General features: G+C 35.4%; 29 protein-coding genes. 20 read left to right on the top strand and 9 right to left on the bottom strand.

Translation table 11 applies throughout. The features are described 5' to 3' along the window. Positions 1–519 precede the first annotated feature (519 nt). Both C245_RS0120400 and C245_RS0120405 read left to right on the top strand, forming a co-directional pair. Positions 520–972 carry a DUF1569 domain-containing protein gene (locus tag C245_RS0120400; RefSeq protein ID WP_017498469.1) on the top strand — a complete coding sequence of 151 codons (453 nt, stop codon included), beginning with the start codon at positions 520–522 and terminating at the stop codon, positions 970–972. 15 nt (positions 973–987) lie between these two features. Beyond that, complete coding sequence (locus tag C245_RS0120405) at positions 988–1,422, top strand: nuclear transport factor 2 family protein (protein ID WP_026110194.1); 435 nt, start codon at positions 988–990, stop codon at positions 1,420–1,422. 5 nt (positions 1,423–1,427) lie between these two features. On the opposite strand, the gene nth is transcribed toward C245_RS0120405, so the two are convergent. Together nth and C245_RS0120415 are read right to left on the bottom strand one after the other, a co-directional pair. Then, positions 1,428–2,072: an endonuclease III gene (gene nth, locus C245_RS0120410; protein WP_017498471.1), complete on the bottom strand. Its 645-nt coding sequence runs from the start codon at positions 2,070–2,072 to the stop codon at positions 1,428–1,430. 48 nt (positions 2,073–2,120) lie between these two features. Then, positions 2,121–2,987, bottom strand: a complete 867-nt coding sequence (locus tag C245_RS0120415; RefSeq protein ID WP_017498472.1) for an alpha/beta hydrolase — start codon at positions 2,985–2,987, stop codon at positions 2,121–2,123. Positions 2,988–3,126: 139 nt separating this feature from the next. On the opposite strand from C245_RS0120415, the gene C245_RS0120420 reads away from it, so the two are divergent. The 6 genes from C245_RS0120420 (at position 3,127) to C245_RS0120445 (ending at position 12,820) form a co-directional block, all read left to right on the top strand. After that, on the top strand, positions 3,127–4,554 hold the full coding sequence (locus C245_RS0120420; RefSeq protein WP_017498473.1) for a glycogen synthase: 1,428 nt from the start codon (positions 3,127–3,129) through the stop codon (positions 4,552–4,554). Continuing rightward, positions 4,544–5,824 (top strand): glucose-1-phosphate adenylyltransferase, encoded by a 1,281-nt coding sequence (locus C245_RS0120425; RefSeq protein ID WP_017498474.1) that lies wholly within the window; start codon positions 4,544–4,546, stop codon positions 5,822–5,824. Before C245_RS0120420 ends, C245_RS0120425 begins: the two co-directional genes overlap by 11 nt. Positions 5,825–5,860: 36 nt before the next feature. Then, complete coding sequence (glgB, locus tag C245_RS0120430) at positions 5,861–7,765, top strand: 1,4-alpha-glucan branching protein GlgB (RefSeq protein ID WP_017498475.1); 1,905 nt, start codon at positions 5,861–5,863, stop codon at positions 7,763–7,765. A gap of 291 nt (positions 7,766–8,056) precedes the next feature. Next, entirely contained in the window at positions 8,057–10,456 is a 2,400-nt protein-coding gene (locus C245_RS0120435) for a glycoside hydrolase family 31 protein (RefSeq protein WP_017498476.1), read from the top strand. An 86-nt stretch (positions 10,457–10,542) separates the two neighbouring features. Next, positions 10,543–11,355: a M48 family metallopeptidase gene (locus C245_RS0120440; protein WP_017498477.1), complete on the top strand. Its 813-nt coding sequence runs from the start codon at positions 10,543–10,545 to the stop codon at positions 11,353–11,355. Between the two features lie 145 nt (positions 11,356–11,500). Then, positions 11,501–12,820, top strand: coding sequence for an MFS transporter (locus C245_RS0120445; protein ID WP_017498478.1), 1,320 nt, complete (start codon positions 11,501–11,503; stop codon positions 12,818–12,820). 167 nt (positions 12,821–12,987) lie between these two features. Here C245_RS0120445 and C245_RS23335 read toward each other — a convergent pair whose 3' ends face one another. The 5 genes from C245_RS23335 to C245_RS0120470 form a co-directional block, all read right to left on the bottom strand. Continuing rightward, the gene (locus C245_RS23335) at positions 12,988–14,817 is read right to left on the bottom strand and encodes a serine hydrolase domain-containing protein (RefSeq protein WP_017498479.1); all 1,830 of its coding nucleotides are present in this window, start codon (positions 14,815–14,817) and stop codon (positions 12,988–12,990) included. A gap of 124 nt (positions 14,818–14,941) precedes the next feature. Continuing rightward, positions 14,942–15,673, bottom strand: coding sequence for a head GIN domain-containing protein (locus C245_RS0120455; RefSeq protein ID WP_017498480.1), 732 nt, complete (start codon positions 15,671–15,673; stop codon positions 14,942–14,944). A gap of 21 nt (positions 15,674–15,694) precedes the next feature. Next, positions 15,695–16,759: a hypothetical protein gene (locus C245_RS0120460; RefSeq protein WP_026110195.1), complete on the bottom strand. Its 1,065-nt coding sequence runs from the start codon at positions 16,757–16,759 to the stop codon at positions 15,695–15,697. Next, positions 16,743–17,282: a hypothetical protein gene (locus tag C245_RS0120465; RefSeq protein ID WP_017498482.1), complete on the bottom strand. Its 540-nt coding sequence runs from the start codon at positions 17,280–17,282 to the stop codon at positions 16,743–16,745. The genes C245_RS0120460 and C245_RS0120465 overlap by 17 nt, the downstream gene beginning before the upstream one ends. Beyond that, on the bottom strand, positions 17,279–17,833 hold the full coding sequence (locus tag C245_RS0120470; protein WP_026110196.1) for an RNA polymerase sigma factor: 555 nt from the start codon (positions 17,831–17,833) through the stop codon (positions 17,279–17,281). Before C245_RS0120470 ends, C245_RS0120465 begins: the two co-directional genes overlap by 4 nt. A 285-nt stretch (positions 17,834–18,118) precedes the next feature. On the opposite strand from C245_RS0120470, the gene lon reads away from it, so the two are divergent. The 5 genes from lon to C245_RS0120500 all read left to right on the top strand — a co-directional run bounded on the left by lon (position 18,119) and on the right by C245_RS0120500 (position 25,015). Next, positions 18,119–20,572, top strand: a complete 2,454-nt coding sequence (gene lon, locus C245_RS0120475; RefSeq protein WP_017498484.1) for an endopeptidase La — start codon at positions 18,119–18,121, stop codon at positions 20,570–20,572. A gap of 175 nt (positions 20,573–20,747) precedes the next feature. Further along, a complete protein-coding gene (porQ, locus tag C245_RS0120480) occupies positions 20,748–21,767 on the top strand; it encodes a type IX secretion system protein PorQ (protein WP_017498485.1) in 1,020 nt (339 codons plus the stop codon). Positions 21,768–21,771: 4 nt separating this feature from the next. Continuing rightward, entirely contained in the window at positions 21,772–22,374 is a 603-nt protein-coding gene (locus tag C245_RS0120485; protein ID WP_017498486.1) for a murein L,D-transpeptidase catalytic domain-containing protein, read from the top strand. Between the two features lie 504 nt (positions 22,375–22,878). Further along, positions 22,879–23,571 carry a (d)CMP kinase gene (gene cmk, locus C245_RS0120495; protein WP_017498487.1) on the top strand — a complete coding sequence of 231 codons (693 nt, stop codon included), beginning with the start codon at positions 22,879–22,881 and terminating at the stop codon, positions 23,569–23,571. A gap of 67 nt (positions 23,572–23,638) precedes the next feature. Beyond that, complete coding sequence (locus C245_RS0120500; RefSeq protein ID WP_017498488.1) at positions 23,639–25,015, top strand: nucleoside permease; 1,377 nt, start codon at positions 23,639–23,641, stop codon at positions 25,013–25,015. Here the strand turns inward: C245_RS0120500 and C245_RS0120505 are convergent. Continuing rightward, positions 24,995–26,743: a hypothetical protein gene (locus tag C245_RS0120505; protein ID WP_017498489.1), complete on the bottom strand. Its 1,749-nt coding sequence runs from the start codon at positions 26,741–26,743 to the stop codon at positions 24,995–24,997. The two genes, C245_RS0120500 and C245_RS0120505, sit on opposite strands and share 21 nt — an antisense overlap. A 306-nt stretch (positions 26,744–27,049) precedes the next feature. On the opposite strand from C245_RS0120505, the gene budA reads away from it, so the two are divergent. Next, entirely contained in the window at positions 27,050–27,832 is a 783-nt protein-coding gene (gene budA, locus C245_RS0120510) for an acetolactate decarboxylase (RefSeq protein WP_017498490.1), read from the top strand. A gap of 46 nt (positions 27,833–27,878) precedes the next feature. Next, positions 27,879–29,291: an L-dopachrome tautomerase-related protein gene (locus C245_RS0120515; protein ID WP_017498491.1), complete on the top strand. Its 1,413-nt coding sequence runs from the start codon at positions 27,879–27,881 to the stop codon at positions 29,289–29,291. Between the two features lie 1,609 nt (positions 29,292–30,900). Here C245_RS0120515 and C245_RS0120530 read toward each other — a convergent pair. Next, positions 30,901–31,701 carry a LytTR family DNA-binding domain-containing protein gene (locus C245_RS0120530; RefSeq protein ID WP_017498495.1) on the bottom strand — a complete coding sequence of 267 codons (801 nt, stop codon included), beginning with the start codon at positions 31,699–31,701 and terminating at the stop codon, positions 30,901–30,903. A 67-nt stretch (positions 31,702–31,768) separates the two neighbouring features. Between C245_RS0120530 and C245_RS0120535 the strand changes: the two genes are divergently transcribed. The 5 genes from C245_RS0120535 to C245_RS24295 form a co-directional block, all read left to right on the top strand. Further along, positions 31,769–34,624: a histidine kinase gene (locus C245_RS0120535; protein ID WP_017498496.1), complete on the top strand. Its 2,856-nt coding sequence runs from the start codon at positions 31,769–31,771 to the stop codon at positions 34,622–34,624. 373 nt (positions 34,625–34,997) lie between these two features. Next, positions 34,998–36,041: a PorP/SprF family type IX secretion system membrane protein gene (locus C245_RS23340; protein WP_081603551.1), complete on the top strand. Its 1,044-nt coding sequence runs from the start codon at positions 34,998–35,000 to the stop codon at positions 36,039–36,041. Continuing rightward, entirely contained in the window at positions 35,929–37,881 is a 1,953-nt protein-coding gene (locus C245_RS0120545) for an OmpA family protein (RefSeq protein WP_017498498.1), read from the top strand. The genes C245_RS23340 and C245_RS0120545 overlap by 113 nt, the downstream gene beginning before the upstream one ends. 574 nt (positions 37,882–38,455) lie before the next feature. Next, the gene (locus C245_RS0120550; protein ID WP_017498499.1) at positions 38,456–40,846 is read left to right on the top strand and encodes a hypothetical protein; all 2,391 of its coding nucleotides are present in this window, start codon (positions 38,456–38,458) and stop codon (positions 40,844–40,846) included. Further along, positions 40,795–41,103 (top strand): hypothetical protein (locus C245_RS24295; protein WP_157495922.1); only part of this gene is annotated, 309 nt, incomplete at its 3' end. The genes C245_RS0120550 and C245_RS24295, both read left to right, overlap by 52 nt.

Raw genomic sequence — 41,103 nt, forward strand, 5'->3', positions numbered from 1 at the left:
TGTAAATCTTTGCGATTAAAAAATAAAACGCGGATGATACGGATTCGCCAGGCGAAAACGCGGATTAAGACGGATTTTTTATTGGCTGTAGATGGCTTTTGCCTTTTCAGGGCGATGTTTACTGTTTATTTTGGTTCATAGTGCTTCGCATTTCGGGCTTTCAGCCCTTTTTCCTTGCGTGCTTTGCGTATACCTTTGCGGACTTTGCGGTTAAAAACTTTAGTCCTTTTTTCTTTAAATATTCTTTTTATCATAGACTGCGTTAGGGATGGAAGCGATATCCTTTTGCGATTACCGTTCATTTAAAAATTCCTTTAAACTTCTATCGCAAAAGATTTAGCGGACAGCCCGACCCGTAGGGGAACGCCATAACGATCTTTACTATATTTTTGCTTAGTAGAATTAATTTAAAAATCTGCGAGTAATTTTTTTTCGACGGTTTAAAATCAAAGATTGTGGTTTCAGATAAAAATCCTATTTTTACTTTAGTGTTTAATTTATCTTAAAATTCGGAATACGATGAAAAATGTCTTTTATAAAGGAGATAGTGATGAGTTTGTAAAACGTATTAATTTGCTTCAACCGGATTCGAAAGGACTCTGGGGTAAAATGGATGTGGCACAAATGCTGGCACACTGTAATGTTTCCTATGAGATGGTTTACGAGGATATTCATCCCAAACCAGGTTTCTTTTTGAAGTTTATTTTAAAGACATTGGTTAAAAATAAGGTGGTAAGTGAAACACCTTATAAACATAATAATCCCACTGCATCTCAATTTATTATAAATGGCACTCGCGATTTTAATCTTGAGAAAGAAAGGCTGATTGCGTACATTAATAAAACGCAACTCTTAGGCGAAAAAGACTTTGAGGGTAAAGAATCACATTCTTTTGGCAGATTAACTGCGACAGAATGGAGTAATATGTTTGCTAAACATCTGGAGCATCATCTGAGTCAATTTGGTGTTTAATTTTATGCTTTGCTTATGAGAATGTTCTGTATTGTCAGTTTGCTATTTTTAGGATTAGCTGTAAACGCACAGCAGCAGGAAGTCCAAAAGAGTATTGAAACCTTTTTTGAAGGTTTTCACCAAAGAGATACCGTAAGAATGAAATCTGTTTGTGCGGATAGGATAGTCTTGCAATCTATTAGTGAGAGTTTGGTTAAAGGAAACAAACTTACAGAGGAGAATGTAGGTAAATTCTATAAATCAATTGCTACCATTCCATCTAATATTGAATTTTCTGAAAAGATTTTAAGCTACAATATTCAAATTGACGGAACGATCGCACATGTTTGGGCGCCCTATCAGTTTTATGTAAACGATAAACTGAGTCACTCGGGAGTAAATACTTTTACTTTGTTTAAAGAAAAAGACAACTGGAAAATCATCTATCTGATCGATACCAGAAGAAAATAATGGTTTTATGCAATTTGAGTTGCAAAGTAATGACAGGAGTCTGCAATTGTGCACTCATCGCATTTTGGTTTGGGTCTGCAGGTTTCTCTTCCTAAAAAAGAAATTGCCATCCCAATTTCGGACCAAATGGTTTTGGGCAAAACCTGCATTAGGTCTTTTTCTGTTTTAATTCCGTCTTTACTCTCTTTGATAATACCAATTCTTGGTGCTACGCGTATGACATGTAAATCGGCAATAATTCCTTCTGCTGGTTGATGAGTTTCTCTTAAAATTACATTGGCTGATTTTCTTCCAATACCTTTTAAAGCGGTTAATTCTTTCATGGTTAGTGGAATGTCTTCATCATTCTGAACCGTTTTTGCAATTTCCAAAAGCCATTGTGCTTTTGTGGGATAATTACGGACTTTGCTTATGTAAGGAATGAAAGTTTCTGCATCGGTTTGAGACAGACTTTTTAGTGTGGGATATTTTTCAAATAGTACAGGTGCAATTTTATTGATATTGGCATCAGAATCCTGAGCAGATAGAACAACCATTACTAATAATTGATAAGTATTTTGATAGTCTAAAGGATGTTTTCTTCCTTTATATTTACTTAGAATGGGTTCCAGTTTTGTTTCCCAATTTGTTGTTTCTCCAAATAAGTCCATCTTTAGTTTCTTTAGAATTGAACAATAGAAAGTATAACTATCACAAAATTAAGGGGTTTTGATAAAATCTATCGTTTTTTTAATGACATTTTGATTGCCAAGAATTTTTCGGTGCCCCAAACCTTCCGTTAGATATAAAGTTCCATTTTCCAATTGTTTATGGATGTGGATTCCTGCTTTAACCGAAACTTCGGGATCATCATGATCATGAATTACGAGAACAGGTAGTTTAATTTTTTGAGCTGCTTTGTAAGCTGAAAAATCATCCATTTTTACCTGATATTTCTCTTCAAAATGGTCGCGTAAACGTTCGCTGATTTCTGGTTTTAGCTCTAGCTTGGCTACAAAATCATCCAATATATCCTGTACAATATCGCCACTGCCAATTATTATTGCTTTTTTTACCTGTAATCCGTCTTTAATCGCGTTTAGGACAGACATTCCGCCTAAGGAATGACCGATCGCAAATTCAAAAGGGCCAAATTGTTTTTCAATTTCCAAAATAGAAGCAATAAATTCAGACATAATCGTACTTTTTCCTTCGGATTTTCCATGTGCGGGAGCATCAAAACTTACCGTTGAAAAGCCATTTTTTAGAAGTTCATCGGCTATTTTGAATAATTGGGTTCCTCTTCCGGCCCAACCGTGTACCAGTAAAATTTTGCGATCACTTTTCCCATATTCATACGTAACCACGCTTTTATTAATTACGGGAACGTAAATGGTTTTTTGAATACTTTTTTGCTCCATGTCCAATTCGCGTTTTGGAACTTTATGTTTTACAGGAGTTGTGAAAAGTTTTGCGGCATAAGTGGTAACCAGTTTTGTTGAAAAAAAGGCACAAATTTTAGCGGATGCAATAATAAACTTGGGAATTTTTAGAGATTTAGTAGGATTATTTTCCTTTTTTGACATATCAATAATTTTTTTCTGAGGGCTGGATTCTGTTTATTTTTTCCTAAATTTAAAAAAAGATAAAAGTAACACATTAATAGATGTTTACTGAAAAAAAGAATTGAGAAAATAGTATTTAGTACGCATATAAATTTTAAAAATGGAAATATTTCACATCAGTGCAGAGTGTTATCCAATGGCAAAGGTGGGCGGTTTGGCCGATGTGGTTGGCGCATTGCCTAAGTATCAGACTAAAGCTGGTCACGACGTTCGTGTTGTGGTTCCTTGTTATGATACAAAATTTAGAAAAGAAAACGATTTTGAATGTGTTCATTGGGGAAATGTGAAGTTGGGGAATTTTAATTTTCCGTTTAGTGTTTTAAAAGAAACAACAGATAAATTGGGATATGAGTTGTACCTGATTGAAATTAAAGAATTGTTCGATCGCCCAAATGTTTACGGATATGAGGATGATATTGAAAGATTCGTGTCCTTTCAGATGGCAACCTTAGACTGGATTACAGCAAGGAATAAAGTTCCTGATGTTTTAAATTGCCACGATCACCACACCGGATTGATTCCGTTTTTAATTAAATATGCTTACAAATATGAAAGTCTTAGCAATGTAAAATCAGTAATTACGATACACAATGGCCTGTATCAGGGTTGGTTTGGTTTTGATAAGCTCTTTTATTTGCCTGAGTTTGATTTGAAACATGTTGGTTTCTTAGAGTGGGACCATTCGATTAACTCATTAGCAGTAGGTATCAAGTGTGCCCATGCTGTAACTACGGTTTCTCCAAGTTATCTCGACGAAATTAATAATGCCGCAAATGGTTTAGAAGCCCTTTTCAAATCTGTTCGACACAAATCAAAGGGGATTTTAAACGGGATAGATTTTGAAGTTTGGGATCCTGCCAAAGACCAAATGATTGAGAGTAATTATTCGATAGATACTTTTGAGATCGGAAAACAGCAGAACAAAGAAAAATTATGTGAGGAGTTTGAACTCGATCCTGCAAAACCAATATTCAGTTTTATAGGGCGTCTGTTTGAGGAGAAAGGAGGGGATTTGCTTCCACAGGCTTCGGCACTCGCATTATCTGAAAATTTTGAAAATATTAATATACTGATTCTGGGATCAGGAAATTCGTTGATTGAAGAACAATTGGTTCAATTGCGAAATGATTATAAAGGGAATTACAACGTTTTTATTGGGTATAATGAGGCGTTAGCACATTTGATTTATGCAGGAGCAGATTTTATTTTAATGCCTTCGAGGGTAGAACCTTGCGGTTTAAACCAGATGTATGCACTGCGTTACGGAACGGTTCCGATTGTGAGAAGAACCGGAGGCTTGAGAGATACGGTAATAGATTTTGGTGACGATGGTAACGGAGTATGTCATGACCAGGCTTCGGTAGGGGATATTTGTTATTCGATCAATCGTGCTGTGAAATTATACCGGGATAAAATTAATTTTAAAAATATTAGAGCGAAAGGAATGGGTACTGATCATTCCTGGGAGCGTGCATGCCAAGAATACATCGAGATATACAACCTAATAATTGAGAAAAATGAAATTTAAGAAGAAGAATGTAGTTGCCATTATTTTAGGAGGAGGACAAGGATCACGCTTGTTCCCATTAACCGAAACCCGATCTAAGCCCGCAGTTCCAATTGGTGGAAAATACCGATTGGTGGATATCCCTATTTCCAATTGTATTAATTCTGATATTTTTAAAATATTTGTCCTGACACAGTTCAACTCGGCGTCTCTAAACGCACATATTAAAAACACTTTTAATTTTAGCATCTTTAGTCAGTCGTTTGTAGATATTCTGGCAGCAGAACAAACTCCTGATAATCCAACCTGGTTTCAGGGAACAGCAGATGCCGTTAGACAATGTATGTCGCATTTTTTAAAACACGAATTTGATCATGCCTTGATTTTATCCGGAGATCAATTGTATCAGATGGATTTTAATGAGATGCTCGAGGCTCATATTGCTGCTGACGCTGCAATTTCGATTGCGACATTGCCGGTGAATGCTAAAGACGCACCTGAGTTTGGAATTCTTAAAACCAATCATGAGAGTTTTATCGAAGCTTTTATCGAAAAACCCCATGCCTCATTGTTACCCGAGTGGGAATCTGATGTAAGTGAACACATGAAAGAGAAGGGTAAAAAATATCTGGCTTCTATGGGAATTTATATTTTTAACCGTGAATTACTCGTAGAACTGATGGCTGATCCGGAAACAAAGGATTTTGGAAAAGAAATCATTCCGCAGGCTGTAGGCAAACATAAAATCCTGAGTTACCAATACGAAGGGTATTGGACCGATATCGGGAATATTGAATCTTTCTTTGAAGCTAATATTGGTCTGACGGCTGATATTCCTGAATTTAATTTGTTTGATAACGACAATAAAATTTTTACAAGACCCCGATTATTACCACCGTCTAAATTTAGAAATTCTACCATCAATCAATCGTTGATTTCGGAGGGATGTATCATTAACGCCAAAGAAATTAAAAGTTCAGTCATTGGAATCCGTTCCAGAATTGGAGAGGGAACTGTATTGGAGAATTGTTATGTGATGGGGAACGATTTTTATCAGGATCTGGACGAACTAAATCGTGAAGCTGCAATCAGTAAAATTCATGTTGGTATTGGTGAAGACTGTTTCATACAAAATGCCCTGATTGATAAGAATGTTAGAATAGGAAATAACGTTCACATTAGCGGCGGAAAACATTTGGATAATTTTACGAATGAGTTGTACAGTATCAAAGATGGTATTGTTGTCATTAAAAAAGGAGCTGTTCTCTCTGATAATTTTAGAATTGAATAAAATGCTTAGAATTAATTATTGCCTTAAAAACCAAATATGTCTAAAGTAATTACGCATTCTCTCTTTACCGAATTTGATATTAATTTATTCAAAGCGGGAAAACATTACCAGTTGTACGAAAAATTAGGAGCGCATTTAATTGAAGTTGATGGGGTAAAAGGAGTGTATTTTGCCGTGTGGGCCCCAACAGCACAATCGGTTTCTGTGGTGGGTGATTTTAATTACTGGACACAGGGTGAACATCTTTTACAGGTACGTTGGGATTCTTCGGGTATTTGGGAAGGATTTATTCCGGAGATTTCAAAAGGGACTTTGTACAAATATAAAATTCAATCGAATATTGACGGAATCGTTACCGAAAAAGCGGACCCTTTTGCTTTATATTGCGAAAAACCACCTCATACCGCTTCTGTAGTCTGGGATTTGGATTATAACTGGAAGGACGAAAAATGGATGCAATCACGTCAGGAGAATAATGCATTAGACAAACCTCACTCGGTTTACGAAGTTCATTTGGGATCCTGGAAACGTGGAGAACATAATCGCTTTCTAACCTATTTAGAACTGGCAGACGATTTGGTTGCGTATGTAAAGGAAACCGGTTTTACGCATGTAGAATTTATGCCGGTTATGGAATATCCTTACGATCCTTCATGGGGATACCAGCTCACGGGGTATTTTGCACCGACTTCGCGTTTCGGAAAACCACAGGATTTTATGGTTTTGGTAGATAAATTACACCAGGCCGGTATTGGTGTTATTCTAGACTGGGTGCCGTCGCATTTTCCTGACGATGCACACGGTTTGGGCTTTTTTGACGGTTCGCATCTATACGAACATCCGGATCGCAGAAAAGGATATCATCCGGATTGGAAAAGTTTGGTTTTTAATTACGGACGTAATGAAGTTCGCGCTTTCCTCATCAGCAATGCCGTTTTTTGGTTGAAGCATTACCATGCCGATGGTTTGCGTGTGGATGCCGTGGCGTCTATGTTGTATCTCGATTATTCGAGAAACGAAGGAGAGTGGGAACCGAATATTTACGGAGGAAGAGAAAATTTAGATACGATAAGTTTTCTTAAAGAATTCAATGAAGTAATCTATGCTAATTTTCTTGGAGTTCAAACTATTGCAGAAGAAAGTACTTCGTTTCCAATGGTTTCCAGACCAACTTTTACAGGAGGTTTGGGCTTCGGAATGAAATGGATGATGGGCTGGATGCATGATACTTTAAAATACTTTCAGAAAGAAACCGTTTACCGAAAATACCATCAGAACGAGTTGACTTTTTCGATGACTTACGCTTTTACGGAGAATTTTATGCTGCCGTTTTCGCATGACGAAGTGGTGTACGGAAAAAAATCGATTGCCAATAAAATGCCGGGCGATGAATGGCAAAAATTTGCTAATTTAAGATTGCTGTACGGTTATATGTTCACACATCCCGGAGCAAAGTTATTGTTTATGGGATCTGAATTCGGGCAAAGCGATGAATGGAATTTTGAAAAAAGTCTGGATTGGCATTTACTGCAATACGATTACCATTCCGGAATTAAAAAAGTAATTACAGATTTGAATCAATTATACAAAACTCGTCCTGCATTGTATGAAAAACAATTTTCGGGAGAAGGTTTTGAGTGGATCAATTATTCAGACCACCAGAATGCGGTTTTATCGTACATCCGAAAAGGAAATAATCCTAAAGAGAATCTGATTATCGTTGGCAATTTTACACAGGTAGTCCGTGAAAACTACAGAATAGGAATTTCGGAAAAAGGTAAACTACAGGAAATTTTTAATAGTGATGCTGTTATTTATGGAGGAAGCGGTGTAGGAAATCCGCAGGCATTAACGATAGAGTCATCTCCTTATGATGGGAGAGATTATTCCGTAGCTTTAAATTTACCGCCTTTGAGTATCACCGTTTATTCATTTGTATAAAGGACACACGGATGACAGCAATTTAGACTGATAAACACGGATTTTATATTTATATTGTTTAAAGTCAGTATTGTATAGATGACTTATTAGTCCGCTTAGTGAACAGTCAATATATTATTTTATCAGTTTCACGTTCTTAAATTATCGATTTGTTGAATTTTTAAGAGGATAATTAATACTCATTCAGAAAAAACGTTTTCGTGAATAATCCTTTTATTTATAGAGGGTTATCTGGTTTTTTTGTATGTTTGAAAGGGAGACTAACGTTATATAATTAATACAGAAATCGACATGATTACAAATACAGCATTAGAATACAAGGGCGATTTATATCCATCAAAAATTATCTCGCATCAACATGAAGGAGATTCTGTTTTTTTTCATACCGACAATAAAGTAATCTTAAAAGTCACTATTCTTAGAGACAGTTTGATTCGCTTTCGTTTTACGACCAAAGGGTATTTTAGTAATGATTTTTCGTATGCCGTTGATAAAACACAGCTTCACGGTTACAACTTTTTAGAACTTACCGAAGAAGAAGCCTATTTTCAAATCAGGACCAGTAAAGTAAAATGTAAAATTCAAAAGAGAGATTTACGTCTCGCTATTTACGATTTACACGATTTTCTTATTTTGGAAGATGAACTTGGTTTTCATTGGGAAGAAAGTTATGAATACGGAGGAAATATCGTAAAAATGAGTAAATCCTCTAAAGACGGGGAGTGTTTTTACGGTCTGGGAGACAAAGCAACGCAGATGAATTTAAAAGGCAAAAGACTTGAAAATTTTGCCACCGATCAATATGCTTACCAAAAAGAACAGGATCCGTTATACAAAGTGGTTCCGTTTTATATTGGTTTGCACAACAAAGTATCTTACGGAATCTTTTTCGACAATACTTTTAGAACCTTTTTTGATTTTTGTCAGGAAAGAAGAAACGTTACCAGCTTTTGGGCAGAAGGCGGAGAAATGAATTATTATTTCATCTACGGCCCGCAAATGCAGGATGTAGTAACCACTTATACCGATTTGACCGGAAAACCAGAACTGCCGCCACTTTGGGTTTTAGGATACCATCAATGTAAATGGAGTTATTATCCTGAAAGTAAAGTAAAAGAAATCACCTCAAAATTCAGGGAACTCAAAATTCCGTGTGACGCCATCTATCTCGATATCGATTATATGGAAGGATTCCGATGTTTTACCTGGAACAAAAACTATTTTCCCGATCCTAAAAAAATGGTAGCAGAATTGGCCGAAGACGGTTTCAAAACAGTTGTGATCATTGATCCGGGAATTAAAATAGACAAAGAGTATTGGGTGTATCAGGAAGCCTTAGAAAAAGATTACTTCTGCAAAAGAGCCGATGGACCTTATATGAAAGGGAAAGTCTGGCCGGGTGAATGTAATTTTCCCGATTATACAAATCCCGTTGTAAGAGAGTGGTGGGCTGGGTTATTTAAAGAATTAATTTCAGATATTGGCGTAAAAGGAGTTTGGAACGATATGAACGAACCCGCAGTAATGGAAGTTCCCAACAAAACATTTCCCACAGATGTACGCCACGTTTACGACGGAAATCCATGCAGCCATCGAAAAGCGCACAATATATACGGCACACAAATGGCCAGAGCTACTTACCATGGGGTAAAACGTTTTGTCTATCCTAAACGTCCCTTTGTGATCACCAGATCGGCCTACTCCGGAGCACAACGTTATACTTCTTCGTGGACAGGTGACAACGTTGCTACCTGGGAGCATTTATGGATTGCCAACATTCAGGTACAAAGAATGAGCATATCCGGAATGGGATTTACCGGTTCTGACATTGGAGGTTTTGCCGAACAGCCTACCGGAGAATTGTACGCCCGCTGGATTCAGTTAGGCGTATTTCACCCGTTTTGCAGAACACATTCTTCCGGAGATCATGGCAATCAGGAACCTTGGGCATTTGATGAAGAAGTCATCAACATTACCCGTAAGTTTGTGAGTTTGCGCTATCAGTTACTCCCTTATTTATACACCATGTTCTGGCAGTATATTGAAGAAGGAGTTCCGATGTTAAAACCATTAGTATATTACGATCAGGAAGATACTCAAACCCATTATCGCAATGATGAATTCATCTTTGGGAATCAAATTTTAGTATGTCCGATACTCGAACCAAATGCGGTCGGCAGACGAATGTACATTCCAAGAGGAGAGTGGTACAATTACTGGACCAACGAATTTGCAACAGGAGGCAGAGAAGTCTGGATTGATACTAAATTTGATGAAATTCCGGTCTTTGTGAAAGCGGGAGCTGTTATTCCGAAATATCCCGTACAGCAATATGTTGGCGAACTCGAATTTGATGAATTAACACTCGATTTATACTTCAAACTTGGAAAAGAAAAGTCAGTTGTTTACGAAGATGCACAGGATGGATACGATTACAAAAAAGGACGTTACAGCTTTTTGTCTTTCAGTACCATTGGAAAAGAGAAAGAGCTTATCATTCAGTTACACAAAGAAGGAAAGTATACAACACCCTATAGCAAATATAAAATCAATTTAATCGGACTGCCTTTTAAAGTGACTGAAATTGAAATTGATAATGAGAAAATCGCATTTGATAAGGAAGGTTTTGAACTTAATCATTTTTTAATCGTTGATAAAGAGTTTAACGAGCTTCATATTATTGGCGAATAGTATAATCCTGATATTTTTTTTGGTAATTATATAAAAGTGGAAAAATTAATAATCGTATTTTTGTATGTTGTTATAATACCACTATCATGAGAAAACATCTAGCATCAGGCTTACTTGCCGTTGTTTTAGCGGCCGGTTGTGCGACTAATCCCATTACAGGAAAACAAAATTTGAATTTTGTTTCAAACAGTGAATTATTTCCATCTTCGTTTCAGCAATACAATACGTTCATATCCGAAAATAAGGTAATTACAGGAACAGCAGATGCGAAAAAAGTAGAATTGGTAGGAGGAAGAATTAAGGCAGCAGCCGAAAAATACCTGATTTACTTAGGACAATCGCAGTATTTAAAAGATTATCGTTGGGAGTACAAACTCGTAGACAATAAAGAGGTGAATGCGTGGTGTATGCCCGGAGGAAAAATTGTAGTATACTCGGGAATTTTACCGATAACACAAAATGATTCCGGTTTAGCTACCGTTATGGGACATGAGGTTTCACACGCTTTAGCGAATCATGGCGCACAAAGAATGAGTGCCGCACAGTTACAGCAAATAGGAAGCGTTGCTTTAGGAGCAGCCACAAGCGGTAAAACCCAGCAAACACAGGAAATATTTGCACAGGCCTATGGTCTGGGTACACAGGTGGGAGTAATGTTGCCGTTCAGTCGAAGCAATGAAACTGAGGCAGATAAAATTGGTCTGACATTAATGGCCATTGCAGGTTACAATCCGGATGATGCTATTGCGTTCTGGAGCAGAATGTCAGCCAAATCCGGAGGATCGGGAACACCGGAGTTTATGAGTACACACCCTTCAGATGCTTCAAGGATTGCCAATATAAGAGCTTTAATACCAGAAGCAAGAGCAACGGCACTCAAAGTGGGAATCATTAAATAGATTTTTTACGATAAAATAGACAAAGCTATCCTTTTCAGGATGGCTTTTTTTTTGCTGATAATTTATTAATACATGAATTACTGAAAATTGATTTGATTGTGATAAAAAAGAAATAAATTCGTAGCCTGTTAACAAAACCATTACTATGAAGAACCTACAAAAAGGAGATAAGAAATTATTGAATGCCTGGGCATTTTACGACTGGGCAAATTCGGTTTACACCTTAACGATTGCATCGGCAGTATTCCCTATTTTTTACGAAGCTTTATTTACAGATCGCGACCATTATATTGATGTATTTGGAATGCATCTTAAAAACTCGGCCTTAATTAGTTTTATTACCGCAGCAGCCTTTTTGGTAGTGTCTTTTATCTCTCCTTTATTATCCGGAATTGCCGACTATGTGGGGAACAAGAAAGCTTTCATGAAATTCTTTTGTTATATGGGAGCCTTGTCCTGCATGGGATTGTATTGGTTTGATCTCGATAATATTTATACAGGATTAGCCTTTTATTTCCTGGGATTGCTGGGATATTGGGGAAGTTTGGTTTTTTATAACTCTTACCTACCGGATATTGCTTTTGAAGAACAGCAGGACAAAATTAGCGCCAAAGGGTATTCGATGGGGTATATTGGTAGTGTCTTGTTGCTGATTATCAATTTAGCAATGATTATGAAGCCAAGACTTTTTGGTATTACCGGAACCGATGGTGAAGCTGCGATGAAAGCCATGCGTTACTCTTTTATAATGGTTGGAGTCTGGTGGATTCTGTTCAGTCAGTATACCTACTATTATCTGCCAAAAGGAAGTAAAGCGAGTGGTCAGAAATTAACCAGTTCAGTTGTTTTCAACGGCTTTAAAGAATTGAAAAAAGTTTGGGCTTTGCTAAAAGACAACATTGCTTTAAGAAGATATTTAAGCGGATTTTTTGTTTCAAGTATGGCGGTGCAAACGGTAATGCTTGTAGCGACTTATTTTGGAGCACAGGAAATTGAGTGGGCAACCAAAGAAGATAGTACCATTGGATTAATAAAATGTATTTTGATTATCCAGTTAGTAGCAGTTGTAGGAGCAGTTTTAACCTCAAGAGCTTCAGCTAAGTTCGGAAACATTCCAACCTTAATTGTGATCAATAGTATTTGGGCTGTATTTTGTGCTTTGGCGTACTTTATAGTATTACCAATGCATTTTTATGTGATGGCTACTATAGCCGGATTTGTGATGGGGGGAATTCAGGCATTGTCCCGTTCGACGTATTCAAAATTATTACCGGAAACAGAAGACACTGCTTCTTTCTTTAGTTTTTACGATGTAGCGGAGAAAATCGGAATTGTAATCGGAATGTGCGTTTATGGAATCATCGATCAGATCACCGGAAGTCCGCGTGCCGCAATTGTGATTTTGGCCATTTTCTTTGTGACGGCTATTTTTCTTTTAAGAAGAGTACCAAAAAAGGCACTTTAAAAAATACCATGTGGGTAGAAGTATAAAAAAATAACACGAATTGCACGAATTGTCACTAATTTGTTTGTGGAATTCATTTCACAAACAGGGTTAGTTTATTAAAATTTGTGCAAATTCGTGGAATTCGTGTTTAAACTAAAGCTTTAAAATGTTGCTCTATTTCAATATTATTTAGATTTAAGCTGCGCATTGATTTTTACAAGCATTTGCGCGGCATTTTCGTTTTTAGGATTTAATTCCAACGATTTTAAATAATTCTCTTTGGCAGGACCTAATTGTCCAATGGCTTCATAAATTTCACCCAAGCTATCAAAAGCATTCGCAGAAGCCGGATATTCTGAACAATTAAGAGCAAAAATCTGAACCGAAAGATCAGTTAGCTTCTTATTAAACAAATTGTAACCAAAATTGTTTAGATCGTCTTCAAAATTATAGTCAGGATATTTTAATCTTAATTTTTTAAATTGATTAACAGCAGTTTCAAACGTATTCTCACTGAATATTTCGATTAACTGAGTCTGTGGCGTTCTGATTTGTTCCAGGCTAAGCTGCAAAAATCGTGTGGTACTAACTGCACGGGTGATCGTTATGGCTTGTAATTTATGATTGAGTAAGTTAAAATGAATTTCGTTCGGATAATTATCGATTTTGAAAGTATTGTTTCCTAAGTAATGCATCTTAGTTTTTTCGGTATCAAAATTCTCTTTTAAAAATGGAGAGTAAAGATAGAGGCCGTTATGCTCTTCAGCTATTTTAGTTGTTCCCATTCGGTCATATCCGTACAGAATCTCAGTATAATACCCTTTTATGGCATTTTTTAATTCTGATGGAATTTGGATTACACCTCCCTTAATTGGTTTAAACCAGTTTAGTTTTGTGATGACTTCTTTTTCGATGTACGCCATTACGGGAAGTCTGTTAGGTTTGTCACCGTTGGCTAAAATGGCAATTCCGTTACCATTTTTCATGGTAGCAAGCAAATCTCCACCGGTTCCGGTATTAGAGCCATCATGCGAGAACCAGTCCAGATTTCCGTATCCAAGACTGCGCTGCCATCCGTAACTCCATCCTCGTGGACCTTTCATTGTTACTATGTTTGTAACCTTTTCAGCCACGGCTTTAGAAATCACCTTTCCTTTACCCGCAAGTGCCTTTTGCAATTCAATCGCAATTAAGGCCAGATCAGTAGGAGTAGACCACAATCCCGAAGGCGCAACTTGTGGCGTGATAGGAATTCCTGTTCGGATTATTTTACCATTATTGTTGTGTACTTTAGCAATATTAGTCAGAAAACCATTTTCATTGGGCTGAATCATAGTTGAATTCTGCAAATGCAAAGGATCAAGAAGCTGCTCTTTGACAATTTGTGCCAATGGCTTTTTGAAATGATCTTCCAGAGCGCATTGAATAATTACATAACCGCCACCGCTATATTGCCAGTCGGTCTCAGGTTTGAAAAGAAATTCGATAGGCTTTTTAGATCGGGGTAATAATTTGCCCTGCAGACTTTCTACAATGGTGGGAATGGAATCTCCCTGATAATAATCTTCAAAACCGCCCTGACTTGTTCCGGCTGTATGGGATAAGAGATGCTTCCAGGTAACGGGTGTTTTTGTGGTGAAGCCACTTTTAGGCAATTGCCATGATTTTAGATATTGAGAGATAGGGGCATTAAGGTTGATTAATCCTTTTTCCTCTAAAATTGTACAAACAATAGCGACGATAGGCTTTGAAATGGAGGCAGTAGAAAAAGCAGTGTTCAAATCAATTTTTTCTCCTGTATTTATTGCTTTTACACCCCATTGATTCGTCCAGATTACTTTGTAATTTTCAAAAACAGCAACACTCAATCCTTTAAGGTTGTATTTTGACATCATTTCTGCAGTACCATTTTTTAAGCTGTCCAGAGATTTGATTTTTTCAGAAATAGTTGTTTCCTGAGAAAATGATAAAGTGCAGGAGGTAATCAGAAGTAAAACTAAAAAAGTTCGTTTCATTGGTAGTGATTTTTGATCGCGGTACCGCTTTTAAAATATAAGCTCAATAATAAAAGAAAAGTAAGCTGTTTGTTCTTTGATTTGATGATGGTAATATTCTTTTATTATTGAGCTTTTTATATAATTAAGCTTTTGAGATACTTCCTGATCCTGAAACTTTTACACTTCGTTTTTCTGGATTTCCGCTGTATCTCACATCACCGGATCCTGAAACTTTTGCGCTTATACTTTCAGTACAGTTTACACGAACATCTCCTGATCCTGAAATGGTTACTTCGGTGTTTTTTGTTTTAAGATTTGCGGCATCGATATCCCCGGAACCTGATAATATGGTAGAAAAATTAGCAGCATTTCCTTTTAAATTTACATCTCCTGATCCGCTTAAAGTTAATTCAAGATCGTTGGAATCTAAAGCCAGATTAAAGTTTCCTGAACCTGATAATCTTGCCTGAAATTTGTCATTTTTAATTGGGTTTTTAGTACGGATGTCTCCTGAACCTGCAAGGCTCAATTGAGATATGGTTTCAAAAGGGATCGTCATTTCGATCTTTTTTCCAAGACTTGGAGAGAGATTAACGCCTTTCTCAACGTAAACTTTTAAAATGTTATTCTCCACTTCAACTTTTATGGCGGCCAATAAATTTTGTTCCCCTTGTAGTGTAATTTTTCCTTCTTTCCCTGCTACTAAATCCACATCAAAAAAACCGGAAATTTTTATTCCATCATAATCAGAAGTGGTTCTGGTTTCAGAAACGACATTGCCATTTCCTTTTAGCTTTTTATTAGACCATTGAGCATTTGCAATAAAACTGAATAAAAATGCACTGCAAACGAATAATTTAACTGATGTTTTCATTGTTTTGATTGTTTTAGATTGTTATTTTTTGATTAATGCGGCATTACCATAGCTGGTAGTTACCGTTATTTTGCTTTGTCCTTTTTTCTTGTTGTAACCGCTTATTTTTTTTGCACTGCCTTTGCTTTCCGCCACTGATGTTTCTAATGAACTGTCGTACTTGATATTTCCGTATCTGGTGTTAATGTCAAAATCAAATGAAAGATCAGCGCTGTAACCCAGTGATACATTCGTGTAGCTGCTCGCTACATTCACATTCTTTTTTTTCTCGTTCAGAGTATCCACATTTATCTTTGAATAGGCAGTGTCAATATTCAAATTACCGGAGAGTTCTCCAACAGAGACACTTAAGTAATTTCCGGAACCCGTCAGCGAACTGATTTTTTGAAGTTTAAAGGTAGAGTAATTACTATCGTATTTGATATTCTGACCTTCATCAAGCAAATACAAATCAGTGTAATTCGAGTCTATGTTTAAGTTTCCGGAATTGGTAATTTTCAGGTTAGAATAGCGTGCTTCAATATTTCCGTTTTTGATAGATTCAATGGTTGAGTTATCGCAATAGCCTATTTCGATTCGATTGCTGGAACCATTTAATTTTCCTAACGTTATCTTTCCGTATTTACAAGTGATATCTGTGGTAGATTCTAAACTCAGTGTTGTGATATCTCCGTACTTATTATTAAGTTTTACCGAACCGTTTTTCGGGATCTTAATGACATAGTTAATTTCAAAGAAATCTGCACTTCCTTTACTTCTTACCGAAGAATTTCCAAGGTTTGTCACCGCAGTAACCATCGATTTAAGGGCAGTAATGTCAACATCAATACTGTTCAGTCTTTGGTTTGCCCAGCTTTCATTTTTACTGGTTACCTTAATAGTAATGTCAATGTCTATTTTATCTTCATTCCAGGTACTGACGGTGATGTCTCCGTATTTGTTGTCAATATCAATACCTGTGTTCGAATTTACGATATAGGTTTTTTTAATGTTCTTTTGCTTAGTGATGTAACTATTATCATCATTTGAGAATCCTAAAAAAGGAAGTAAAAGCAATAGGATGAGTATTTTATAATGTCTTTTCATGTGTAGTGTTAGTTTTAAAATTTTCATTTTCTTCAATGCGTTTCAATACCGTTTGTAAAAAGGAAATACGTGTTTCCAGGTTACTGATCATGGCATAAATAATTTGTTTGTTTTCACCGTTTTTCTGCAGTTCTTTCATGATTTTGGCATAATCGGTATCAAACACCTTCATTTGTTTTAAGGCATCGTTAATAATTTGTTCATTCTGAGGAGAACTTTTTTCTTTTAATTTTACTAGCTCATTATCGATTAAAATACTGAATATCGAATCGGTTCTTTTGGCTTCCTTCGAAGCAAACTTGTAATGTTTAGGCTCCTGGTAACTGTTGTAGAATATAGATACCCCCAACAATACCACAATTGAAGCAGCAATGGCCCAAACTGCATTGTTTTTCTTCTTAGGCTGTTTTTTGTTTAATTTATTTAAGAAATCAAGCTGATGGTCAGAAGTTAATTCGGCTACATCCCATTGGTTCTCAAACTTTTTGAATAATTGATCTAAATCGTCATTTTCCTTTTTCATATCTCCTCTAATTTTTTTCGTAAACTTTCTTTTGCTCTGCTTAGCGTCGTCCGGCAATTAGCATAACTGATGTTTAATATTTCACTAATTTCCTCCTGATCGTAACCCTCAATATAAAAAAGGGTTAAAACCATACGATAATTGTCTTTCAGGTTCGAAATCGTATCTAAGACTTGTTTTACTTTAAGTGAATTCAGATCAATGCTGTCACTTAATACACTGTCATTTTCCTCTATTTTATAAAGGGTTTTAGTCAAATCTTCTGCCTGAAAAGCATTATTCTTTTTATAAAAATCAATACTGTAATTGATGATTATTCTTTTTAACCACGCACCAAACGCTACTTCTTGTTTGTAATCATTGATTTTTGTAAAAGCTTTCAGAAAACCTTCCTGCATGACGTCCTGTGCAAAATGTTCATCTTTCACAATGCGGAATGCCACATTGTACATCGCTTTACAATAACGATTGTAAACTTCGAATTGCGCTTTTTGGTTGTTCTCCTTACAAAGCGTGATTAATTCTTCGATATTCTGGTTAGTTATACTCAAGTAATTGTTGCTAGTTTTTAATAATGACTTTGCTTTTTTGGGTTTGTTACAGTTTTGATAAAATTAATTTTATTTTTTTTAAAATAATTGTCTTTCTTCGGTTATTTAACTTCTATCATACAATTTCAAAACTTTCTTTTTTGCTTTTGGCACAATGATTGTCTATTTTTACCGCTAATCTTGTAAATGAAATACTTTGCACAGATTTAGTAAAAACTACCGCCTGTAAAGTTATATTTGCGGTTAGTATGAAATATTTAATGACAAAACGACTTATATACTATTATGTCAAACCATAAAATACTCACAATTGACAATCTGTCACTTCAGGAATTTGACTCAGAAGCAGATTTGATTCCATTATTAACTCCGGAAGACGAAGAGGAAATGAATAACGAAGAGCTTCCGCTCTCGTTGCCTATTTTACCATTGCGCAATACCGTTTTATTTCCGGGAGTTGTTATTCCGATTTCGGCAGGAAGAGATAAATCAATCAAATTAATTAATGATGCCAATGCCGGCGGAAAAATTATTGGTGTGGTTTCTCAAATTAATGAAGAAGACGAAGACCCGTCAAAAGATGATATTCATAAAATTGGAACCGTAGCCAGAATTCTTCGCGTTTTAAAAATGCCTGACGGAAACGTAACCGTAATTCTACAAGGTAAAAAACGTTTTGAAATTGACGAAGTAGTTTCAGAAGAACCATATATCACTGCCACGATCAAAGAAGTTTCAGAAGAACGTCCGGCAGAAGATGATACCGAGTTTACCGCAATTTTAGATTCGGTAAAAGAACTGGCGATTCAAATTATAAAAGAAAGCCCAAACATTCCGTCAGAAGCTACTTTTGCGATTAAAAACATTGAAAGCCAGTCGTTTTTAATCAATTTTGTTTCTTCTAATATGAATTTATCCGTAAAAGAAAAACAAGGTTTGTTATCGATAAACGGATTAAAAGAACGTGCGCTTGAAACGTTGCGTTACATGAACGTGGAACTGCAAAAATTAGAATTGAAGAACGACATTCAGTCAAAAGTTCGTTTTGATTTAGACCAGCAGCAACGTGAATATTTCCTTCACCAGCAAATGAAAACCATTCAGGAAGAATTGGGAGGCGTTTCGCAGGAAGAAGAAATGGATGAAATGGGATTGAAGGCGAAAACCAAAAAGTGGGACGAGAAAACGCAGAAACATTTCGAAAAAGAATTGTCTAAAATGCGCAGAATGAACCCGCAATCTCCTGATTTTGGAATTCAGCGTAACTACCTGGAATTGTTTTTAGAATTACCTTGGGGGGAATATTCTAAAGATAAATTCGATTTAAAACATGCACAGAAAGTATTAGATAAAGATCATTTTGGACTTGAAGAAGTAAAGAAAAGAATGATCGAACATTTGGCTGTATTGAAACTTCGTAACGATATGAGATCGCCAATTATATGTTTGACAGGACCTCCGGGAGTAGGTAAAACCTCTATCGGTCGTTCGGTTGCTGAAGCATTAGGGCGTGAGTACGTACGTATTTCCTTAGGTGGTTTGCGTGATGAAGCTGAAATTCGCGGACACAGAAAGACTTATATCGGTGCTATGCCGGGACGAATCATTCAGAGTTTGAAAAAAGCCGGAACTTCAAATCCTGTTTTTATACTGGACGAGATTGATAAATTGTCGAGCGGTAACAGTGGTGATCCGTCTTCAGCCTTATTAGAAGTATTAGATCCGGAACAAAACAATGCTTTTTACGACAACTTCCTTGAAATGGGGTACGATTTGTCTAAAGTAATGTTTATCGCAACTTCAAACAATATGTCAGCCATTCAGCCGGCCTTACGCGACAGAATGGAAGTAATCAAAATGTCCGGTTACACCATCGAAGAAAAAGTTGAAATTGCTAAAAGACACCTTTTCCCGAAACAATTAGAAGCACACGGATTGACAGTTAAAGATTTGACCATTGGTAAAAAACAACTGGAAAAAATCGTAGAAGGATACACACGCGAATCAGGAGTTCGTAACCTTGAAACTAAAATTGCTCAGGTCATTCGTAATGTAGCAAAAGCAGTAGCGATGGAAGAGGAATACAATAAAAAAGTAACCGACGAAGATATCGTGACTGTTTTAGGGGTACCAAGACTGGAACGCGATAAATATGAAAACAACGATATTGCAGGAGTAGTTACAGGTTTAGCCTGGACCAGTGTTGGTGGAGATATTTTATTTATTGAATCTTTGATTTCGGAAGGAAAAGGAGCTTTGACCATTACCGGAAATCTTGGTAATGTAATGAAAGAGTCGGCTACAATTGCTTTAGAGTACATCAAAGCCAATGCTAAAAAATTAGGTTTGAATGTTGAATTGTTTCAAAAGTACAATATCCACTTACACGTACCGGAAGGTGCAACACCAAAAGACGGTCCAAGTGCCGGAATAGCCATGTTAACGTCTTTAGTTTCATTGCTTACACAAAAGAAAGTAAAGAAAAGTTTAGCCATGACAGGTGAAATTACGCTTCGTGGTAAAGTTTTACCGGTGGGCGGAATTAAAGAAAAAATCCTTGCAGCAAAAAGAGCCAATATTAAAGAAATCATTTTATGTCATGAAAATAAAAGTGACATTGATGAAATTAAAGCCGAATATTTAGAAGGACTTACTTTTCATTATGTAAAAGAAATGAGTGAAGTTCTGGCTTTGGCCTTGACCGATCAGAACGTTAAAAACGCGAAAACGCTGAAATAGTTTAAAGTGTAGACTTTAAAAAACAAGATCTAAATTCCAAATTCCAATCTGAGAACTCAGTTTTGGAATTTGGAATTTTTTTATTGGAATTTATTTTTATCGTATTTTATTTTTATAATTGATATAATTTTATCTTCGCACTTGCGTTATCCCTCTATAGGATCGCCCCAGAAGAATGTTAAAACAGTTTGTTTTATTTTTATTAGTAACAATTTGCTCCGTTAGTTATGGGCAAATAGGAGGGCGTCACACCTATCAGTTCTTGAATTTAACGACCTCCCCGAGACAGGCAGCGTTAGGTGGGGAAACAATCACGATTTATGACGAGGATGTCAATCAGGTGATGTCTAACCCTGCAGCTTTAAATGAAGATATGGACAATCGTCTTGCTCTGAATTATGGGAGTTACTATGGAGAAGCTTCTTATGGAACTGCTTCTTATGCTTATACTTACGACAGACATGTACAGACATTTTATGCAGGAGTGAGTTATGTCAATTATGGTTCATTTGAAGGTTATGATGAAAATGGTCAGGCCACTTCTAATTTTACTGGGAGTGAAGGCGCACTTTCATTGGGTTATGCTTATAATGTTCCTTATACTGATTTGCATATTGGAGCAAGTGCTAAGCTAATAACTTCAACTTTAGAAAGTTATAATTCGATAGGAGGAGCAATTGATTTAGGTTTTTTGTATGTAATTGAAAAAAATGACGTAAATTTGGGTCTGGTAATCCGTAATATAGGTACGCAGTTTACAACGTACTCGGGTATAAAGGAAAATTTACCATTTGAAATCGTGGCTGGGGTTTCCCAGGAATTAGAGCATGTGCCCCTTCGCTGGCATCTCACATTAGAAAATTTGCAACAGTGGAACATCTCTTTTTCGAATCCCGTTCGTGGAGGAACCGGCATAGATGGATCAACAAACAAAGAAAAGGTTTCATTTTTAAACAACGCTTTAAGGCATGTTGTTTTAGGAGTAGAACTTTTCCCAAAAAAAGCATTTAATTTGCGTTTAGGATATAATTTTAGAAGGGGAGAAGAGTTACGGGTGAATGAACAGCGTAATTTTTCAGGGGTGTCAGTAGGATTTGGATTAAAAATGAACAGGTTAAAATTTAACTATTCATATTCCAGATATACATTAGCAGCAAATACAAGTCTTTTTGGTCTAATTTTAAATTTTCAGTAATGATATGAAAATACTTAGTTTGTTTTTGTTTTTAACAGTTGGAGTTTTAACGGGTGCAAAACACTACTATAAAAAAGAAACCGCTATTTCCAGTCTGGAAGTAGAGCGTATGAACCTTAGAGTAAACGAAATAAAAAACATGATGAGTATTGATTCTAAATACAATACCAAAATTGCTTTTTTCGTTGATATGAGCATACCGTCAGGCAAAAATCGTTTTTTTGTTTACGACCTGGTAAACAATAAAGTTATCGATCAGGGGCTTGTAGCACATGGTTCAGGATCAGAAACGGGTGTAAAAGGAAGTTTACGCTTTAGTAATACTCCTAATTCCAATTGCACTGCTTTAGGCCGATATGTGATTCAGAAATGTTATAAAGGAATCTTCGGAAAAGCCTATAAATTAAATGGTCTGGATGAAACCAATAATAATGCTTTAAAAAGAGCCATAGTGTTGCATTATTATTCTGCAGTTCCTTATGAAGAACAAGATTATTACATCAGTAACAGCCATGGCTGTCCAATGGTTAATGAACAGTTTTTTAAAAGACTCGAAAAATATATAGATTGTTCTAAGTCAAATATCATTCTGGATGTTTATTATTAGAACGCTTAAAGTATAATTTCAATAAAATAAATCATACAGCTGTTGTTCTTTCAACAGCTTTTTTTATGTCCGGAATTATTATAGTGTGATCCAAAATGCATAAGAATTAAAGTATAATGTAAAATAAAACGGGATGTTTTCCTGGTAGGAGAACGCGTTAGGGATGGCAGCGATATCCTTTTGCGATACCGGCAGGTTCTCATCGTTTTATGAATTTTCTGTCGCAAAAGATTTAGCGTACAGCCTGACCCGGAGGGTAACGCCATAAGTAATAATAAATTAGAATATCTTCAGGAGAGATTGTTTTTCATTATTATTTTGATGTTCCGTATAAAGAGCAAAATGGATATATTTGCAACAGTTATGGATGCCCAATGGTGAACAAAAAGTATTTTGAAAGAGTGGCAAAAATAATTGACAATTCCGGATCCGATATTGTGATGAGTATTTACTATTGAAACCGGACCAGCGCAGTAAATAAGTTTAAATTTAAAAATAAAAAAATTGAAAAAAATTACCATTGCAATTGATGGATTCTCCTCTACAGGAAAGAGTACTTTGGCAAAACAATTAGCAAAAGAGTTAGAATATGTTTATGTAGATACCGGAGCAATGTACCGTGCCGTAGCCTACTTTGCCATGAAAAACCAGCTTATTGCAGCCGATTTTTTTGATAAAGCAGCCCTTATAACGGCTTTACCGAACATTCAGTTAGAGTTTAAATTTAATGCCGATCTTGGTTTTGCCGAGATGTATCTTAATGGAGAAAATGTAGAGAAACAAATCAGAACCATTGAAGTTTCCAGTTTCGTTAGTAAAGTAGCAGAAGTTTCTGAAGTACGTTCCAAATTAGTGGAACAACAGCAGGAAATGGGGAAAAATAAAGGTATTGTAATGGATGGAAGAGACATTGGCACCGTAGTGTTTCCAAATGCTGAACTTAAAGTATTCATGACCGCCAGTGCCGAAACCCGTGCACAGAGACGTTTCGATGAATTACAGCAAAAAGGAGACAACGTTTCTTATGAAGACGTCCTGAAAAATGTAGTCGAGAGAGACTATATCGATACACATCGTGAAGATTCTCCTTTAATTATTGCCGATGATGCGATAGAAATAGATAATTCTTACTTAAACAGAGAAGAACAGTTTACAGCAGTGCTGGAATTAGTAACAGATGTTGTTAAAACAATTTAATTTTTTGTAGATATCATTTTTAATGGTAGTTTTACCGCTTCATTTATTTTAAAGACAATTTCATCATATGGGAATTAAAAACAGGTTGATTATAATGAGCTTTCTTCAATTTTTTGTTTGGGGAGCCTGGCTTATAACAATTGGAAATTATTGGTTTGGAACTAAAAACTGGGAAGGAACCCAGTTTGGTTTGGTCTTCGGAACCATGGGAATTGCTTCTTTATTCATGCCCACCTTAACCGGGATTATTGCAGACAGATGGATTAATGCAGAAAAACTGTATGGTGTCCTGCACATTCTTTACGCAGTAGTTTTATTTGGTATTGCACACGTTACCACACCTGATAATTTTATATACGTAATGTTTATCGCAATGTGTTGCTACATGCCAACCATTGCTTTGAGTAATTCTATTTCGTATACCTCGCTTAAATTAAATAATAAAAATATTGTAAAAGATTTTCCACCCATCCGTGTTTGGGGAACTATTGGTTTTATTGCCGCAATGTGGATCACTAATTTAAGTGGAAGCAAAGCAACAGAGTATCAGTTTTACATCGCCGGAGTTGGTGCATTAATTCTTGGGATTTATGCCTTCACACTGCCAAAATGTAAGCCACAGCGTCTTACTAAAGAAGATGCTTCTCTGGTTGAAACTTTAGGATTAGAAGCCTTTAAATTGTTTGGAAATTATAAAATGGCCTTGTTTTTTGTATTCTCTATGTTTTTAGGAGGTGCTTTGCAATTGACGAATGCTTACGGAGACGTATTTTTAGACGAATTCAAACATTTTCCTAAATATGCAGATTCTTTTGTAATCAAATATTCGACTATCATCATGTCGATTTCTCAGGTTTCTGAGACATTATTTATTCTTGCAATTCCGTTTTTCTTAAGACGTTTTGGAATCAAACAGGTAATGCTCATTAGTATGTTGGCCTGGGTATTGCGTTTCGGATTATTTGGTTTTGGAGATCCTGTAGGAGGTTTATGGATGATCATATTGTCATGTATCGTGTACGGAATGGCATTTGATTTTTTCAATATTTCTGGTTCGTTGTTCGTTGAAAGTAATACCGATTCAAAAATACGTTCCTCTGCACAAGGATTGTTTATGATGATGACCAATGGTATAGGTGCGGTTTTAGGAAGTTTAACTTCAGGTTGGGCTATTGATCGCTTTTTTACCAAATCGTTTACTAATACAACTGAATTGGCGTCATTTTTACAAACGGAAAGCACAAATTCAAAAATGCTTGATTTTGTAAAAAGTCAAGGTAATTCAGTTTCTGCAGATGGAATATTTACTAATCCTATTTTAATGAAAGATTGGCAAACCATCTGGCTGTCATTTGCATCTTATGCCTTAGTAATTGCAATTGCTTTTGCGATTTTATTTAAACACAAACATGACCCGAAAGAATTAGAGAATTTGAGTCATTAAAAATAAATCACATAGTAGAAATCCCGTTTTCAACACCATTGAAAACGGGATTTTTTTTGAAATAACCTGTAGCATTAATTGACTTCTATTTCGATTAAATTGAAACAACTCATTTTGGGCTGATTTTGCAGTAATATAGTATTGTCCAACAGGTAAATCAATTTCAATTGTGTTGTTTTTTGGAGCTACTAAAATAGATTGAATCGGAATTAGTAAATCTGCATTTTTAGTCGCATTATACTCTTCTGATAAGAAAATGTCAACCAATAGTTCTTCGTTTTTAAATTGTGAGAGCTTCCGGTCTTTCAGATTTACTTTTTTAAACGACTGATTAGGGTAAACAGACTGCAGGTCGGCTTCAAGGTTATTAATTACAAAATAATCAGCACTTGATTTCATTAAAGTATCTTTTGCAAATACCGATTTAGGGAGCAGAACTAATTTTTCTTTTGTCTTCATCATAACAGTCTCCTGATTGATAGTAACAGGATCTATGTTCGAGTATTGTTTTAAGTAACTGCCCATAAGACGCTTTTTTCCTTCTTCTTCCAGATGACCATGACCTACATAAATGAAAATTTTTGCTTTTGGATCTTTTTCCAGTATCTTCATGATATTTTTGGCCTGGCCAATTTCCCGGTCTACCTTCTGATCTGAATTTTCATGCCCCACAAGAGTAAATCCCATAGAATTTGCTTTCCTTACAAAGTGACCAAAATAGGGATCTTTGATATAAAAACCATTTTTAGCATTTGGAACAGGTGCGGTATTAGTACCATAATTAGGTGTAAAGGTTTCCATAGAAATCACGGTGAATCCTTTTTCTTTCAAGACATCCAGAAGATTCATGGCAAACAATCGATGTTTGGGATAAAAATGATCCTCATTGAGTATAATAATCTGATTGTCGTTAGCGAGATCTCCAATTGCGGCAATTACAGCTTCTTCCTTTTTGACTTCATTTTTAGTTAGAGAATTTAGAACAGTTTGTTTAAAATCACTTTTATCGCTTTCATGTTCTTTAAGTAGTAAATTATATTCTTTATTATTGCCTATAAATGAATTGATCGTCAAGTATAAAGGGGGCTTAAACATTGTTTTTCTTGGATCTTTTATAGGTGCGTTCTTTATTTTTTCTCTTCCCTGAAGGTAGTTTTTATGTGGCTCAGCGGTATAATAATTAAATAGATGCATATAAGACAATTTATTCAAAGAGGTACTGTCTAGATGAACCCTTCGTATATTTTCGTTAGCCATTTCCAAATGATTTGAATTGCCAGACATTCGTGTAAGTGAAATGACTTTTTTCGTTCCTTTTTGTTTTTCAAAAATTATAATGCCATTGATACTGTCATTTAGAATCAGCTTTTCGTGAACAATGGTGTCAGTTGGTTTTTCAATCTTTTCAAAGAAATAATAGCTTTCTAAATTTTGATTTGTTTTATAACTAAGTATTGCCTTTGCAGCAGAAATATCCTTATAATTCCCAATTCGTTTTCTTAGTGTACTTATATTAATCTTAGAAAGATCTTCATAGCTCACATTTTCCGGGATGTCGATGGAAACATCCAGTAATGTATTGTAAAACAAATCGCCTTTGTTTTTTTCTCCGGCGATATAATTGTGCTGTATAACATTTTGTTGAGCGGTTTTGCATCCAACCAATAGTAAAAAACAACTTGCAGAATAATAATATTTGTGAAATCTGACAGGAATTAATTTTATCATAGTTTTTTAGAAGTATAAAATAACAAATATCAATGCTTTCTCAAGGTTTGAATGTTGGTTTATTATCGTAAACCTGTATTATATTAACCCGTTGAGACAATTAATATAAAGATATCCCGTGCTTCTCTCTTAGAATACATAACGTCATCACAACTTTAAGTTTACTGAAACTTGATGATGGTGATTAACTTTTAGAGCTGATGATAAAATTGTACAGGAAAATTGTTTACATGTACAATTTGTCCTACTTTCTTTAGGGATATCTTTGCTAATATAACGAAAGAAAGTAATCTAATATATAAAGGCATGAGAAATAATAGTACCGGAATGGCAGTTTTTTTTATTGCAGTATTAGGCTTTTTGCCTGTAAAAGCACAGGTTCAGGAAGAAAGACCTGTTTTTCATTATTCTGTAATGGATGCGATGCGTAATGGCGTTTATACAGGAGAATTATCGATTGGAGAACTCGCTAAAAAAGGAAATTTCGGAATTGGTACTTACAATTATTTAGACGGTGAAATGATTGTACTTGATGGTATTTTCTATAGGGTAGATGCTTCGGGAGTGATTGGGGTTGCAACAAACAGCTTTAAGATACCATTTGGTTCAGTTGTTTTCTTTAAAGCTGATATGCAGTTTGAACTTACCGATACAAAAGATATCGAAGAACTCCAGAACGAGGTGATAAAAAGACTTCCTTCGGTTAATAAACCTTATGCCGTTCGCATAGAATGTGAATTTGAAAACATTACAGTCGGTGGTGCGAGGCGGCTTGATGAAAATGAGACTACCGGGCTGTCCGAACTCATGAAAACAAGACCTTTGTATAAAAGAGAACATATCTCGGGGACTATGGTTGGCTTTTACAATCCGCCTTATTTTTCAGCGATCGACTTGTCTCCGTTTCATTTTCATTTTATTTCCAGAGACCGTAAATATGGCGGGCATCTGATTTCCGGAAAATTAAGGACAGCAACTATAAAAGTCAACATAGACGAAAAACCGGGTTATGAGGTTATTTTGCCCCAGCAGAATAAAGTCTTTAACAAACCCTGGACAAAGCAAGACGGCGTTAAAAGCTCTTACTAACAGAGTGCCGGTATAAACCGCTTTTATTATTTAAAATTCAACAAACATGACAAAATTAAAATTAGCAATTTCTACTATGATTTTGCTCGCTGCCGCTATGACCGCACAGCAAACGAAAGAAATCCAACATCTAAAATTTGATAATTTGGGATGGGAACAACTAGGAGATAAATTACAGCGTAAATATGTGTATGGAGAGCAGGGGATGCTGGCGTTATTTAAGATGGATAAAGGTGCTAAAGTACCACTTCATCAACATCCAAATGAGCAAACTACTTATATTACAAAGGGAAGTGTAAAAGTAACCATGCAAGGTAAAGAGTACCTTGTTAGTGCCGGAGAGGTGTTGATTATTCCGGGGAATATTCCCCATCAGTTTGAATGTTTGGAAGATGGGACATTAGATATTGATTTTTTTGCTCCCCCACGTAAAGACTGGATTGAAGGGACCGCCAATTATTTTGCAAATGCCAAAAAAACAGCCGAACCTCTCGAAGTAGTTGCCGCAATGGACATTCGTCCCGGTGACGTTGCTGTATCAGCCGAGGGTCGTGTTTTTGCAACCATTCATCCGTTGGGAAGTCAGAAGATGCAATTGGTAGAAATTGTAAACGGAAAAGCGATTCCCTACCCATCTGAAGCTTATCAGAAATATGACGCAAAAGCAACCGACGCAAAATTTGATGCGATGTTGGGGTTAATCTTTGATAAAAACAATCAGTTATGGGTTACCGATATGGGACTCGAATTAGGTAAATCCAGACTTTGGGCCTTTGATATCAGTAAGAATAAAGTAGTTCAAAAAATTGAATTGCCTCAAACTATTGCGCCTAAAGGTACATTTACGCAGGATGTTGCCATTGATGAAAAAAATGGTTTTGCTTACTTAGCCGATATTGCCAATCCGGGTATTATTGTTTTGAATCTGAAAACAAAAAAAACACGCCGATTTAGCGGACATGTATCTTTGCAGGCAGAAGATAAAGATATGATTATTGATGGTAAAGTAACTTATTTTGGAGGAAAACCGGCTCGTGTAGCTATTGACCCGATTACACTTTCAAATGACAGGGAAACGATATTTTTTGGAGCAATGAATGGAACTTCATGGTATAGCGTGCCAGCCAAACTATTTAGAGAAGGTAAAAGTGATGCCGAAATTAGTAAAGCAATAAAAAAAGCAGGTGACAAACCTTTTAGTGATGGAGCTTTGACAGATGAAGAAGGGAATCATTATTTTACAAATCTGCAAGAACACGCCATAACAAAGTTGAATACTGCGGGTAAATTAACTACTATTTTACAGGACAATCAAAAATTGCAATGGCCGGATAATGTTTATAAAGGCCCAGACGGTTGGATGTATATTTCAGTAAATCAACTCAATAGTTCACCAGCTTTTACAGGTGCGGACGATCAGGGAAAGCCTCCATATTTTATTTATCGTTTTAAACCATAAATCGGCGTTTTGCGTATCGTGTGATAGAAGTATTATTTGCACCCGGTTAATTTTACCAAATATTACCGCTTTACAACCGATTATTACCTAGGTGATAACGTGTTTTTAAAACGCATAATTAAATGGTACGAATAGACTTACGTTTGTATTAGTAATATGATGGTTTGTTATAGATTCCGCTTGTGATTGTACAGTAAAAGTTAATATTAAATAGTATAACTAATTAATCCAGCAGATTTAAGAAAGGGCAAAGAATTTTGAGCATTCGTAAAATTAGGTTTCGCGTATAAAGGAATTGTTACAGCGGGGTTTAATTTTAGATTTTAAAAGGTAGATTTAATAAGTACAGTAACTAACCAATTCTAATTATTTACATTTAACCATTTTTAAGAGGGAGAAGATTCCCTCTTTTTTTATACACTGAATTTTACGAGACAATATAATGATAGTATCTAATTTGTTGCGGAAACCTAGTTTATTTCTATTTTATTTTAGCTTTAGGATAATTGAATGTATTGATATTCAGTGTTGTATTCTTTTTAGGATCTAGATTATATTCCATATTTACAGAAAAAAGTATCAATTATTCCGTAGTTGACGCACTTATTGAAACCGGCATTCAAATCTCGTAGGACCATTCTATATTTGTACTCAGAAAGCAAGTCTTATCAAACTAGTATAAAGAGTTGAATAAAGAGTGGTTTATTTAAGTAAGTGAATAAACAATCATTTTAATTTTTTGTTATTAGTTAAGTTTTTAGTTAAGTTTTGAATTACGTTAGTGTTTTTGCATGTTTTTTTGAGTTGATCTTTAACTAGTTTGGTATTCTTTCTTTTAGTCATCAAAGATGGCGAACAAAAATTGTACAGGACCTAATTTGAGGGAATGCCGTAGAATTATGAAAGTGGTGCGTAACATTATCTCATTCTGTATGATTGTTGTATTTTTTTGCCCCAAAGGCTGGAAAGATAGAATTTTGATTCTGTTTTTTCAGCCTTATTCTTTGTGGAAGGATGAAGAGAGCTAGAATTCAATTGAAATTTAGTGTAGTAAGAGGTAGGAAGTACAAAACCTTAAGTAAAGTAAATCTGTAATTTTCAATTTTAGGTAAGACACTTCCACTTTTAAATCAAAAGTTACCATTTATTTCGTGAATGGTGTAAGGTGTTGAAATGCAGTTGCATAATGTGAATTATAATTCTAAATTCGTAATTAAATTAACAAGTGGTTTCTTGGTTAGTGTGAAGGGAAATGTGGATACATAAATTGAAGTCGCTCAATAATTCAAAATTAGGTAAGACGAATAATGCGTTTTGCATTATTCAGTTTAGTTGATTTTTTTATCTGTTTTTGAAGTTGTAAAGGCTCTAATCGTTTTGGTTCTCATTTTACTCAGATTTAACCCTCCCATTCCTTTTAAATGATCCAAATAGGATTTATAATAAGAATGGTAATGAGTTTGTGCAGGATCTGAGGCAGTGTAATTTAACCTGCAGAAATGCGTTATACTGCTTCAGCCCGCATGATTATTTATAATTTCAAAATATTGTAGTCCGACATCACATGAATTTCAAATTTTAATAACCATAAAAGTGAAAACAAGACATTTTATATCTGTAGCATTTTTTTTAAGCTGTCGATTCTTCTTCTGGCAACAGGAAGTTTTGCGCCATTTGTCATTTCACAATAGTACCCCTGTTTTTTATTAATTTTATCGATATGATTTATGTTGACAATATACGAGTGATGAATTCTAAAAAATTGATTTTGATCCAGCATAGTACCATATTCACCTAAATTTTTGCTCGAAACGTGCTCAGTATTATTGACCAGAAAAAAGGTGGTATATCTTCCGTCAGATTTACAAAAGCTAATGTCATCTTTTTTGATAATGATCATTTTGTCCAACGAATTGATTGTTAGATATTCAGTACCAATAGAAGGAGCAGATTTTTGAGATGAAGGTACTGAAGGAGATATTGCCTGTTCAGAAAGTGATTTTTTTTCTTGTTTTATAAATTGGTTAAACTGATCTTTTTCGTTCAGTTTCATGATTACTTTGTTAGTAGCCAGTACAATGTCTTCGATTATAATAGGCTTTATAATATAATCAATAGCGTTGTATTTGAATGCTTTAAGTGCATAATCGTTATAAGCTGTTACAAAAATAATTTCAATTTCGGAAAAGTCAATGCAATCCAGAATTTCAAAAGCATTTTTCTCGTGAAGTTGAATATCCAGATAAATTACCTGTGGAGATAGCTTGTTGATTAGCGTTATAGAATCCTCAACATTGTCAGCTTCCCCAACAATATTAATTAAAGGGCAGAATTTATCAAGGAAATATTTTAATAATTGCAAATTTTGAAAATCATCGTCAACTAGTATGGCATTGATTTTAGATATCATATCTTTATAACAAATTAATTTTGGTTCGTTTTTTTTTGGATTTATAATATTACGAAAAAATAATCACATGAAGCAATTTTTACTTTTTTTAATTTTATTATTATCCAAGAGTGTTCAGGCGCAATTTCGTAATCAGTTTGTTATTATGGATTCGCGAAACGGATTAAAATCCGATTATGTATATAGTGTCAGAGAGGGGTTGCAGCACAACATCTGGATTGCGACCAACAATGGCTTAACACGATTTAATGGCAATACATTTAGAAATTTTTCGATTGAAAATGGTTTAAGTTCTAATGATATTGTATATACCGGGATCGATTCGCAAAATAGAGTCTGGCTTTGCGATTATCATTACGGACTTCATTTTGTAAAGGGTTATAAAGTTTTTTATGTTAAAGCAGCTAAAAAGATACCAAGTTTGTCTTTTTGTTTTGAAAGAAAGGGCAGTGTTTATTTTAGTTCCATATCTAATGGAGAATGTTATTTGTTAACCCCTGGAAACTATTTTTTAAAATACAAGCCCAAAAAAAAGGATCTTGAAATTCACAGATACGATATAGCTAGCAAAACTTATTACGGTTACGATCATTTCTTTAAGAGACATTTTGTTATGGAAGGCGGTAAGAAATACAGATTAAAACCCTTTTATAAAGTTACTGTCAATAATATCGATTTACATCGTTTCGGGTTATATACCCGATCCGGAAAAATAGATTCTGTTAATCAGAAACCGCTTTATAATTTTTATTACAATAAAATGGATTTTGTGATTGATAATTTAAAACAGATTGTTCCTTTTTATACTCCAAAAGATTCTTTAAAATTTCATTCGACTACTGGCAATACTTATCAGAATTTTAAAAATATCGGAGACTTAATAAAGCTTAATGGTTTAGATTTTAAATCAGTTTTTATCGATTCAGGTAAGAATTTTTGGTTCATAGACGAAAAAAACAGACTTTACTTTGTCAAGTATAGCAGTCTGGAAATTTTGAATAAAGTAAATTATAGGCTGTTTGGATCCAATGATACCTTTATAAGAAAAAGCCTTTTGGAAGGAGATAAACTCTATTTTATTGCCAATTCTGGTTTATTTGGCGTAATGGATGTCACAACTTTCGAAATAAAAATTATTCGAAAGTTTGATGAGAAACTTTATAATCTGTTCAAATTTGGAGATAAAATATGTCTTATTAGTAATAAAGGGAAATATTTGTATGATAAAACAGTAAACGATTTTAGTTTTGATGTGATCCATGCTAAACTTAATTTAAACAAAACATTCATGGACAGCAATAATAATCTGTTTGCTATTGATGAAAATTACATCGAGTCAGAATACAATGATAAAATTACTTTTGATTTTACCGATATACGTCTCAAAGAGTTTTGCCTGAACAATAATTTAGCGGTAGTAGGTAATGAAGAAATGGTAGCTTCCTATAATTTTATCACTAAAGAAAAGAGAAAAAAAACTTCGATAAAAAATACCAGTTTTATTCGAAAAATGAAGGATGGTGTTATTATAGGAACGGGAAACAGAATGGTGTTTTTTCTGGACAATAAGTTAAACGTTCAGCAAAGAATTAAACTAAAAGACAATTGTTATTTTATTAAATACCACGATGACAAAGTGTATTTCGTAACCTACAATGATATTACGATTTATAAGAAAAAAGAAGGTAAATGGCATTTCTTTAATAAAATTAACTTCAACGAAGGGGTTTTAAGAGGACGTGTTATGGATATTGTTTTTCTAAAGCATAATATTATGATTATTTCCGATAACGGTGTTTCGGTTATTAAAAATAGTTATATAGACAAATCCGCTTTTGGAGAGGTTCAGATTGTTGATTTTTTTGTTGGTGAAAAATCAATTTTGAATAGTAAAGAAAAAATCATCAAACAAGGCAAAGGAAATATTATGATCAGGACTTCTCTTCGAACATTTGATAATCCGGATTGTTTTGAAATTTTTTATAGACTGGTAAAGAACGGAAATTACGAAAACACCTCCTGGAATCAACTTTCAAGCAGGAATATAGTTTTTAGTGATTTGGCACATGGAAATTATATTTTTGAAGTTTGTGCCCGAAATTTAAGAGATACTAATCAAAAAACATTTGAAAAAGTCAGTTTTAAAGTAGAACCCTATTTTTGGGAAACTAACTTCTTTTTTATAGCTGTATTATCTCTGTATCTTTTAATGTTCTATTTCTTTTTACGTTATTTCAGAAAAAAGATTAATGAGAAAAACAAACTAAAATTAGAACTGATTACTTTGGAACTCAAATCACTGAAGAATCAAATGAAACCGCATTTTTTATTTAATGCGTTAAACAATTTACAAGGCATTTTATTTACAAGGGGTGTAGAAGATGCTAATTTCTTTTTAAATAAATTCTCAAAATTACTCCGATCGACCTTAGAAATTACCAGAGATAAAATTACCTCTTTGGATGAAGAAATTAAGTATATTAAAACGTATTTAGATTTTGAACAGGTGAGGAGTAATAATGAATTGCACGTAACGTATAAAATAGACGAAACACTTGACTTGAAAAGAATTGAGATTCCGGTAATGGTAGTTCAGACCATTGTTGAAAATGCTATTATCCATGGATTAAACCCCAGTAAAAAAAGAAAGGAACTTTTAATCGAGATTTATCCAAAGAATGACAGTTTGTGCATTATAATAGAGGATAATGGCATAGGCAGATGTAAAACGAATAATAGTAAAGGTCATAAATCATTGGCGTCATTGATTATCGCGGACAGGTTCAGAATTTTAACGAAACTCAGAAAAAAAAGGCATATACTGGAGGTGATAGATTTGATAAAAGATGGTTTGCCTGTAGGTACAAGAGTAGAGATAACAGTACCTCTTTATTACTTTGAATATGATGGCTCTACAGATTAATAGTTTATAGTTTATCGCAGCATTATTAAATTGTCGTATTATCACATTGTGGTTCTATGAGATTATCGACTTTTTGATGGTCAAAAGATATTTTCGAATCCGACAGGTTTTTTAAAACCTGTCGGATTTTTTTTATGTTCGGCTTGCATTTCCTATTTCGTACCTCAAAACAACCATTTATTTCGTCATTAAGCCGTTTGTTACAAGCAGTATATAAGTTAGTGAGTCAATACTATATTTGTTTAAAATATGAGAAAAAACACACATTTTGATTTAATTTAAGTTAGAGGCCTCAGTGATTGCTTAACTCTTTATAGTAGAGAAAATAAGAGGCTTTATTTTAACGTATGGTATTATTTATGAAAAAAAAATAATTGTTTTAGTGTTAGGATTACTGTTGATCGGATTGAATGCTTTCGCGCAACAGAATTCACAATTTACACAATATATGTACAATACGGCAGTAATTAATCCCGCTTATGCCGGGAGTAGAGAAGTATTAAGTATTGTGGGTTTAAACCGAATGCAATGGGTAGGAATGGACGGAGCGCCAAGAGTATTGACTTTTGCAGCCAATAGTGCTGTATCAGACCATGTAGGTTTAGGAACCTCTATCGTGAGTGATAAAATAGGGCCTTCAAATCAAACCTCGCTTTCGGTAGATATGTCTTATAACATTAGACTGAATTACGATTATAAATTATTCTTTGGACTTAAAGCGAGCGGTTATTTGTTGAATATTGATTATACCAAACTGAATCAATACAATCCAAATGACCCTCATTTTCAGAATAATATTAGCGGTAAATTTTCGCCCAATTTAGGTACCGGTGTTTACCTGCAGTCAGATCGGACGTATGTTGGAGTTTCTGTTCCTGCGCTTTTAGAGAACATACTATATGATGCAAATAAAGAGTCAGCTTTAAAATTAAGATCCCATTATTATTTTATGGCGGGCCATGTTTTTGATTTGTCGTATAATGTCAAATTTAAACCGGCTATACTCGCTGATTTTATAGTGGGAAGTCCTTTACAGTTGAATTTGTCGGCTAACTTTTTGTTTTTCGAAAAACTAACCTTAGGAACTTCTTACAGATGGGGCGCAGCAGCGAGCGCAGTGGTGGGTTTCCAAATCACAGATGGATTATTGATGGGCTATGCTTATGATGCCGATACAAACAAATTAGGAAAATATAACTCTGGTTCACATGAGTTTTTCTTACGATTTGAATTGTCAAAAAAAATTAACAAAGTTTTCTCACCTCGTATTTTTTTAAGTTATGAGAGTAAAAATACACAGCTTGGTGATCTTATTTTTCGCTACAGCATCTTGCGCTTTTTCTCAGGAAAACAAAATAAAAAAAGCCAACAAAAAATACGACGACCTAGCCTACATCGACGCAATAGAGATTTATAAAAGAGTAGCAGAGAAAGGGTATAAATCAAAAGAGTTATTCGAAAAATTAGGAAACTCTTACTATTTCAATGCACAATTTCTTGAAGCAAATAAATGGTACACGCAATTGTTTGGTTTGAATACAGTGAATAGCAATAATTTCGTCACCCCGGAATATTATTATCGTTATTCTCAAACTTTAAAATCTGAAGGAAAGCCGGAGAAAGCAGAAGAGTATCTAAATTTGTTTGCTCGGTTGTCAGAGAACGAAATCAGAGCGAAGTTATACCTCAATAATAAAGACTATCTGAAAGAAATAAAAATGAATTCTGACAGGTATACCCTGAAGCATAGTGAAATTAACAGTTCTTACTCCGAATATGGAGCAGCTTTTTGTAAAACAAACTTTGTTTTTGCCTCATCAAGACCTGGCTTTAAAAGGGATGATAAAGTAAACAAGTGGGACAATCAGCCTTACAGTAGTTTATTGGTTTGTAAAATAGATAAAGACGGTACTTTGGGAGAACCGCATTTATTTTCTAAAAAACTTAGTTCTAAATTTAGCGAATCAACCCCGGTATTTACAAAGGATGGTAAAACGGTTTATTTTACCCGCAATAATTATTCAGACGGAAAACTAAGGATGAATAATGAAGGTGTGGTGCTGCTTAAAATTTATAAAGCAGTCTATAAAAATGGGGATTGGGATAACATTACAGAGCTTCCTTTTAACAGTAATGAATATAGTGTGGCACATCCGGCTTTAAGCCCTGACGAGAAAACGTTGTATTTTGCTTCAAATATGCCGGGTACTGTAGGGAAGTCAGATTTATTTAAAGTGAAAATTTTGGATAATGGTACTTACGGAAAACCGGAAAATTTAGGTACCAATATCAATACGGAAGGGAGGGAAACTTTCCCGTTTGTATCAGATAACAATGAATTGTACTTTGCTTCCAGCGGGCAGTTAGGATTAGGAGGTTTGGATATTTTTGCGGCAAAAATCAATCCAGATGGCTCAGTATCCAAACCCACAAACCTTGGGGAACCCATAAACAGCTCCTTTGATGATTTTTGTTACTATATCAATTCTAAAACGAAAAAAGGATACTTCTCTTCCAACAGGAATATCGGACAAGGTTTTGATGATATTTATAAATTCACTGAAGATCAGCCTTTAAAAAGAGAGAACACTAAGACCATACATCTTAACCTGATTGATAAACAAACCAATTATCCGGTACCGGATACTCAGATTTCATTGTATGATGAAAAAATGAATCTTTTGGCCAAGGGCGTTTCTGGTCCTATTGGAACTTATAAGCTTGAAAACCTGACGGCTGGCAAGATCTATTATGTTAGAGCAGAGAACGAAAATTATCAAACCATCGAGATAAGCTTTTTTACCAGTTTTGATATAGACAAAAAGCCTTTTCCATTTTTAATGGAGCAAAAACAACAAAAATTAGAGGTTGGTCTTGACTTGGCCAAAGTATTCAATTTTCAGGATATTTATTTTGATCTGGATAAATTCTCTGTTAGAAAAGATGCGGAAGTAGAACTGGCTAAGATTGCCGAACTCATGAAACTAAGACCCAATCTTAAGGTGGATGTCAGGGCACATACTGATAGTCGACAAAGCTTTGCCTATAATATGAAACTTTCTAATTTAAGAGCTAAAACAACAATAAACTGGCTAGTGAAAAAAGGAGGTATCGATCCGGCAAGGCTATCGGGTAAAGGTTATGGTGAAGCAATGCTTTTAAACAAATGTGCAGATGGCGTTCCCTGTACCGAAGAAGAACATGCCATCAATAGAAGAAGCGAATTCATCATTGTTGGATTCGATGGCCAGCGATAATTTGAATCTATCACGGAATCTTATACAATTAGTTTCTTCAGAAATCTTAATAATTTGAGACAAAGTATTTTATTTCAGTAGAAGAGACTTTTTAGACCGGTGAAACATCGAAGCACAGCTTTACCGGTATTGCTTTACAAAAATGGTATTCATTATTTCCAATAATTCTGAACGATACTCCCTTTGCCGAAAACGATACGTATGCGGTGCAAATTTTTCCGCGATTCTGTATTTGGAAATATCTTTTAAGTACCTAAAAGATCAATGCCAGTGTGTGAGTCATTGAGGCAAATTTTGACACAATAGAATTGTTTAAACAGCATATTTATAAGGCATTCTTACCATGTAGACAGGTAAAAAAAATTTGACTGGTTTCCCGGTACTTTTAAGGAAATACCAAACTGCTACCATTTACAACATTAGTTATACCGTTTATTGAATAGTGAACTATAAATTTTAGAACAAGTATATTTTTGTGTAAAATTTCGTGATAAAATAGAGTAAAAGCTATATAAATACTTCTTTTTTTAGAAGAAACATACCCCAAAAAACAAGTAATAAAAAATACCTGAATATGATAAAGAACTATTTAGTTAAAATTAAAACAATAAGATTTTTTCTTTTTTTACTGTTGTTACTGCCTTTTGCAGGAATTTCGCAGAATTTAACTGCAACTGTTGTTAATGCTACTAGTTGTACTAGTAACGACGGAATAGTAGTATTAACTTCTGATCCTGCACTTAATTCTAGTCTGAAGAACGTAACGTACCGTCTTTTTGATGTAATTAATCAATATTATGTTGGTGGTAGTTCTAGCAATTCCTTTAGCCATGTAGAACCTGGTTACTATAGAGGCGAAATGCTTGGTGAAGATAGTTCAGGAAATGAGATTTGGGTTAGTACTGGTAACATGTCCTTTCGTGTCACATATGATAATGAGACGAGTGTACCAACAGCAGCGGCATCACAGTCATTTTGTGTGGCGAATAATCCTACTGTGGCAAGTTTGTCAGCCACCGGAACAAATATAAAATGGTACAATGCATATTATGGAGGCACAGCGTTGGCATCAACGAAAGCTTTAGTAAATGGAGCGTTTTATTGTGCATCACAAACGGTAAATGGTTGCGAGAGTCTAGACAGAACTGGGGTGACAGTCATAATTACCAGCAACTTTGCAGCGCCAACAGGTAATAGAACCCAGGAATTTTGTGCAGGTAATAATGCTACTGTTGGCAGTTTAATAGTTAACGGAACAGGAATACTCTGGTACAATGCTGCAACTGGCGGCAGTGTAGTGGCGTCAGGTACAGTTTTAACAAACAATACCACTTATTATGCTTCGCAAACCGTAAATGGCTGTGAAAGTACAACACGCTTACCGGTAACGGCAACCATTAGTAATCCTGCTGCACCCACGGGTAATGCGTCACAAACTTTTTGTGCAAGTGCTAATCCCACCGTGGCAAGTTTATCAGCCACGGGAACTGGAATAAAGTGGTATGATTCAGCAATACAAGGTAATGAAGTGGCATCGGGTACAGCCTTAACCAATGGGACCATTTATTATGCTTCACAAACGGTAAGCGGCTGCGAGAGTCCAACGCGCTTGGCAGTAAACGTAAATGTTACTGACGTTCCAGCGCCCGGCAATCTTGGAGATCGATATTTTTGCGATACTAATAATAGTACCTTGGCGAATTTTAGCATATCAGGAACAGGAATAAAATGGTATGATGCACCAACAGGAGGAAATCTACTTCCGCTAACTACTGCTTTACTAGACGGAGTCAGTTACTATGCCTCACAAACGGTAAATGGCTGTGAAAGCTCAACCCGATCGTGGGCCAGATCTAATATTATAAATACTTCACTTGCACCAACAGCTAATTCACCTCAGGAATTTTGCAGCGGGAGTAATCTTACTTTATCAAGTTTATTAGTCTATAATAGTAATAATAGTGGTTATGCTTCAAATGTAAAATGGTATGATGGGGCAACAGGAGGAAATGTACTTCCGTCAGCGACAGCTTTAACAAATGGCACAACGTATTATGCTTCGCAAACGGTAAACGGTTGTGAGAGCACTGCTCGAGTTGCAATAACGGTAAAGATAGGTATTGATGCGCCAACAGGTACTGCCTTGCAGACATTTTGTGCATCTGCTAATCCTACTGTGACGAGTTTAATTGTCACAGGAACAGTAGTGCAATGGTACAGTGCTGCCACAGGCGGTAGCGTATTGTCATCAACGACCGCTTTAATAAATGGAACAACCTATTATGCTTCGCAAACGGTAAACGGTTGTGAGAGCGCAACACGCTTTGCGGTAACGGCAATAGTTAAAAATACACAACCTCCAACAGGTCCTGCATCGGTGAACTGGTGTGGGATTTATACCTCTAATTTAGGAAATCTAGAGTACGAATGCAGGGGAACTAATATAAAATGGTACGATGCAGCCATAGGTGGGAATATTCTTTTGTCAGGTACTGTTTTAGAAAACAATAAGACTTATTATGCATCACAAACGGTGGATGGTTGTGAGAGTGCCACAAGATTGGCAGTGTTAGTAAATATTTTTGACTCACCCCCAACAGGCAATGCATTGCAGTCATTTGATACGGGTAGTAACCCTACTATAGCGAGTTTATCAGTCACTGGAACAGGTAGTATTAGATGGTTTGATATTTCTGGTCCTGGGGGTGGTCTGGAATATTCACTTAGTACTGCTTTAGTGAATGGTAGAACTTATTATGCATCACAAACGATAAATTATTGCCAAAGTAGAACAAGATTTGGGGTAACAGTAACACTTGTAACCTCACCTCCAACGGGCAATGCAACGCAAACTTTTTGTTTCACTAGCAATCCTATCGTAGCAAGTCTAACAGCTAACGGAACTGCTATAAAATGGTACGAAAGTGCCACTGGAGGCAACTCATTGGCATCAGGTTCACATTAATAAACGGAACCGTTTATTACGCTTCGCAAACGCTAAATGGTAAAGAGAGTCCAACGCGATTGGCGGTAACGGTAACGATCAGTGATCCTCAGACACCAACAGGTAATGCAGCACAAGAATTCTGTAAATCTGCGAATGCTACAGTGGCAAGTCTGGTAACCAATGAAACAGGAGTTACGTGGTACGATGCGGCTACTGCAGGTAATGTAGTAACACCAACAACAGCTTTGGTAAACGGAAGGACATATTACGGTTCG

The sequence above is a fragment of the Flavobacterium sp. WG21 genome (assembly GCF_000335775.1).
Lineage (GTDB): Bacteria > Bacteroidota > Bacteroidia > Flavobacteriales > Flavobacteriaceae > Flavobacterium > Flavobacterium tructae.

Bases quoted from the DNA above. Each gene is read 5' to 3' on its own strand.
- C245_RS0120400 (WP_017498469.1), top strand. From the start codon at position 520: ATGAAAAATGTCTTTTATAAAGGAGATAGTGATGAGTTTGTAAAACGT.
- C245_RS0120405 (WP_026110194.1), top strand. From the start codon at position 988: ATGAGAATGTTCTGTATTGTCAGTTTGCTATTTTTAGGATTAGCTGTA.
- nth (WP_017498471.1), bottom strand. From the start codon at position 2,072: ATGGACTTATTTGGAGAAACAACAAATTGGGAAACAAAACTGGAACCC.
- C245_RS0120415 (WP_017498472.1), bottom strand. From the start codon at position 2,987: ATGTCAAAAAAGGAAAATAATCCTACTAAATCTCTAAAAATTCCCAAG.
- C245_RS0120420 (WP_017498473.1), top strand. From the start codon at position 3,127: ATGGAAATATTTCACATCAGTGCAGAGTGTTATCCAATGGCAAAGGTG.
- C245_RS0120425 (WP_017498474.1), top strand. From the start codon at position 4,544: ATGAAATTTAAGAAGAAGAATGTAGTTGCCATTATTTTAGGAGGAGGA.
- glgB (WP_017498475.1), top strand. From the start codon at position 5,861: ATGTCTAAAGTAATTACGCATTCTCTCTTTACCGAATTTGATATTAAT.
- C245_RS0120435 (WP_017498476.1), top strand. From the start codon at position 8,057: ATGATTACAAATACAGCATTAGAATACAAGGGCGATTTATATCCATCA.
- C245_RS0120440 (WP_017498477.1), top strand. From the start codon at position 10,543: ATGAGAAAACATCTAGCATCAGGCTTACTTGCCGTTGTTTTAGCGGCC.
- C245_RS0120445 (WP_017498478.1), top strand. From the start codon at position 11,501: ATGAAGAACCTACAAAAAGGAGATAAGAAATTATTGAATGCCTGGGCA.
- C245_RS23335 (WP_017498479.1), bottom strand. From the start codon at position 14,817: ATGAAACGAACTTTTTTAGTTTTACTTCTGATTACCTCCTGCACTTTA.
- C245_RS0120455 (WP_017498480.1), bottom strand. From the start codon at position 15,673: ATGAAAACATCAGTTAAATTATTCGTTTGCAGTGCATTTTTATTCAGT.
- C245_RS0120460 (WP_026110195.1), bottom strand. From the start codon at position 16,759: ATGAAAAGACATTATAAAATACTCATCCTATTGCTTTTACTTCCTTTT.
- C245_RS0120465 (WP_017498482.1), bottom strand. From the start codon at position 17,282: ATGAAAAAGGAAAATGACGATTTAGATCAATTATTCAAAAAGTTTGAG.
- lon (WP_017498484.1), top strand. From the start codon at position 18,119: ATGTCAAACCATAAAATACTCACAATTGACAATCTGTCACTTCAGGAA.
- porQ (WP_017498485.1), top strand. From the start codon at position 20,748: ATGTTAAAACAGTTTGTTTTATTTTTATTAGTAACAATTTGCTCCGTT.
- C245_RS0120485 (WP_017498486.1), top strand. From the start codon at position 21,772: ATGAAAATACTTAGTTTGTTTTTGTTTTTAACAGTTGGAGTTTTAACG.
- C245_RS0120500 (WP_017498488.1), top strand. From the start codon at position 23,639: ATGGGAATTAAAAACAGGTTGATTATAATGAGCTTTCTTCAATTTTTT.
- C245_RS0120505 (WP_017498489.1), bottom strand. From the start codon at position 26,743: ATGATAAAATTAATTCCTGTCAGATTTCACAAATATTATTATTCTGCA.
- budA (WP_017498490.1), top strand. From the start codon at position 27,050: ATGAGAAATAATAGTACCGGAATGGCAGTTTTTTTTATTGCAGTATTA.
- C245_RS0120515 (WP_017498491.1), top strand. From the start codon at position 27,879: ATGACAAAATTAAAATTAGCAATTTCTACTATGATTTTGCTCGCTGCC.
- C245_RS0120530 (WP_017498495.1), bottom strand. From the start codon at position 31,701: ATGATATCTAAAATCAATGCCATACTAGTTGACGATGATTTTCAAAAT.
- C245_RS0120535 (WP_017498496.1), top strand. From the start codon at position 31,769: ATGAAGCAATTTTTACTTTTTTTAATTTTATTATTATCCAAGAGTGTT.
- C245_RS0120550 (WP_017498499.1), top strand. From the start codon at position 38,456: ATGATAAAGAACTATTTAGTTAAAATTAAAACAATAAGATTTTTTCTT.